General features: G+C 37.8%; 55 protein-coding genes, 1 tRNA gene and 2 pseudogenes (1 of these 58 running past the window's edge). 8 read left to right on the top strand and 50 right to left on the bottom strand.

The window, feature by feature from the left end; translation table 11 throughout:
• Positions 1 to 220 carry the 5' end (the start) of a DUF2959 domain-containing protein gene (locus BQ7314_RS15265; RefSeq protein ID WP_245395025.1) on the bottom strand. Its footprint begins 431 nt before the window's first position, so 220 of the gene's 651 nt are visible here — the first part of the coding sequence; its start codon is at positions 218 to 220; the stop codon falls past the left edge of the window.
• A gap of 193 nt (positions 221 to 413) precedes the next feature.
• Between BQ7314_RS15265 and BQ7314_RS15260 the strand changes: the two genes are divergently transcribed.
• A complete protein-coding gene (locus BQ7314_RS15260) occupies positions 414 to 1,082 on the top strand; it encodes a Bax inhibitor-1/YccA family protein (protein WP_174484547.1) in 669 nt (222 codons plus the stop codon).
• Positions 1,083 to 1,209: 127 nt separating this feature from the next.
• Here the strand turns inward: BQ7314_RS15260 and BQ7314_RS15255 are convergent, their stop codons facing one another.
• Together BQ7314_RS15255 and lpxB are read right to left on the bottom strand one after the other, a co-directional pair.
• Positions 1,210 to 1,752, bottom strand: coding sequence for a hypothetical protein (locus tag BQ7314_RS15255; protein ID WP_174484546.1), 543 nt, complete (start codon positions 1,750 to 1,752; stop codon positions 1,210 to 1,212).
• A gap of 161 nt (positions 1,753 to 1,913) precedes the next feature.
• Entirely contained in the window at positions 1,914 to 3,068 is a 1,155-nt protein-coding gene (gene lpxB / locus BQ7314_RS15250) for a lipid-A-disaccharide synthase (protein ID WP_245395024.1), read from the bottom strand.
• A 90-nt stretch (positions 3,069 to 3,158) separates the two neighbouring features.
• Here lpxB and BQ7314_RS15245 point away from each other — a divergent pair, with 90 nt between their 5' ends.
• The gene (locus tag BQ7314_RS15245) at positions 3,159 to 3,710 is read left to right on the top strand and encodes a DUF2058 domain-containing protein (RefSeq protein ID WP_174484545.1); all 552 of its coding nucleotides are present in this window, start codon (positions 3,159 to 3,161) and stop codon (positions 3,708 to 3,710) included.
• A 152-nt stretch (positions 3,711 to 3,862) separates the two neighbouring features.
• On the opposite strand, the gene BQ7314_RS15240 is transcribed toward BQ7314_RS15245, so the two are convergent.
• The 7 genes from BQ7314_RS15240 to rlmE form a co-directional block, all read right to left on the bottom strand.
• The gene (locus BQ7314_RS15240; RefSeq protein WP_174484544.1) at positions 3,863 to 5,410 is read right to left on the bottom strand and encodes a bifunctional aminoglycoside phosphotransferase/ATP-binding protein; all 1,548 of its coding nucleotides are present in this window, start codon (positions 5,408 to 5,410) and stop codon (positions 3,863 to 3,865) included.
• Between the two features lie 359 nt (positions 5,411 to 5,769).
• Positions 5,770 to 5,855 (bottom strand) — tRNA-Leu (locus BQ7314_RS15235).
• 66 nt (positions 5,856 to 5,921) lie between these two features.
• Positions 5,922 to 6,305, bottom strand: coding sequence for a preprotein translocase subunit SecG (secG, locus tag BQ7314_RS15230; protein WP_174484543.1), 384 nt, complete (start codon positions 6,303 to 6,305; stop codon positions 5,922 to 5,924).
• Between the two features lie 2 nt (positions 6,306 to 6,307).
• Complete coding sequence (tpiA, locus tag BQ7314_RS15225) at positions 6,308 to 7,060, bottom strand: triose-phosphate isomerase (protein WP_174484542.1); 753 nt, start codon at positions 7,058 to 7,060, stop codon at positions 6,308 to 6,310.
• A 52-nt stretch (positions 7,061 to 7,112) separates the two neighbouring features.
• Entirely contained in the window at positions 7,113 to 8,453 is a 1,341-nt protein-coding gene (glmM, locus tag BQ7314_RS15220) for a phosphoglucosamine mutase (RefSeq protein ID WP_174484541.1), read from the bottom strand.
• 178 nt (positions 8,454 to 8,631) lie between these two features.
• A complete protein-coding gene (gene ftsH / locus BQ7314_RS15215; protein WP_174484540.1) occupies positions 8,632 to 10,554 on the bottom strand; it encodes an ATP-dependent zinc metalloprotease FtsH in 1,923 nt (640 codons plus the stop codon).
• A 229-nt stretch (positions 10,555 to 10,783) separates the two neighbouring features.
• Positions 10,784 to 11,404: a 23S rRNA (uridine(2552)-2'-O)-methyltransferase RlmE gene (gene rlmE, locus BQ7314_RS15210; RefSeq protein WP_174484539.1), complete on the bottom strand. Its 621-nt coding sequence runs from the start codon at positions 11,402 to 11,404 to the stop codon at positions 10,784 to 10,786.
• 52 nt (positions 11,405 to 11,456) lie between these two features.
• On the opposite strand from rlmE, the gene yhbY reads away from it, so the two are divergent.
• Entirely contained in the window at positions 11,457 to 11,765 is a 309-nt protein-coding gene (gene yhbY / locus BQ7314_RS15205) for a ribosome assembly RNA-binding protein YhbY (protein WP_174484538.1), read from the top strand.
• Between the two features lie 102 nt (positions 11,766 to 11,867).
• On the opposite strand, the gene greA is transcribed toward yhbY, so the two are convergent.
• The 7 genes from greA to BQ7314_RS15170 form a co-directional block, all read right to left on the bottom strand.
• The gene (gene greA / locus BQ7314_RS15200) at positions 11,868 to 12,344 is read right to left on the bottom strand and encodes a transcription elongation factor GreA (RefSeq protein ID WP_174484537.1); all 477 of its coding nucleotides are present in this window, start codon (positions 12,342 to 12,344) and stop codon (positions 11,868 to 11,870) included.
• A 97-nt stretch (positions 12,345 to 12,441) separates the two neighbouring features.
• Positions 12,442 to 15,660 carry a carbamoyl-phosphate synthase large subunit gene (gene carB, locus BQ7314_RS15195; RefSeq protein ID WP_174484536.1) on the bottom strand — a complete coding sequence of 1,073 codons (3,219 nt, stop codon included), beginning with the start codon at positions 15,658 to 15,660 and terminating at the stop codon, positions 12,442 to 12,444.
• A gap of 20 nt (positions 15,661 to 15,680) precedes the next feature.
• Positions 15,681 to 16,808 carry a glutamine-hydrolyzing carbamoyl-phosphate synthase small subunit gene (gene carA / locus BQ7314_RS15190; protein ID WP_174484535.1) on the bottom strand — a complete coding sequence of 376 codons (1,128 nt, stop codon included), beginning with the start codon at positions 16,806 to 16,808 and terminating at the stop codon, positions 15,681 to 15,683.
• A 193-nt stretch (positions 16,809 to 17,001) separates the two neighbouring features.
• A complete protein-coding gene (locus BQ7314_RS15185; RefSeq protein ID WP_174484534.1) occupies positions 17,002 to 17,391 on the bottom strand; it encodes a PilZ domain-containing protein in 390 nt (129 codons plus the stop codon).
• Between the two features lie 73 nt (positions 17,392 to 17,464).
• Entirely contained in the window at positions 17,465 to 17,947 is a 483-nt protein-coding gene (locus BQ7314_RS15180; RefSeq protein WP_174484533.1) for a flavin reductase family protein, read from the bottom strand.
• Positions 17,947 to 18,777: a carboxylating nicotinate-nucleotide diphosphorylase gene (nadC, locus tag BQ7314_RS15175; protein WP_174484532.1), complete on the bottom strand. Its 831-nt coding sequence runs from the start codon at positions 18,775 to 18,777 to the stop codon at positions 17,947 to 17,949. The genes BQ7314_RS15180 and nadC overlap by 1 nt, the downstream gene beginning before the upstream one ends.
• A gap of 232 nt (positions 18,778 to 19,009) precedes the next feature.
• Positions 19,010 to 19,465, bottom strand: coding sequence for a hypothetical protein (locus tag BQ7314_RS15170; protein WP_174484531.1), 456 nt, complete (start codon positions 19,463 to 19,465; stop codon positions 19,010 to 19,012).
• A 437-nt stretch (positions 19,466 to 19,902) separates the two neighbouring features.
• Between BQ7314_RS15170 and ampD the strand changes: the two genes are divergently transcribed.
• The gene (gene ampD / locus BQ7314_RS15165; protein WP_174484530.1) at positions 19,903 to 20,469 is read left to right on the top strand and encodes a 1,6-anhydro-N-acetylmuramyl-L-alanine amidase AmpD; all 567 of its coding nucleotides are present in this window, start codon (positions 19,903 to 19,905) and stop codon (positions 20,467 to 20,469) included.
• Positions 20,470 to 20,512: 43 nt separating this feature from the next.
• Here the strand turns inward: ampD and BQ7314_RS15160 are convergent, their stop codons facing one another.
• Complete coding sequence (locus BQ7314_RS15160) at positions 20,513 to 21,337, bottom strand: CheR family methyltransferase (RefSeq protein WP_174484529.1); 825 nt, start codon at positions 21,335 to 21,337, stop codon at positions 20,513 to 20,515.
• A 755-nt stretch (positions 21,338 to 22,092) separates the two neighbouring features.
• Between BQ7314_RS15160 and BQ7314_RS15155 the strand changes: the two genes are divergently transcribed.
• Positions 22,093 to 22,398, top strand: a complete 306-nt coding sequence (locus tag BQ7314_RS15155) for a hypothetical protein (protein WP_174484528.1) — start codon at positions 22,093 to 22,095, stop codon at positions 22,396 to 22,398.
• 30 nt (positions 22,399 to 22,428) lie between these two features.
• Here the strand turns inward: BQ7314_RS15155 and BQ7314_RS15150 are convergent.
• Together BQ7314_RS15150 and BQ7314_RS15145 are read right to left on the bottom strand one after the other, a co-directional pair.
• A pseudogene (locus tag BQ7314_RS15150) lies at positions 22,429 to 22,587 on the bottom strand (IS6 family transposase); the annotation flags it as partial.
• Between the two features lie 83 nt (positions 22,588 to 22,670).
• Complete coding sequence (locus BQ7314_RS15145; protein WP_174484527.1) at positions 22,671 to 23,237, bottom strand: transposase; 567 nt, start codon at positions 23,235 to 23,237, stop codon at positions 22,671 to 22,673.
• A 212-nt stretch (positions 23,238 to 23,449) separates the two neighbouring features.
• Here BQ7314_RS15145 and BQ7314_RS15140 point away from each other — a divergent pair, with 212 nt between their 5' ends.
• Positions 23,450 to 23,752 (top strand): hypothetical protein, encoded by a 303-nt coding sequence (locus BQ7314_RS15140; protein ID WP_174484526.1) that lies wholly within the window; start codon positions 23,450 to 23,452, stop codon positions 23,750 to 23,752.
• Between the two features lie 16 nt (positions 23,753 to 23,768).
• Here the strand turns inward: BQ7314_RS15140 and BQ7314_RS15135 are convergent, their stop codons facing one another.
• The 4 genes and pseudogenes from BQ7314_RS15135 to BQ7314_RS15120 all read right to left on the bottom strand — a co-directional run.
• Positions 23,769 to 24,839, bottom strand: coding sequence for a hypothetical protein (locus BQ7314_RS15135; protein ID WP_174484525.1), 1,071 nt, complete (start codon positions 24,837 to 24,839; stop codon positions 23,769 to 23,771).
• Entirely contained in the window at positions 24,840 to 25,982 is a 1,143-nt protein-coding gene (locus BQ7314_RS15130) for a site-specific integrase (RefSeq protein ID WP_174484524.1), read from the bottom strand.
• Positions 25,983 to 26,595: 613 nt separating this feature from the next.
• The gene (locus BQ7314_RS15125) at positions 26,596 to 27,816 is read right to left on the bottom strand and encodes a type II secretion system F family protein (protein WP_174484523.1); all 1,221 of its coding nucleotides are present in this window, start codon (positions 27,814 to 27,816) and stop codon (positions 26,596 to 26,598) included.
• 2 nt (positions 27,817 to 27,818) lie between these two features.
• Positions 27,819 to 28,733: pseudogene (locus tag BQ7314_RS15120) on the bottom strand (ATPase, T2SS/T4P/T4SS family); the annotation flags it as partial.
• Positions 28,734 to 28,835: 102 nt separating this feature from the next.
• Between BQ7314_RS15120 and BQ7314_RS15115 the strand changes: the two are divergent.
• The gene (locus BQ7314_RS15115) at positions 28,836 to 29,177 is read left to right on the top strand and encodes a hypothetical protein (RefSeq protein WP_174484522.1); all 342 of its coding nucleotides are present in this window, start codon (positions 28,836 to 28,838) and stop codon (positions 29,175 to 29,177) included.
• Here BQ7314_RS15115 and BQ7314_RS15110 read toward each other — a convergent pair.
• The 20 genes from BQ7314_RS15110 to BQ7314_RS15015 all read right to left on the bottom strand — a co-directional run bounded on the left by BQ7314_RS15110 (position 29,174) and on the right by BQ7314_RS15015 (position 50,634).
• Positions 29,174 to 30,148 carry a transposase gene (locus tag BQ7314_RS15110; RefSeq protein WP_174484521.1) on the bottom strand — a complete coding sequence of 325 codons (975 nt, stop codon included), beginning with the start codon at positions 30,146 to 30,148 and terminating at the stop codon, positions 29,174 to 29,176. The two genes, BQ7314_RS15115 and BQ7314_RS15110, sit on opposite strands and share 4 nt — an antisense overlap.
• 608 nt (positions 30,149 to 30,756) lie before the next feature.
• Complete coding sequence (locus BQ7314_RS15105) at positions 30,757 to 31,692, bottom strand: DUF4351 domain-containing protein (RefSeq protein WP_174484520.1); 936 nt, start codon at positions 31,690 to 31,692, stop codon at positions 30,757 to 30,759.
• A 181-nt stretch (positions 31,693 to 31,873) separates the two neighbouring features.
• Entirely contained in the window at positions 31,874 to 33,676 is a 1,803-nt protein-coding gene (locus BQ7314_RS15100) for an asparagine synthetase B family protein (protein ID WP_174484519.1), read from the bottom strand.
• A gap of 223 nt (positions 33,677 to 33,899) precedes the next feature.
• The gene (locus BQ7314_RS15095) at positions 33,900 to 34,997 is read right to left on the bottom strand and encodes a glycosyltransferase family 4 protein (protein WP_174484518.1); all 1,098 of its coding nucleotides are present in this window, start codon (positions 34,995 to 34,997) and stop codon (positions 33,900 to 33,902) included.
• A gap of 13 nt (positions 34,998 to 35,010) precedes the next feature.
• A complete protein-coding gene (locus tag BQ7314_RS15090) occupies positions 35,011 to 36,222 on the bottom strand; it encodes a TIGR04063 family PEP-CTERM/XrtA system glycosyltransferase (RefSeq protein ID WP_174484608.1) in 1,212 nt (403 codons plus the stop codon).
• A 161-nt stretch (positions 36,223 to 36,383) separates the two neighbouring features.
• A complete protein-coding gene (locus BQ7314_RS15085) occupies positions 36,384 to 37,217 on the bottom strand; it encodes an RpnC/YadD family protein (RefSeq protein WP_174484517.1) in 834 nt (277 codons plus the stop codon).
• Positions 37,217 to 38,317 carry a nucleotidyltransferase domain-containing protein gene (locus BQ7314_RS15080; protein ID WP_174484516.1) on the bottom strand — a complete coding sequence of 367 codons (1,101 nt, stop codon included), beginning with the start codon at positions 38,315 to 38,317 and terminating at the stop codon, positions 37,217 to 37,219. Before BQ7314_RS15080 ends, BQ7314_RS15085 begins: the two co-directional genes overlap by 1 nt.
• On the bottom strand, positions 38,314 to 39,231 hold the full coding sequence (locus BQ7314_RS15075) for an HprK-related kinase A (RefSeq protein ID WP_174484515.1): 918 nt from the start codon (positions 39,229 to 39,231) through the stop codon (positions 38,314 to 38,316). Before BQ7314_RS15075 ends, BQ7314_RS15080 begins: the two co-directional genes overlap by 4 nt.
• Positions 39,231 to 39,473, bottom strand: a complete 243-nt coding sequence (locus BQ7314_RS15070) for an HPr-rel-A system PqqD family peptide chaperone (RefSeq protein ID WP_174484514.1) — start codon at positions 39,471 to 39,473, stop codon at positions 39,231 to 39,233. Before BQ7314_RS15070 ends, BQ7314_RS15075 begins: the two co-directional genes overlap by 1 nt.
• A gap of 44 nt (positions 39,474 to 39,517) precedes the next feature.
• Positions 39,518 to 40,054 (bottom strand): hypothetical protein, encoded by a 537-nt coding sequence (locus BQ7314_RS15065; RefSeq protein ID WP_174484513.1) that lies wholly within the window; start codon positions 40,052 to 40,054, stop codon positions 39,518 to 39,520.
• Between the two features lie 133 nt (positions 40,055 to 40,187).
• Positions 40,188 to 40,415, bottom strand: coding sequence for a hypothetical protein (locus BQ7314_RS15060; RefSeq protein ID WP_174484512.1), 228 nt, complete (start codon positions 40,413 to 40,415; stop codon positions 40,188 to 40,190).
• A gap of 227 nt (positions 40,416 to 40,642) precedes the next feature.
• The gene (locus tag BQ7314_RS15055; protein WP_174484511.1) at positions 40,643 to 42,532 is read right to left on the bottom strand and encodes an XrtA/PEP-CTERM system amidotransferase; all 1,890 of its coding nucleotides are present in this window, start codon (positions 42,530 to 42,532) and stop codon (positions 40,643 to 40,645) included.
• Between the two features lies 1 nt (position 42,533).
• Positions 42,534 to 43,691, bottom strand: coding sequence for a TIGR03088 family PEP-CTERM/XrtA system glycosyltransferase (locus tag BQ7314_RS15050; protein ID WP_174484510.1), 1,158 nt, complete (start codon positions 43,689 to 43,691; stop codon positions 42,534 to 42,536).
• A gap of 107 nt (positions 43,692 to 43,798) precedes the next feature.
• Complete coding sequence (locus BQ7314_RS15045) at positions 43,799 to 44,164, bottom strand: RpnC/YadD family protein (RefSeq protein ID WP_217423859.1); 366 nt, start codon at positions 44,162 to 44,164, stop codon at positions 43,799 to 43,801.
• 66 nt (positions 44,165 to 44,230) lie between these two features.
• Positions 44,231 to 44,749 (bottom strand): RpnC/YadD family protein, encoded by a 519-nt coding sequence (locus tag BQ7314_RS15040; RefSeq protein WP_174484508.1) that lies wholly within the window; start codon positions 44,747 to 44,749, stop codon positions 44,231 to 44,233.
• 12 nt (positions 44,750 to 44,761) lie between these two features.
• Positions 44,762 to 45,766 (bottom strand): NAD-dependent epimerase, encoded by a 1,005-nt coding sequence (locus tag BQ7314_RS15035; RefSeq protein ID WP_174484507.1) that lies wholly within the window; start codon positions 45,764 to 45,766, stop codon positions 44,762 to 44,764.
• A gap of 3 nt (positions 45,767 to 45,769) precedes the next feature.
• Positions 45,770 to 47,041 (bottom strand): Vi polysaccharide biosynthesis UDP-N-acetylglucosamine C-6 dehydrogenase TviB, encoded by a 1,272-nt coding sequence (gene tviB, locus BQ7314_RS15030; protein ID WP_174484506.1) that lies wholly within the window; start codon positions 47,039 to 47,041, stop codon positions 45,770 to 45,772.
• 3 nt (positions 47,042 to 47,044) lie between these two features.
• Positions 47,045 to 48,301: a UDP-N-acetyl-D-mannosamine dehydrogenase gene (gene wecC / locus BQ7314_RS15025; RefSeq protein WP_174484505.1), complete on the bottom strand. Its 1,257-nt coding sequence runs from the start codon at positions 48,299 to 48,301 to the stop codon at positions 47,045 to 47,047.
• Positions 48,294 to 49,418 carry a non-hydrolyzing UDP-N-acetylglucosamine 2-epimerase gene (gene wecB, locus BQ7314_RS15020; RefSeq protein ID WP_174484504.1) on the bottom strand — a complete coding sequence of 375 codons (1,125 nt, stop codon included), beginning with the start codon at positions 49,416 to 49,418 and terminating at the stop codon, positions 48,294 to 48,296. Before wecB ends, wecC begins: the two co-directional genes overlap by 8 nt.
• Before the next feature lie 4 nt (positions 49,419 to 49,422).
• The gene (locus BQ7314_RS15015; RefSeq protein ID WP_174484503.1) at positions 49,423 to 50,634 is read right to left on the bottom strand and encodes a TIGR03087 family PEP-CTERM/XrtA system glycosyltransferase; all 1,212 of its coding nucleotides are present in this window, start codon (positions 50,632 to 50,634) and stop codon (positions 49,423 to 49,425) included.
• 56 nt (positions 50,635 to 50,690) lie between these two features.
• On the opposite strand from BQ7314_RS15015, the gene BQ7314_RS15010 reads away from it, so the two are divergent.
• Positions 50,691 to 51,422 (top strand): hypothetical protein, encoded by a 732-nt coding sequence (locus BQ7314_RS15010; RefSeq protein WP_174484502.1) that lies wholly within the window; start codon positions 50,691 to 50,693, stop codon positions 51,420 to 51,422.
• Here BQ7314_RS15010 and BQ7314_RS15005 read toward each other — a convergent pair.
• From BQ7314_RS15005 to BQ7314_RS15705, 6 genes are all read right to left on the bottom strand, one after another.
• Entirely contained in the window at positions 51,419 to 52,441 is a 1,023-nt protein-coding gene (locus BQ7314_RS15005; protein WP_174484501.1) for a FemAB family XrtA/PEP-CTERM system-associated protein, read from the bottom strand. The two genes, BQ7314_RS15010 and BQ7314_RS15005, sit on opposite strands and share 4 nt — an antisense overlap.
• A 93-nt stretch (positions 52,442 to 52,534) precedes the next feature.
• Positions 52,535 to 53,362, bottom strand: a complete 828-nt coding sequence (locus BQ7314_RS15000) for an XrtA system polysaccharide deacetylase (RefSeq protein ID WP_245395023.1) — start codon at positions 53,360 to 53,362, stop codon at positions 52,535 to 52,537.
• 20 nt (positions 53,363 to 53,382) lie between these two features.
• The gene (locus tag BQ7314_RS14995) at positions 53,383 to 54,960 is read right to left on the bottom strand and encodes a TIGR03016 family PEP-CTERM system-associated outer membrane protein (RefSeq protein WP_174484500.1); all 1,578 of its coding nucleotides are present in this window, start codon (positions 54,958 to 54,960) and stop codon (positions 53,383 to 53,385) included.
• Positions 54,950 to 55,783 (bottom strand): XrtA-associated tyrosine autokinase, encoded by an 834-nt coding sequence (locus BQ7314_RS14990; protein ID WP_174484499.1) that lies wholly within the window; start codon positions 55,781 to 55,783, stop codon positions 54,950 to 54,952. The genes BQ7314_RS14995 and BQ7314_RS14990 overlap by 11 nt, the downstream gene beginning before the upstream one ends.
• Before the next feature lie 13 nt (positions 55,784 to 55,796).
• A complete protein-coding gene (locus BQ7314_RS14985; RefSeq protein WP_174484498.1) occupies positions 55,797 to 57,344 on the bottom strand; it encodes an XrtA system polysaccharide chain length determinant in 1,548 nt (515 codons plus the stop codon).
• Between the two features lie 147 nt (positions 57,345 to 57,491).
• Positions 57,492 to 57,671 (bottom strand): hypothetical protein (locus BQ7314_RS15705; protein ID WP_217423858.1); only part of this gene is annotated, 180 nt, incomplete at its 5' end.

Below are 57,671 nucleotides of genomic sequence, written 5' to 3'. Positions count from 1 at the left end.
CGCCCCCTTTAAACTGTGTTACCGCACTGAACTGTTCTAACGTCGTTTTAAACTGTTCTTTGGCATCTTGTTGGGTATCGCGGGCTTTTTCCACACGATGCACCATAATATCTCGCTTTGGAATACCTATTTTCTCTAAGCCACTGTAATACATACTTGAACAAGCAGGAAGCGACAAAGCAACGAGAGCCAGGGTAAATAAACGCCAGGATTTGATCATAAAAATCTCCATAAAAATCAGTAAACACTAACGGCTATTATCCCTAATTTAGTCTATAACAAAAAGAAATTAAGTGCATTTCCTTGAAATAGGGAATAATTACCCACATAAGGTAATTGAAAGTATTTTCTTATCGAGCAAAAGTCTTGTAAGATTAAGCTTGTTCTTCATTCATTAATAAAGGTTACCCATAATGAAATTAAATATTGCAGCTACACCAGCCAGTGAAAGTACACTGGCAACTAATAAAGTTTTAAGAAACACTTACATGCTGCTTTCAATGACACTGCTATTCAGTGCATTAACAGCAGGCTTAGCCATGATGTTCAATATGCCGCCTTTAGGACTAATTGTAACGATGGTTGGTTATTTCGGGCTACTGTTTGCCACCACGAAATTTAGCAACAGCGCCTTAGGATTGGTGTTTATTTTCGCACTAACAGGCTTTATGGGCTTAACTTTAGGCCCAATCATTAGCATGTACTTAACTAATTTCAGTAACGGCTCTGAGCTAGTGATGACCGCATTAGGCGGTACAGGCGTTATTTTTATCGGTTTATCTGCTTATGCTTTAACGACTCGTAAAGATTTTAGCTTTTTAGGCGGCTTCTTAATGGTCGGTATTTTAGTGGCATTTCTAGCAGGTATCGGCGCCATGGTTTTTGCTATTCCAGCAATGTCATTAGCTGTTTCTGCTATGTTCATTTTGTTAATGTCAGGCTTGATCTTATACCAAACTAGCGAAATCATTCATGGTGGCGAAACGAACTATATCTTAGCAACAATTTCTTTATATGTTTCTATCTACAACTTATTCCTAAGCTTATTACAGTTATTAGGTGTCTTTGGTGGTAATGATTAATTAATCATCAAGCTACGGTGAAAAGCCCAGTTCTGCTGGGCTTTTTTATGCCTCAGGTTGAAGTACTTTAAATAACAGCCTTGTGTTACGGATAAAGTATTGTTTTTCTGAGGTAATTATAAGTAACTCAGGTTAAGTCCCATAGCTTAACCCCTAAAAAATTTTTCAATATTAACGCATCCTCTTTGGCTTTTTTGTTGCTTGCATAACAAGCGACATGTAGGCGCTTTGATTCCTTATTTATTAGGTTAATCTGGTAATTATTATACGCGCCACCATCACTCCCACTAACCCATTCTCCAATAAGCTGTAATGCATAGATTTCCGAAAGGTTTATTTCGACATAATCCATAAATAACTCAGAGGATCTTCCTCTAAAAAAAAGGTTTCTTTTTTTGTCAAACACAATAGGAAATGAACTAAAACAAAACCCTACAAGCCCAAGAAAAATAAAAAGCACAAAAGCTTTATGTTCAAATAATCCGCTTAAACCGACTATAATGAAAAGACCAAGAAATCCACGAAAAAACCACGTCATTTTATATTTAATGCGGTCATTATTATCAATAACCAGCTTTCTAGTATTAAAGCTGGCAGTCGCTGTATTTAGCATTTGCCAATCTGCTTTTTCAGCGACACTATCATTAAACCTTTTTTGAATGTTTGTCATATCAGAATCGCTCTAACATACAGTAAATACTCTACGAGCCTTCAATTACCTACCAGCACATAGAACGGTTTATAACTTGAAATTTATGATAAATATAAAATTTAGCCACATTTTAACTTGATAGCTAGTGCATTACGCACACTATTTCAAAGCACTATTTTTTAACATGTCTTTCCTTGTAACATCTCCAATGCTAATTTAGCCATATTCTCCGAACCACCACCCTCGCCTATTTCAATTTGCACAGCTCTTAACCCTTCCCGTATAGACTCCGCATAGTCTTTATTACGCAAAATATGTAAAATTTCTGCTGCTAAATTTTGTGGCGTTGCTTCATGCTGAATAAATTCCTGTACAACAGACTTACCTGCAACAATATTAGGCAGGCCAATAAACTCAGTATCCACTAAAATTTTAGCTAATAAATAAGTAATCGTAGACAACTTATAAGCAACTAACATCGGCACTGTTAATAGCGCAATCTCTAATGTTGCCGTCCCTGATACTGTCATTACAGCATCGCAGCACTGTACCGCATCATAGAACTGATTTTTAATGGTTTTCACTTGCACACTGGAGTGTTGAAAGGATGATTGTAATAATTCATTACTGACTGAATCCGCTTGAGGTAGCACAAACTGCACATCCGGTATCGATTTTTGTATTTCCTCAGCTGCTTGCAACATAATCGGTAACATACGATTGATTTCATCAGTACGACTACCGGGCAAAATACCTATTACAGGTTGGCCTGTGGCTAAACCAAATTCTTGAAAATCTGCTTCTTTGCTACGTTTAGCATGCACTTTATCGACAGAAGGATGTCCGACATAACGTACTGGCACATTTTCTTTTTCATAGAAAGGCACTTCAAAAGGAAAAATAACGGCCATCATATCAATCACTTTTCCGTATTTAACTACCCGCCCTGGCCGCCATGCCCAAATTTGCGGACTAACGTAAAACAGTACTTTAATGCCATTTTTCTTGGCAAAAGTCGCTAGTTTAAAATTAAACTCTTTATAATCAACACAAACTAATAAATCAGGCCGTTGTTCCAATAATAACTGCTGCATAGCTTTTAAAGCACGGTTGATTTCAGCATAGCGCTTAATCACCTCAATAACACCAATAACACCCAAAGTGGACGAATCATAATGTATATCAATACCCGCCGCGGCCATCTTCTTTCCGCCCATACCGATACCTTGAATTTCAGGGTTGCGCTTTCTTAGTTCAAGAAATAAATTTGCTGCATGTTGGTCGCCAGAGGATTCACCAGACACCAACATGATTTTCTTGGACAAATGACTCATAGATGCTACAACTCCGATACTATTTAAAAATATAAGCGATTACACTATAATTTACTCAAATTCTCTATCAAACAGCAAAAGGCATTAAGTATGGCAATTTCATTACAAGACCAACTGTTAAACTCAGGTCTTATTGATAAAAGCAAAGCGAATCAAGTAAAAAAAGGAAAGTATAAACAAACCAAGCAACAACGCAACAGTAAAACCACACAAACCGATGAGGCAACCTTACTTGCACAACAAGCCCGCACTGAAAAGCAAGCGAAAGATCGTGAATTAAACCAACAAAAACAAGCGCTAGCAGAAGAGAAAGCAATTCTCGCTCAGATCAAACAGCTGATCAAAGAAAATGCACAGGCAAAAGCTAAAGGTGATGATGGAGTAGCTTATAATTTCTCAGACAATAATATCGTCAAAAAGATTTATGTCAGTGAACAGACACTCAAACATATCAGCAACGGAAAATTAGCCATTGTAAAGTATGACTCAACTTACGAACTTGTCCCTGCTATCGTTGCCGAAAAAATTAAACAGCGTGATGATAGTTATGTATTGGTAATGAATGATAAGATTCAAGAAGAAACTAGCACGAATGATGACCCTTACGCCGACTTCCAAATTCCTGATGATTTGATGTGGTAAAGACTATAGTTTTATAGGTTGGGTTAGATTATCTAGCGAAGCGCAGATAACGTAACCCAACATTTTACGCACAGCTAACTATGTGTTAGGTTAGATTTTTATTGCTCCGCAAAAAAAATCTAACCTAACCTACAAGTAACGTTTTTTAAAACTTACTTCACCCTCTTCTTCCACACAGAATTAATAAACCCCCACAAGCTCTCTAAATCATCAGAACTAGCGGTATCCACTGAAATACTATATTTCAATTCATCATCACTTAATGCCTGCTGGCTATTTTGTTGATTTTCTAAAACAGCTGGCGTAGCATCAGAGACATTATCAGTTTGTTTACTGCGACTCTGAATACGCTCAAGCAAAGTAGCCTGGTCAGCCTCGGTATGGATAATAATAAATGGCACTCCGCACTGCCTAGATAACTGCAAAAAAAGTGCCCGCTGCTGCTGCTCTAAAAACGTAGCATCGATCAATACACTATAATTTTCCAGCAAAATATCTTTGGCAAGACCTAATAAATGCTGGTAAATTATATTGCGATTTTCAGCACTATATTGCTCATTAGCTTTTTCAGCACATACCTGTACACGCTTACGTTCGACATCAGAACGTAAGTTTATTATTTGGTAATGATTAATTATTTGCTCAGCTAGCCAGCTTTTTCCTGAACCCGAGACACCCTGCATAATAACAAGCAGCTGTAATGTAGGCTGAGTGTAGCGCTGCGCTAATCGTAGGTAGTTATGGTAACGACTAAGGGCTTGTTTCTGTTCTTCCTCTGACGCGTCCTGATGCGCACGAATCGCCTCGACTTTAGCGCGAACCATCGCTCGATAAACCAAATAAAAACGTAATAATTTAAGTCCTGAATAATCGCCCGTTTTCTGTAAATAAACGTTAAGAAACTGATAGGCGAGATCATGTCGCTGTTTACTCTGCAAATCCATCACCAGAAAAGCCACTTCACTGACAACATCAATCCAATATAAAGTAGGGTTAAACTCAATGCCATCGAAAGGCACGACTCGATTATCAATTAAAGTGAGATTGCCCAAATGTAAATCGCCATGACATTCGCGAATAAACCCTTTTTGTTTACGCTGCGTAAAAATAGGCATAAGTTCAGCGTGCTGCTGTGCACACCAAGTATTTAATGATTCGAGAATACTCGACTGTACCAAATCACCTAGCTGCTTAATTTGACTAAAATTCTCTTGAACCGGCACTAAAATACTAGCAGAATCTCCAAATAAGGTATTAGCACTAGCCGAGGGTACTTGCCCGTGAAAATCAGCAATAATCATCGCCGTTTGTTTTATATACACACTACTTAAAAAACCATTCAATAATAAATTATCAAAGGTATTTTCTGGTGAAAATTGTCGCATTTTAACCGCATATTCAAATACTTTACCCAGCCCATTAAGCTCAGGTTGTTCTTTATTCCCAGAAATAGCAATGACTTCTAGGTATATTTCAGGAGCCAAACGTGAATTTAAACGTAATTCTTCTTGGCAATAATACTCACGTTTAGCAAGAGAGGAAAAATCCAGAAAACCTAAGTTTAGAGGTTTTTTAATTTTATAGGCGTAAGAGCCAGTTAAAAGCACCCAAGAAATATGTGTTTCAATCAGCTTAAAACTATCGACAGGATGTGGATACAGTACAGGATTTTGGAGTGATCTTATTAGTTGAACCGTCATAATTCGATAACCTTTTAGCTATAAAAAAGCAGGCTTCGATTGTAACAGCTAACTTATTTCAAACATAAATCATATTATTCCAACAAGTTTTTAGCTCTTATAAAGTTTACAAAATAGTAAAAATTATCACAAAAAATGTTGGTTTAAACAAAGTATACCTACCTCATAATCTTATTTATAAATATTTACTTATAAGAATAACAGACATAAAAAAAGCCCAATACCTTATTTGGCATGGGCTCTATATACTTTCGCAAACTTATACGATCATTTATCTATTGTACTAGCCTGAATACAGGTATAAACAAACTGATCAAGCATATCAATTATGCCTTCTATCGTTATAAATCCTTTAAAAATGGTGCGAATGGGGGGATTTGAACCCCCACGCCATTGCTAGCACCAGCCCCTCAAGCTGACGTGTCTACCGTTCCACCACATTCGCATTTTTAACCTTAACGAAACTGCTCAATACAGCCCGTCTACCAATACAAGCACATTGGCTAATTTATTACTTAGGTATAATAGGCTCATCTACAATAACGGGTAGCTCATCTTCTGTAAGAGCTGGTTCATTAACTACTTGCTGCTCACTTTCAATCATTGGCACTTCTGCGGCTATTGGGTCAATAACAGGTGTATCCATAATATCTGCATCGTTACCTGTATTACCACTTAGAACAGCTAAAGCTAAGCTAGTCGAGAAAAAAACAGTCGCCAAAACTCCAGTCGTTCTAGATAAGAAAGACGCTGAACCTTGCGCACCAAAAACTGTACCCGAGGAGCCACTACCGAATGCAGCGCCTGCATCTGCGCCCTTTCCATGCTGTATTAATACTAGCCCAATAACTGCTAAACCTACTACCATATGACCGATTATAATAATTTGATACATTTTTAATTTTGAAATGAAGAGTAAATCTTTAAAAAAGAGTCCGTATCTAACGAAGCTCCACCAACCAATACGCCATCAATATCGGGCATAGCTAATAAATTTTTTGCATTTTCAGGCTTTACGCTACCGCCATATAATATCTGAATTTTTTCAGCAATTTCAGGACTTTTACTGTCAATCAGTCGACGTATAAACTCCAATACTTCCTGTGCTTGCTCGCCTGTCGCTGTTCTTCCTGTCCCAATCGCCCATAAGGGTTCGTAGGAAATGACCGCATGATGAAAACTATCAATGCCAGCAATATCAATGACGTCCTCAATCTGCTTAGCAACGACTTCAAAAGTAGTCCCCTGTTTTCTCTGAGCTAGAGAGTCTCCGGTACTTAAAATAGGAACAATGCCTGAAGCAATAGCTTGTCTATACCTTTTTGCAACCACGACATTATCATCGGCATAGTATTTTCTATGCTCCGAGTGCCCTACAATAGCATATTTACAATCAAACTCACGCAACATGGAACCTGAAATCTCGCCAGTATAAGCTCCTTCAGCATGCGCTGCAATATTCTGCGAGCCACATATTAGTCGCGTATCAGTAATACGCGCACTGACTTCTGGAATGTATAGGTATGGTGGACAAACAACCAAATCAGCATTCACAGCCGGCATATCAGCAACAATTCCATCAACGAGCGCAATAGCACTGTGCCAATTAATATTCATCTTCCAGTTACCGATGACTAATCCTCGACGCATCACAATCCCCAGAATTTAAACGACATATAATAAGCGATTATACCCCTTCATTTCAAGCAGTGATTGCATTCTTAACCACATCAGCTAATTCATGTGCATGTTTTCTTACTATATCTTCATTAACCCCTTCAATCATCACTCGAATTAAAGGCTCCGTTCCTGATGCACGGAGCAATACTCGACCACTATCACCTAGCTCTTTCTCAACAACTTTTACTGCTTTTTGAATGACTTCGTTACTATTTGGATCTACCTTTTGGGTCACTTTTACATTCACTAAAACTTGTGGATACTTACTCATTTCAGATTTTAATGCGTATAAACTTTTACCCGTTCTATGCACTTCTGCCAATACCTGCAATGCAGCAACGACACCATCACCTGTCGTGGTTCTATCCAAACAAATAATATGCCCAGAACCTTCGCCACCCAAGAGACTACCATGCTGCTGCATTAACTCCATTACATAGCGATCACCTACATTAGCGCGCAATAAATCAATTTTAAGTTTTTTTAATGCATGTTCCATACCCAAATTAGTCATTTGAGTACCGACCACAGGCCCCTGTAATTTTCCGGCTACTTTACGTGCTTTAGCAATAATAAAAATTAACTCATCACCATCAACTTCTTCACCTGTATCATCAACCATAATAAGGCGATCACCATCGCCATCTAAGGCAATTCCCAAATCAGCACGATAATTAATGACTGCATTTTTTAATAAATCAGTCTTGGTTGCACCACATTTTTCATTAATATTTAAACCATCAGGTTCAGTGGCGATTTCAATAACTTCCGCACCGACCTCTCTGAATACATGTGGAGCAATATGGTAAGTAGCTCCATTAGCGCAATCAACAACAATACGTAACCCACTAAAATCAATACTTGCCGGAATGCTCGCCTTACAGAATTCGATATAACGCCCCGCAGCATCGCTAATGCGCTGAGCTTTACCTAGCTGTGCCGATTCAACTGTAGTCATTGACTGGTCAAGATAATATTCAATCTTATGCTCTAGTTCATCAGGTAATTTAGTTCCTTCAGTAGAGAAAAACTTAATACCGTTATCGTAATAAGGATTATGTGATGCACTAATAACAATCCCAGCCTGGGCTCGTAGAGTACGAGTTAAATAAGCAATTCCTGGCGTAGGCATTGGCCCTAATAAACGTGTATTTACCCCCGCCGCCGCAAGACCTGCCTCTAAAGCCGATTCAAACATATAACCAGAAATACGCGTATCTTTACCCACTAAAACAAAACCCTGACCTTCACGAGCAAAGACTCTTCCAGCCGCCCAGCCAAGTTTGAGAAAAAAATCGGGCGTAATAGGATATTCGCCTACCGTACCGCGTATACCATCTGTTCCAAAGTATTTTTTTGTCATTGCTTTATTTCCTTTTTCATCTCACAAAAAAGGGAGAATTATATAAATTCTCCCTCCTCCAGCTTAATATACTAGTACAGCGGTCTCGAAATAAGTTATAAAGTTCAGAGACCAGTAATGTTACAAACAGTTATAGCATTTTTATATTTCAAGAGCACTGTACCAGCCGATTTTTGGCTTAATTTTGCTCTGCTGTATTACCAATAGACTTATCAGTACCACCTTTTTTATCAGCAGAGGTATCGATTTTAACACTTTTATTAGGTGGGGTTGGATCATCATCCCACCCTTTAGGGGCTCTTACGGGTTTGCGCGCCATTAAATCACTAATTTGCTCTTTATCAATCGTTTCATACTTCATTAAAGCATCAGCCATTGCATGCAAGATATCTTCATTATCTTTTAATATCTGTTCAGCTCGCGCATAGTTTTTATCAATAATAGAACGAATTTCTTCATCAATAGTGTGTGAAGTTTCATCAGCAACACTCTTATGCTGCGTTACTGAGCGCCCTAAAAAAACCTCGCCTTCTTCTTCGCTATAGGCTAAAGGCCCTAAACGTTGCGATAAGCCCCATTTAGTCACCATATTCCTAGCTAATTCAGTCGCACGTTCAATATCATTAGACGCACCTGTAGAAACCTGTTCCCAACCAAAAATCTGTGTTTCTGCAACACGGCCACCATATAAGCTAGAGATCATGCTATCTAATTTACATTTGCTTGCACTATACTGATCTTTTTCAGGCAAAAACATAGTGACACCTAAAGCACGACCACGCGGCATAATACTCACTTTATAAACAGGATCGTGCTCTGGCACAATCTTGCCTACAATAGCATGACCTGCTTCATGATAAGCGGTCATTTTCTTTTCTTTTTCATCCATAACCATAGAGCGTTTTTCAGCACCCATAATTAATTTATCTTTAGCCCTCTCAAGGTCAATCATACTTACTAAACGTTTATTCATACGTGCTGCATATAAAGCCGCCTCATTAACTAAATTAGCCAAATCAGCCCCTGAAAATCCAGGTGTACCTTGAGCAATATATTTCACTTCAACATCATCAGCCGCTGGCACTTTGCTCATATGGACATTTAAAATACGCTCACGACCTTTAACATCAGGCAAACCAACAGTTACTTGTCGATCAAAACGCCCTGGGCGTAATAAAGCCGCATCCAAAACATCAGGTCGGTTAGTTGCTGCAATAACAATCACACCTTCTGTACCTTCAAAACCATCCATTTCAACTAATAACTGATTTAAGGTTTGTTCACGCTCATCATTACCACCACCTAATCCAGCACCACGCTGACGACCCACCGCATCAATCTCATCAATAAAGATAATGCACGGTGCATGGCGTTTTGCTTGTTCAAACATATCACGCACACGAGATGCGCCAACACCGACAAACATTTCCACAAAATCAGAGCCTGAAATAGTGAAGAAAGGTACTTTAGCTTCACCGGCAATTGCTCTAGCTATCAAAGTCTTACCCGTTCCTGGTGGACCAATCAACAACGCACCACGTGGAATTTTACCACCTAGCTTTTGGTATTTTGCCGGATCTTTTAAAAAATCCACCATCTCTTCAACTTCCTCTTTGGCTTCATCGCAACCAGCCACATCAGCAAAAGTTACCTTGACCTGATCTTCCTCAAGCAACCGCGCTTTGCTTTTGCCAAAGCCCATTGGTCCCCCTTTACCACCGCCACCTTGCATCTGGCGCATAAAGAAAATCCAGACACCAATCAGTAATACCATCGGAAACCATGAAATAAAGATCTGCATCAGCATAGATTCATTTTCCGCTGGGCGTGCCTTAATTTGCACACCATTAGCTAATAAATCATCGACTAAATGGGGGTCGTTAGGGGCATAAGAAGTAAATTGATTACCCCCTTGTAACTTACCTTTAATGCCATTGTGATCGTCTAAAATAACCTCTTGTACTTGTCCTGCTTTTACCGCATCAATAAATTGTGAATAGGAAAGTACTGATATCTGCTGAGTTCCTCGCGTACCAAAATTATTAAATACGGACATCAAAACAACGGCAATGACTACCCATAAAATTACATTCTTAACCATATCGTTCAATTTGTACGCCCTAGCCCTAAAAGGCCTTTAACCTAAAAAACACAGCGATCATATCAGCATTAATAAACCCTGACTTACCACTAACTTTATTTAACCTAAGATCCAACTTTCGATAACTCACTCCACCTTTTGGCCATCTTCTTTTTGATAAAAGGGAAGTTTTTTTACTGCGTGTTACCTTATAAGTCATACTTCATCTAAATACAATAAGGGCTAAGACTTATTTTTTAAAGCCCTTACCTAAAATATACACTTCATTACTACGCGCCCTAGATGCTTTTGGCTTTCTAATCAAAACCTTATCAAATGAAGCGTCAATTTGTTTTTTATATTCCTCAAACCCCACCCCTTGAAAGACTTTCACTAGAAATGAGCCACCTTCAACTAGTATCGCCTGTGCAGTTTCCAATGCCAGTTCACATAGATACATAGAGCTGGGCTGATCCATCGCTTTATTACCACTGATATTCGGTGCCATATCTGATAGCACAACATCTATAGGCGCTCCATCTAAAACATCAGTCAGCTGCTCATAAACTTCATTCTCACGGAAATCACCACAAATAAAATCAACACCTTCAATAGGCTCAATATCTAAAATATCTAAAGCAATCACTTTTTGCTTTTTGCCAATAATTTTACGTACATATTCAGACCAGCCACCAGGAGCTGCACCCAAATCAACTACATTCATATGTGGCAGGATTAACTTATCTTTCTCTAAAACTTCAACTAACTTAAAGGTTGCTCTAGAGCGATAGCCTAGAGCTTTCGCTCTTTTCACATACTCATCATTGACATGCTCTTGCATCCATTGGTTACTGCTTTTACTTCGTGCCATATCTATTTAGTGTAAAATTGTCTTATTTTTATTATATCGAAGGAAATATAGAGTGAATTCTGAAGAATTAAAACTAATGATAGGCAAAGCACATTCCTTACAGCCTGTTATTATGATCGGTCAAGCGGGTTTAACCGACCCAGTATTGAATGAAATTGAACTGGCACTCAACAATCATGAGTTAATTAAAATAAAAGTCCGCGCTGAAAGAGATACGCGTAAACTCATTCAAGAAGCCATAATCGCCGCAACTAATGCGGAACTAATTCAAAGTATAGGTCAGGTTATCGTTATTTACCGAAAAAAACCCGAGGTAGAACCAAAGAAAAAGAAACAAGGCAGTAGACGTAGAGATTATTAAAACTGCACTGTACAAAAATTTCTAACACCAGGTTTTTTATAAATCTCCTGCAACACTATACCCATTGCCAATGTGTATACATCAACAATGGGTATAGGCTATTTAAATATATTGAATAGATACAATCTCATAGTCAACTTCGCCGTTCGGTGTTTTAACCGTAACAACATCTTCAAGCTCTTTACCAATCAGTGCTCTAGCAATAGGCGAAGCTACCGAAATTCGCCCCTTCTTAATATCCGCCTCATCTTGACCAACAATTTGATAAGTCACTTTTTTCTCGGTTTCTAAGTCTTCTATTTCAACCGTTGCACCAAAAATCACTTTACCTTGTGCATCAATTTTTGTCACATCAATAATTTGTGCATTTGCTAGCTTACCTTCAATTTCGTTTATTCGACCTTCAGCAAAACTTTGTTGCTCCCGCGCTGCATGATACTCAGCATTTTCCTTTAAGTCACCATGCTCTCTTGCTGTGGCAATTGCTTCAACAATTCGCGGCCGAGTAACCGTTTTTAATTCCTCTAATTCAGCTTTTAATTTTTCTGCGCCAACAACAGTAAGAGGTACTTTATCCATTTAAAACTCCAACAAACTTAATAATCAATATTCATTTAAAAAGAAAGGCTGACAAATGCCAGCCTTTCCATAAATAAATTAAAATTCAAATTGAATTTTAATTTAAAGTACGATGCAGTTCCTGCAAACAATTGACATCTCCAGCACCCAGCTCGCCTAATGCATAGCAAGCTGCTTTTGCACCCGCCATGGTCGTATAATAAGTAACCCGATGCTGCAAAGCCTCTCTACGCATAGTAAAGGAATCAGAAATTGCTTTAATGCCTTCAGTGGTATTAATAATCAACTGAATCTGGTCATTTTTAATCATATCCACGGTATTAGGCCGTCCTTCATTAACCTTGCAGACCTTCTCACATTCAATGCCTGCTGCCTGAATAACCTTCGCCGTGCCACGTGTAGCAACAATTTGATAATTTTTTGCAATCAACATTTTTGCTACCTCAACCACTTTAGGCTTATCTGCCTCGCGAATACTAATTAGCACTTTACCACTATGACTAAGGTCCACGCCAGCAGCGCGCTGTGATTTAGCAAAAGCTTCACCAAAGGTTTTACCCACACCCATGACTTCGCCCGTTGATTTCATTTCCGGCCCTAATAAAGGATCTACACTTGGAAACTTAACAAAAGGAAATACCGCTTCTTTTACCGAAAAGTAATTAGGAATGCGTTCTTCTGTTATTCCCTGTTCTTTTAATGAAATACCTGCCATACAAAGTGCTGCAATTTTAGCCAATGGATAACCTGTTGCTTTAGACACAAAAGGTGCAGTACGCGAAGCACGTGGATTAACTTCTAATACATAAATATTTTCACCTTGAATCGCAAACTGGGTATTCATCAAGCCTCGCACACCTAATGCCTCAGCCATTTGCTTTACTTGCACGCGTAATTGATCTTGGAAATGTACCGGTAAATCATACGGCGGCAAAGAACAAGCCGAGTCGCCAGAATGTACACCCGCTTGCTCAACATGCTGCATTAAGCCACCGATCAATAAGGTTTCACCATCATAAATCGCATCCACATCCATTTCAATCGCATCATCTAAAAAGCGATCTAAAAGCACTGGTGATTCATTGGAAACGCTAATCGCCTCTTTCATATAGCGCTGCAAGGACTCTTCGTTATAAACAATTTCCATGCCGCGGCCACCAAGAACATATGATGGACGCACCACTAAAGGAAAACCTAACTCTTTTGCAGCACTAAGCGCTTGCTCTGTCGAAGATGCTGTGCCATTCGGTGGCTGTTTTAAATTTAATTTTTCAATTAATTGCTGAAAACGTTCTCTATCCTCAGCCAAATCAATGGCATCAGGTGAAGTACCAATAATCGGCGCACCAGCAGCCTCTAAATCACGCGCTAATTTAAGTGGGGTTTGCCCACCATATTGCACAATCACACCTTTAGGATTCTCTAAATCTATGATTTCCATCACATCTTCAAAGGTTAAAGACTCAAAATATAAACGATCAGAGGTATCAAAATCAGTCGAAACGGTTTCTGGGTTACAGTTCACCATAATAGTTTCGTAACCGGCTTCACGCAAAGCTAAAGCGGCATGCACACAACAGTAATCAAATTCAATCCCTTGACCAATACGATTTGGGCCACCGCCTAAAATAATAATTTTTTCTTTATCTGAAACACGCGCTTCGCATTCACGTTCATAAGTTGAATACAGATAAGCCGTATCCGATGAAAATTCAGCAGCACAAGAATCAATACGCTTATACACAGGACGAATAGCCTGCTTATGACGTAACTTTCGCACATCACGCTCTTTAGTGCCTAGTAACTTAGCCAAACGCGCATCAGAAAAACCTTTTTGCTTTAAGCGGAATAATTGTCCCTCTTCTAAAGTTGCCAAAGTTTTTGTTACCAATGACTGCTCTGTTAACACCAAATCTTCTATTTGCGCTAAAAACCATGGATCAATTTTACTCGCCTCATGCACATCATCAAATGCCATACCACTGCGGAAAGCATCTGCCACATACCATAAACGATCCGGTCCTGGGTGACGCATCTCTCGCTGCATTTTTTCTTCCGCACCAGACTCAGTAAAATCAATGATTTCATCCAAGCCATCAACACCGACTTCAAGACCACGCAAAGCTTTCTGCAAAGACTCTTGAAAAGTACGGCCAATCGCCATCACTTCGCCCACGGATTTCATTTGCGTTGTTAAACGATCATCCGCTTGCGGAAATTTCTCAAAAGTAAAACGGGGTACTTTAGTGACCACATAATCAATCGTCGGCTCGAATGAAGCGGGTGTTGCTCCACCAGTAATTTCATTTTGTAATTCATCCAAGGTATAACCAACAGCCAATTTTGCCGCGACTTTAGCAATCGGAAATCCCGTTGCTTTAGAGGCTAATGCCGATGAACGCGATACGCGCGGATTCATCTCAATGACAACCATACGGCCATCAGCTGGATTAATTGCCACTTGTACATTAGACCCTCCCGTATCAACACCGATTTCACGCAGCACCGCTAAAGAAACATTACGTAAAATCTGATATTCTTTATCCGTTAAAGTCTGCGCTGGAGCAACGGTAATAGAGTCTCCTGTATGCACACCCATCGGGTCAAAATTTTCAATAGAGCAGATAATAATACAATTATCTTTAGTATCACGCACCACTTCCATTTCATATTCTTTCCAACCGAGAACTGATTCTTCAATCAATAACTCATTAGTTGGTGATAAATATAATCCGCGCTCACAAATATCAATAAACTCTTCTTTATTATAGGCAATACCACCACCACTACCGCCCATCGTGAATGAGGGGCGCACAACGGTCGGATAACCTACTTCGGCTTGCGCAGCAAACGCCTCTTCCATGCTATGCGCCGTTTTAGATTTGGCAACTTCAAAACCAAGCCTAGCCATCGCATCATTAAATAACTGACGATCTTCAGCCATATTAATGGCTTCCTTAGTCGCGCCAATCATTTCCACGCCGTATTTTTCCAATATGCCGTGCTCATCTAAATCTAAAGCACAATTTAATGCGGTTTGCCCACCCATCGTTGGTAATACAGCATCAGGGCGCTCTTTTTCAATGATTTTTTCAACCGTCTGCCAATCAATTGGCTCGATATATATGGCATCTGCCATATCGGGGTCAGTCATAATCGTTGCTGGGTTTGAATTTACCAAAATAACTCGGTAACCTTCTTCACGCAACGCTTTACAGGCCTGAGTACCTGAATAATCAAATTCACAAGCCTGACCAATAACAATCGGGCCAGCGCCCAATAATAATATGGATTTTATGTCGGTTCTTTTTGGCATATCTGTTAACTCTATATTTATTAGTTAGCTTGATTCATCATGACTATAAAATCATCAAATAAAGACTCTACATCATGCGGGCCTGGGCTAGCTTCTGGGTGACCTTGAAAACCCATCGCGGGAATATCAGTACGTACAACTCCTTGCAAACTACCATCAAATAAAGAATGGAAAGTTGCTTGTAAATTATCTGGTAAGGTTTTTTCATCTACAGCGAAACCATGATTTTGACTACTAATCATCACCCGCCCCGTTGATTTTTGCTGCACTGGATGGTTAGCGCCATGATGCCCAACAACCATTTTTTCAGTTTTAGCACCACACGCTAAAGCCAGTATTTGATGCCCTAAGCAAATACCAAAAACAGGGATTTTTTGCTCCAAAATGGCTTTAACTGCTTCAATTGCATAGGTACAAGGCTCTGGATCCCCCGGGCCATTTGACAAAAACACACCATCTGGGTTCATTGCTAATACATCAACCGCTGGTGTTGTAGCAGGCACAACAGTCACGCGACAACCACGATTGACCAATAAACGTAAGATATTACGTTTTACACCAAAATCATAGGCGACAACATGTTTAGTCAGGTTTTCAGCTTGTGTATACCCTGCATCTAAATCCCAAGTATTTTCCGTCCACTCATAAGCTTCAGAAACAGTGACTTCTTTCGCCAAATCCATCCCTTTCAAACCAGAAAATGCATTTATCGCTGCCTTTGCCACAACTTCATCACAAACATCGCCGGCGATAATACAACCACGTTGCGCACCTTTCTCACGTAATAATCGCGTCAACTGACGTGTATCAATCTCAGCAATCGCGACCACATTATTATCTTGCAAATAATCCGACAAGCCTTTTTCTGAGCGCCAGTTACTAGCGACAATAGGTAAATCACGAATCACCAAGCCACTAGCAAAAACACCCGTTGATTCATTGTCTTCATTATTTGTCCCAACATTGCCAATATGTGGATAAGTTAAGGTTACAATTTGTTTTGCATAAGATGGATCACTTAGGATTTCTTGATACCCAGTTAATGATGTATTAAACACCACTTCTCCAGCAGAACAGCCTTCTGCGCCTACCGATATCCCATGAAATACCGTCCCATCTTCTAACATTAATAGTGCAGGTTTGTTCAAAATAAGCCACCTTAAATGTACAAAACGGGAAGCACCTTACAGCCTTCCCGTTATAGAATAAATTATGTCTGATCACATCAGATACCCGGAAAACCGGATAATCGTTATGATTTTACTGAATTATCAGTGTGCGGTCATTAAGATTTTTATATTTTCTGATTATAGTGCGTTATTCCACTCAAAGGTTTCCCACCTAACTTTTATGCGCTCGTTTTCTATTTTGAATAAACTGAGTCAAACGAGCCTCAGCATCAGCATCTAAATCTAGAAACCCCAACCCAATTTGACACTGATCTTGTGCGAGTTTTCTCGAATAAACGACACCACAACGCACATTAATTAACTCATCGCACCCTAACGCATCAGAAAACCTCAAATAAACCTGCACCTCTACTGGACGCCCCTGCCTAACAAAAATACCTTGCGGCGTTATTCGATCTCGATCATCTGTACTACAATACAAACCAATCCCTTGATTAGATATATCTAAAGTTACCCCATGTATCCGCTCACCTAAATCATTCTCGATTTCTACCGACAAACACTCAGTAACGCGAACACATATCCTTCTATTTGAACTCATACTTTCACCCAAGCTTTAGGTGAGTGTAGTTTATTGCTTACCCAGATAAACAGTAAAGCAGCAAACAACCCAGCTACTCATAAAATTCAGCGCTATTATCCATAGTTCCGGTATCACTATACAACATCGGACTACCGGCATTTAGCTGCCGAGCATCAATTACCTCACAAATAACCAACTGATGATCTCCAGCGGCAACCTCATGTCTGACCTTACAATCAAAATAAGCCAAGCTTTCTTGTAGCACAGGCGCTCCTGTTACTGTGGCCGTCCAAGTACCCTGCGCCATTTTATCTTCAAGCCCTGAGCGCCCAAAATGTTCAGCTAATAACATTTGCTGCTGACTTAAAACATTAACACTACAAACGCCCCCTTTTTTCAACAATCGGTATGAGTGATGTTCAGGATTAATACTAATAGCCAATAATACCGGCGCAAACGAAACCTGCATTACCCAAGCCGCAGTAAAAGCATTTGTTTCCGAACCATCCACTACGCCGACAACATAAACACCCTGACTCAACATCTGCTGCAATAACTCATTCACCTTGTGCATTATCCTGCCACCAAATCAATACGCATGGACAAATCGACCGCCGTTACATTTTTAGTCAAAGCACCAATAGAAATATAATCCACACCGGTTTCTGCAATTTCACGAATATTGGCCAAAGAAATATTACCTGAAGCCTCTAAAGCAACAGTTCCTGCAACTTTTTTTACTGCCTCTAATAATTGCAGCACAGAAAAATTATCTAACATAATTCGATCCGGCCGAGCATCTAACGCTTGCTGTAACTCATCCATGTTTTCTACTTCCACCTCCACCCATTTATCGCTAATTTGCCTTGCTTTAGCAACTGCTTTAGCGATAGATCCCGCGGCCATAATATGATTTTCTTTAATCAAAACAGCGTCATATAAACCCATTCTGTGATTATGGCAGCCACCACAAACAACTGCGTATTTTTGCGCATTACGTAAGCCTGGAATAGTTTTTCGTGTATCTAAAACCTTACACCCAGTACCAGCAACCGCATTGGCATATTGACGCGCATAAGTTGCCGTTGCCGCCAAAGTTTGTAACAAATTCAGTGCCGTACGCTCCCCTGTTAATAAAGGTCGGGCTAAACCACGCAAAGTACATAAAAGCATACCCGCTTCAACCCACTGCCCCTCTGCAACCAGCCATTCAATTTCTATATCTGCATTTAATTCTTTAAAAACAGCATTAAACCAATCCTGGCCACAACAAACCATTGGCTCACGTGTAATAAGTTTTGCGCTTGCCTGCATAGTTTCAGAAATAATGGCGACAGTAATATCACCACTACCAATATCCTCATCCAGAAAAGGTTTAACATTTATAGGGGCTGTATAATTCATGTACTATTCCAGAATAAAGAATGAAAACTAAGAAACCAAGAAATAAGCATAAACTAAGAATTAGCCAGCCTATTTTCAGTAAAAACAAGAAGTGATTTGCTCTAAAAGCAATCAAGGTAAATCATCATAACACCAACAAAACCACTAAAAATCTACGCCTAAACAATACATACCTAGGAATCGTTTCAGTATGGCCACTTACCTTGATTAAGGTTAAATTAAATACAAACCTTTATTTCAATGCTTCTAAACGATCAGCAACAGCACTAGATAACTGAGCATCGTAATGACGCTTTAAAGTTGAATCTGTCGGCCTATCCACCATATTAGCAGCAATTTCAACACACAACTGCTGAGTAAAGTGACGTCTTAACGCAGAATCTTCAGGAATTTTTTTGCTAGCATCTTCCTTATTAGCCATCAAATTTTGCATATAATGACGTCTTAGCGTTGAATCTTGTGGCACCACACTAACAGCGACACAGTTTTCCTCAGTTTCATTAGTAACCACCGCCTCAGTAACTGGCTCGACGCTTTCTACTTCTGGCGTAACTTCAGTGGTCTCTGCCGCGACCTCTTTGTGCTCTACCGCAGATTCTTCTGGCTGACTCGTCGTTTCTGATGCACCTTTACCTGCATAAAGCCATATAAAAACAAAAGCTACTACAATTATTCCCAATTCAATCATCGTTTATTCTCTCACCAATTATTTTAGTTTAATACACCAACAGACTATCAAGTCTTACTAGAAATACAAACGCACACAAACCAATACCAATAAAACTAACAATATGATCGTGTAACAAGCCTATAACTCTGTGTACACATTATTTCATAGAAAGTAGCCCTTGATAATAGATATATTTTTATACCTAACGCACTCCCCTCCCCATAATAAAAAACAGAAGATGCGATAGTTCAGACCGTAGTTTTATTTTCAAGAAGTCCAACACAAAAAATAAAGTAATACCTTGGCATTACCTCTTTAAAAATAAGCAAAGAATAAAAAACGCTAAAAATTAGTTTACAATTAGAAATATATAGCACTTAACAGCAAATTATCAGACATTATTAAATAATGGCAAATACTGCTAATCCAACAACAAAATCTCTACCAGACTTAGCATGCACATTAAAAATCACTTACTAACACCGGCACAACAAATAGCTTCGCCAAACTGCGACCAACGCACCGATCCAGCTGATATTTCATTAATTGTCATTCATTGCATTAGCTTACCCGAGGGACAGTTTAATACACCTTATATTGATCAACTCTTCACCAACCAGCTTAGTGCTGAGGGGCACTCTAGTTTTCCTGATATTTGTCATTTAGAAGTTTCTAGTCACATACTGATTAAACGCAACGGCGCAATCACGCAATACGTCCCCTTTAATCAACGCGCATGGCATGCAGGAGACTCATGCTATAAAGGGCGCAAGAAATGTAATGATTTTTCTATTGGCATTGAACTAGAAGGGACAGTGAACACAAGCTATACCAAGGTACAATATCAGCAACTTGCCACGCTGATTCAGTGCCTAATACATACCTATCCTAAGCTGTGCTTAGAAAATATCACAGGACACAGTGACATTGCACCACTGCGTAAAACTGATCCGGGAATTTTTTTCGACTGGGTTAAGCTTTACCAGCTTATTAGGCTCGAACTTAATGCACCTAATAAATAAAATATAGGCTAAAGTCCACTTTATTAAATATACTTACCAAGTATCACTCAACCTTTTTAAAGTAACACGCCAGCCCCCCCCTAACGGGTACAAGGCTTGCCATATCCATAGGTATTGATTCCGTACTACTTAAAAATAAATAACCGCCCGGCTCAAGCGCATTGACCAAGCGATGCAAAATCTCCCTTTTTACTTCGTCCGAAAAGTAAATCAAAACATTACGACAAAAAATAATATCAAAACGCCCCATATCAGAAAATGATTGCAACAAATTTAATTGCTGAAACCGAACTCGTCGCGCTATTTCTGGTTTTAACTGATACCCTGCCTCTACTTTTTGAAAATAAAGCGCATTAACCTTACTATCTAGCCCTCGATTAATTGCCATATCAGAATAAACTGCAGTACGCGCTACATTTAAAATAGCCTCGGAAATATCAGTACCTACTATCTGTACATTGAGAGGTTCACTATAAGAGTGCGTCATTTCTTCGACGCACATACTCATTGAATATGGCTCCTGCCCAGAAGAACAAGCCGCTGACCAAATTTTTACCGCGCCTCGCATGTTCAAAAAAAACTCCGGTAGAACCTCTTTTTTTAAAGCTAAAAATTGTGAGTCATCTCGAAACCAAAAAGTTTCATTCGTGGTCATAGCATCAATCACTTTAGACTTTAAGCGATTAGAAAATACAGTATGAGCTTCCAAGTGCGATACCAACTCAGCATAAGAAGCCAAGTTAAATTCACGCAAAACACTCGACAAACGATTTTTCACCAAGTATTGCTTATTTTCACCCACCTCAATACCGCACGAACGACTAAGAAAGCTCCGAAAATTATGATACTCCTGCAAGCTAATATCCATATCTACCCACCCACCCTTCGCTCACTTTAGCCAACAGTGTCACTAAAGTGCTGCTCTACTATATTGGCACCTGCCTTCAGCTCAATAACTCCGATACTTTTAGCCATTTTTATTTTTTGTCAACATAATGAAAGTTAATTTCTCTTTTTGCAGATAATAAATCTATTATAAACTAACCGTCCTCTTTATGTGAATGCGCTGAATATAAAGAGTATCTATACTTTAGGCTTCTAAAGTAGAACCACTTCAATATAGGGATGTTATAAGAATCAATAATAAGGCATAAAAAAATCCCCTCAAGTGAGATGATTTTAATTCTGGTCGAGTACATTAAACGGTGGGTTAACGTTTAACGTATTGGCAGCTTGATATCTTTACAGGGCTGCTTATTTATGTACTCGTTGCGATGAGCATAGTCCAGATAATGTGAAAATAAAAAGTGATGATATCGATGAATTCCCCTTATAAAGCTATCCAATAGTCAAAATAACGGAGGCTCATAAAGAAAATGGTAATCTTGTGGTATCCATTCTAGGTGCCGAAGACGATAAATTTATTAACGGAATGATGAGAATGCCTAATGAAGAAACGGGCGAAGTGTTGCGTAAATTCACTGATATCCGTTAATTTATTGTGTAGATAATGGTAGACTGTTGCACTGAGCGAGTGCTTACATAAACAGAGTAAGACGAGACGCGCTTGGGCTTGAGTTATTAATTGGCTTCAATATTTTATAGGCTAAATTTTCTTTTAAAATGACAATAAATAAACAGGTAGAAAATTTATTTGGCTCAGAGGCTGAAAAGTATTTTGCTAACAAGCAAACAGGCGGTCACTCCAACCAGAAAGGATCTCGCTATGAAGATTTTTTCTCTGTTATGCAATTAGCTCAATTGTTTCAATTATTGACCAATGATGACGACAAGCAAGATATTGAGATTTTGGCTCAAGCTGAAGCTTTTGTTGATGATTTACTTATAAAATATAGAAAACATAATAGCCAACATCACTTCCAGTTAAAAACCTCACCTACAGTGAGCTGGCAGCAATTCTCAATTTAGGATTCAGTGATAAAATAAATCCAATTCCTTACGGATAACCCAACGATTGAGCGTAGCATGATCAACATTAACCCCTCTTTCTTCCATGATCTCTTCAAGGTCGCGATATGAAACGCCGTACCTGACATAAAAGAAAACCGCATAAAGAATAACGTCTTTGGGGAAGTGTGTCCCTTTAAAGCTGATCATGATTTTATTTTATGCACATTGGGAAATAAGGGGGGATTATATCAGAATTTACCCATAAATGCGACAGAAATCCCACAATTAGCCTATGCTTGCGACAGAACCACTTTGCTGATAAATATCTCACTATCTAAGGGGACAAAACCCTGTTCACAGCTATAACCTAAAGTTAAAACTTGCTGCCCCATGACGGACCGACCTAAAGTATGATCAAAATGACTAGAGACGCCAGCCATCTTTTTCCCATGCCTTATTTTAATGGAATCATCCAAAACAAAGGCTTTTGTTGATTGAGAGGGCATTTGCTTAATCGTTTTCACCGCAGTTTGAAGGTTCAACTTCCGCCAATTTAAGTCCTCTCGATTCAGTGTTGAGTATAGTGCATCTTTTTCAGCCGTTGTGAAATAGTGTAAGGATTCACGAGCAAACATGCCAATGGTGCCTTTTTTCAACCAAACCCAAAGAGTTAAGACGTAAACCAGTTCAGTAATAGGCGTTCCAGATCGTTTGTTAAACCCCGCTTTGCTTAGTAAGGCATTCATTCCCATTGATTTCCATAAATCGGCGAATAGGTTGTCCACCAAACAGTCACTGCTTTGAAGCAAATCTGCGGTTAGGGCTGGTAGCCCAGGAATTTTTGTGGCAGTATTCATACTAAGACCTCTTTTTTGGTTAATATTGGTTGGTGGTACAGGCAATATTATACCATTATTGAGGTCTTTTTTGTTTTAGTTTCAATAGGTTGCGGTTGTATTTTTGGTTTTTTTGAACCCCGAAACTTTAGTAATTATAATTCAAAATAAATGTGTTATAATTTTAAGTTACGCTGAGTAGTTACATTTTTTTAAATAAAAATCCTATAACAATGCTTACTAATACTACTAACACCAATATCTATCAAAAGCATACTATTTTAGTATTACCTTTTTTTTGTATATTACTCCTCACCCCTATTCCATCATTTTCTGAAGGGTATTTCTTAGGATTAGGGGACCTCACAGGAAAATTTCCTAATCCTAAGGGTGGTGTTTCATCAATGGCTTGGGCTGTGAGCGGGGATGGCAACGTTGTAGTCGGAACTAGTAACAATGAAGGCTTTATTTGGACGTCGGGAGGTGGCATGGTAGGTTTAAATAAAGTTTATGAGTTGCATCATTATAATTCTTAAATTGAACTTGCCTAAATTAATTTGTGCTCATTCCTAAGTGGTCAATTACTTTTTGTTTAATTGGTTTTGTCCAAGAGCGGAAGGTATAATATTGCAAAATATGTCTATACTCGTTTCTTTCACAAAGAACCTGCTGCCCCATAAAATGTAATTTTGAGTTGACCCCAAATTTATCACACAGGGTGTTATATGTATTAAATAGACTAATAAAAGGGGCGATAAATTTAGTTAATATTTCCTTTGGGATTTCAAAAAAAACTATTTTATTTGCTCTTTTTTTATAAATAGAAATAGACTTTCCAGATATTTTTTTATTATTTGTAATATCCAAGTCCTCTAGAGTTATAAGCATTGAGTTTGTTCCATTTATACCTGTCACGGCGATAAATAAATATAAAAAACAATTTCTATAATCCTTAGTTGATTTGAAAAATGATGTAATTTCGTTCTCAGTTAATGTGGGATTTCCTTTTAGAATTGATAAGGCATTACTGTGTTTGTTCTCTTCATGCTTAATACGTTGCGCTATGTATCTTGTAGATTCAACGACACAAAATTCTGAGGGTGGCTCAATAATAGATTCAATCTTTTTACCATGATCAAGATGATCTGAAATAATTTGAACATCATCTGGATAAAGATAAGACAAAAAAAGGTTGAGGTTTTGTAAGTAATGAATATCAGTTCTATTTCCATTCTCTGAGCTACTGGATCGGTTGATAGTATTGCTTTTGGTTTTTGAAGCAATTTTTTGAAAAATTTTAGTTATTACCTTGTAGCTTTCAATTTCAATTAGATCTAGATTGTGTTCAGCTAAATATCTTATCATCCAGTTTCCCGAGCTAATGTAGTTTCTTATCCTTGATTCTGATAATTCTTGATTTTGTTCTAATAATATAAAAAATAAAAGTTCGCGAGCAATCCATTCAAGAGCAATTTTTGATTCATTGTTTTTATATGACTTTGGCTCGCTTAGTTTCCCAAGAGAACGGTAATCTCTACCACCGTTAATTTGAATTAAGAATGGGTTAAATACATCAGGTAATTCACAAGGTACTCCTTCTTGCCATATTATTTCTGTATACATTTATATTATTCCTTTTAGTAAATCATTAATGAACTCAGTATTTGCAATTGAAATGGGAGAGTCATTTAAATCAGACTTGTAATGATTTAAATATGATTGAGTAGTTTTAATATCAGAATGCCCCATCAATTCTTTTAACCTTTCTAGTAGATCATTAATTTCAGGGCCTGACATATTTGCTCGATAATGATTCTTAAAGAAATTCATAGCAAATGACGCTCTAGTGAAATGAAATCTAAAATCACCTTTATAACCAAGTAAATGCATGGCTGGTTTCAAGTGTTGGCTAGTAAAATGAGATACACAATTGCCTGCCTCTGTCAGGGGGTAGATGTAGTCTTTAATTAAGTGGATATTAAATTTTGACCAGTAGACGTGAGCACCATGTTGATTTATAAACACATGTTGATCGCTTTTATCATTAAAAATTAAGCCCTTTTTCTCGGCTGTTTTTACGTGTTTTTTTCTAACTTCTGAGGATAAGTATCTGACAAGATATTTAATAGCAATATGGGGGAAATATATTCGAAGTGTCTTGTCATGTTTAGTTTGAATACCTGTTTGTATGTACCCTGCATTTAAAAATGGAGTTGGTGGGACACCTGAGGCCATTTGTTTTTTAAGAATTTCTACATGTTTTTCACGTAAAGTACCAATAGTTCCGAGACGAGCTCCTGTCAGTAAGCAGACTAATGTGAGATATTTAAACCAAGGGGTCGCTATATTTGTTAAAGCCGTAACTAATATTTTCTGTTCAGCATCATTGAGTGGCCTTAGCGGTTCGCCATCTTGAATATAACCTAAAGATAGGGGCGTGTTATTTTTTGCTTTTTTTATGCCTTGAACTGGTCTTGAGATTTGTTTATTTACTTTTCCCCGAAGAGTGTTATTAAATTGAACATTAACTGTTTCTTCACGCCACAGCTCGGCTTTAGGGTCAATTAATTCAATTTTTTGAAGGTATTTAAAAAAAGATGTTGAAGTTGATTGGTGAAGTCGAGCAGTGGCTGTACTCATTTCCCCATCAATAATTTCTTTTCTCAAGTGTTGCCAATATTTGAATGCTGGTCGCTGGCGCTCAATAGGAAATTTGAAATTTAAATAGTTAAACTCATCTCGCTTGCGATAAAAAAAATTTAGCATATGTGCTAATTGGCGAGCATGTGGCTTAATTGTTGAAGTGGTGGCGGTTTCTTTGGCAGGCGCATCACGGGTATAACTCTTGTATAAAAAATCACATGCAACTAGGAATGGAAGTGATGTTTCTTTTGATACAATTAAGGGGAAATGAATAGCTTCGTCAATACCTCTTATATGATAGTTTGAGATATTTCTAAAATGGGTGGGTTTGTCTGCAAAAGAAGAGTCGATCTTTGCTTCTTTTAAACTGTCATCATCTGAAAGAGTAAAGTATGAATGGTTAGTGTCTTTGTCATCTGAGTCATAGACCCCAACTTAAGTAAAGAAAAGTTGGGGTACAATTTCCACAGAAACTTCACTAGGTATTGTTCCGTCACGGGATAGCATGTAGGTCTCTTAAGGCTAAAATTATTAACAACTATATGTAGGTAAACTACCAGTTTAGCTACATACCCATACATTAGCGTACTAGTAATACATGCTAATGCTGTGATAATAATTCAGCTTTTTAGAGACTCATAATATTTTAATAGAGTCAGTTAGATCTCGATGGAGATCGAAATACAATCACGCTGTCAACATTATATAACTACAGCGCAGTTGTCAACATTTTAAATCAACCGACAGCCGCACCAAGTTTGAAAATAGGTAAGTACATAGCAACGATCAAGCCCCCAACTAAAGTACCTAAAATAACCATGATAAACGGCTCCATTAAGCTACTTAGATTGTCTACGAGGTTGTCAACTTCTTCTTCATAAAAATCAGCCACTTTGTCTAGCATTTTATCGATAGAGCCTGATTCCTCTCCAATTGCTAGCATTTGTACCACCATATGCGGGAACAATTTGGTTTGCAGCATTGAATATTGCATGTTCTGACCTGTAGAGACATCTTCGCGCATTTGCATAACTGCATTGTAATACACGATATTACCTGTAGCACCCGCAACAGATTCTAATGCATCAACTAAAGGAACACCTGCAGCAGACATGGTTGACAATGTTCTAGCAAAGCGGGCAATAGCTGATTTATGTAAAATCATGCCAACGACAGGCAGCTTTAGCATAGTGCGGTCTAGGAAATGATTAAAAGCTTTAGAGCGCTTTTTAAAATAACCAAAAGTATAAACGGCAGCAACAACAGCACCAATAACATAGTACCAATTGGCAACCATCCAATCTGACATCCCCATAACCCATAAAGTGAAACCGGGTAGTTCTGCGCCAAAGCTGTCAAATAACTCTTTAAAGACTGGGACAACAAAGATCAGTAAAATAGCAGTAACAATAAAAGCGATAACGACAACGGCAATCGGATAGGTTAGGGCTTTTTTTACTTTTGCTTTAATGGATTCAGATTTTTCTTTATAAGTCGCAATTTTGTCTAGTAAGCCTTCTAATACTCCAGCTTGCTCTCCGGCTTCAACAAGGTTACAAAATAGTTCATCAAAATAAATAGGCCGTTTACCTAAGGCCTGAGCTAATGTATCCCCGCCTTCAATATCAGCTTTAATCGCCAGTAGCATTTCAGCCATAGCGGGATTTTCATTGCCTTTACCAACAATATCAAAAGATTGTACCAAAGGAACACCTGACTCAAGCATGGTGGCAAGTTGTCGAGCAAAGATAGAAATATCTTTACTGGTGATTTTTGCTTTGGCTTTAGAAAATAATGGTTTGGGCTTTTTTCTAACAGAAATAACTCGTATACTTTGCTTGCGTAATTCAGCGCGCGCTACAGTATCACTAAAAGCAGCTATTTCACCACTAATAACTTTGCCGTTTTTGTCTTTGCCTTTCCAGGTGAAATCTATTTGTTCTTTATCTTCAGCCATAATTATTCTCTTGTTACGCGGTCAATTTCTTCTAAAGTAGTGATGCCTTGTATTATTTTTAATAAGCCTGAGCGTCTCAAGTCATTTACGCCATCGGCTTGCGCTTGTTCACCTAGTTGCATTGCGTTACAACCCTCTAAAATACGTGCTCGCATTGCATCAGTAATCGGCATAACTTGATAAATACCGACTCGACCTTTATAGCCATCATTACACTTATCACAGCCTACGGCTTTAAAAACAGTGAATGTACCTATCTCTTCTTTTTTAAACCCAGCATCTAATAATATTGCTTCCGGATATTCAGAGTCTATTTTACAGTGCGGGCATAAGCGCCTAGCTAATCGTTGCGCCATAATTAGGAGTACTGAGGAGACGATATTAAATGCTGGAATCCCCATTTGTAGTAAACGATTCAATGTTTGTGGGGCATCGTTGGTATGTAATGTGGATAATACTAGATGGCCGGTTTGTGCAGCTTTTACAGCAATTTCTGCGGTTTCAAGATCACGAATTTCTCCGACCATGATGATGTCAGGATCTTGACGCAAAAAAGCTCTTAATGCAACAGCAAAAGTCAGCCCTGCTTTGATATTCATATTGACTTGGTTGATACCTTCTACCGTAATTTCGACAGGATCTTCCGCAGTAGAAATGTTGCGTTCTATGGTATTAAGAATATTGAGTCCAGTGTACAGTGATACTGTTTTACCACTACCGGTAGGGCCTGTTACTAGAATCATGCCATAGGGTTTTTGAATGGCATCAAGGAACAGTTTTTGTTGTACGGGTTCAAATCCGAGCTTTTCAATACCTAACTGAGCACTGGTTGGGTCTAAAATACGTAATACTACTTTTTCGCCAAATAAAGTCGGACAAGTATTGACACGAAAGTCAATGGCTTTATTGCGAGAAAGTGTCACCTAAATCCTGCACGCATTATACCCAACAAACCAGAAAAATCCTTATTAAACAATGATATAATATCATATTCCTGATTTTACTATCTCATTGTTTTAATGAAGTCCTCAAAAGCATCAAAAACCTCATCACGTGTCCGAAATCATACACGCTCAGTCAAAATTTCATCCACTGCACACGGATTGACGAGCCAGGCCGGACTTATCCCAGTCGTAAAGTATTTAGACAGAATAGGGTTTGAAACAACGGTAAAGCAAAAGGTCGCACACCCCCGGGGTGATAATGCAGACTATCATTTATCTGATGCGATTCTATTAACTCTGGTTGGAATGATAGGTGGAGCAACATCAATGTCAAAAGTGACTACGGTATGGGCGGATCGTGTACTACGGCAAGTAGTAGATACCATCTCTCCAAATCAATCACAAGGGCTAATTTAAGTCACTTGTGGTTGATAGGTTTGTTGGTGTTTTAGAACACCAAAACAAATCTGTACTAATTTTCGCATTGCTGCCCCTAAAGCAGACATTTTGCTTTTTCCTCTTGCCGTTAAACGCTCGTATTGAGCATTAATATCAGGGTTATGCTGTATTGCTACTACCGCCGCCATATAAAGCTTCGCACGAATGATAGGGTTGCCTGCTTTAGATAGCCTTGGTCTCCCCCTTATGCTACTTCCTGATTCATGTTCTACTGGAACTAGTCCTAAATAAGCAGAACATTGGCTAGCACTTTTAAAGTCTCGACTTCCTATAACCATTAGTATTCGAGTGGCAATTACCTTACCAACACCAGGAATACTCTTAAGCAGCTCTTTATTTTTTTTGAGTTCTTCATGTTTGTTGATATGATCTTCAATCAGTTTATCAAGTCGTTTTTGCTCAGTTTCAAGAAGCTCAATCATTTGTGTTATTGAATTAAGTACTTCTTGAGGTGCTTTACTAATAACAGCTTTTTCTTGACGATTCTTTTCTCGTTGCAAGTCCTTTTCAATGCCATCAAAGCGAGCAATTAAAGCCTTCAAAGTACGTATTTCTACGGGCTCTGGCTGCCAAGCCTTAGGACTTTCTTTCAATCCATATCGCGCTAATATAGCACTATCTTTTTTATCATTTTTTGTTCTTACTCCTAGGCCTTGGCTATAAAACTTCACTTGTGCAGGGTTAACGACAGACACCATTGCTCCTGCGTTATGAAGCTGAATTGCCAGTTGTTCGTGATAAACTCCTGTTGCCTCCATAATAAAATGTAGCTGCGTGATTTCCAAAGAAGTGCTTTTTAATGACCATTCAATTAATTCATTACAGCCAGCCTTAGTATTGGGAAGTACTTTAAATTTTAGTTTTCCTTCCTCTCTAAGCCATGCACAGTCTATTTTAGCTTTACTAACATCAATACCTATTGTATTCATTTCTTGTATACTCCCCTTGTTCATTCAGTCTCATTCCATGCTGGAAGGACTTGGATACCATTCAGTATTAAGAATATAGTGCATGGGTTTTATCTACGTCACAGACTTTCATCTAAGGATGGGTACAAACTCTGATCATGCACTTTGATATAATGCTAGCTAAGCAATATATCATGGTTTGGAAAGATACAAGGCTGGGTTAGCTTATCAAGCGAAGCGCAGATAACGTAACCCAGCCTACGTCATTTCTGATTATTCACAGGTAATCGCTTATAGAGTACCGTCATTCCCGAGGTCTTTTTATCGGGAATCTATGCTCAACAATAGATTCCTGCTAACAGCATGCAGGAATAACGAACTGAAAAAACTATCTGTACTCTTTAATAATGAGAAGTTACCAGCCTACAGTGTAATCCATTGATTATTAAACAATAAAACCTTAACTTAATGGCAGTAAAACAGGAGCCTAGGAACAAGCGTTGTAATCCAGTCTAGTTTTAATGAGTAGCTTATTTATTGCGAGTACCTTAAGTAGGGGGACTTTAGCCGCGATAGTGGAGTAACCTGTCGCGGCTAAAGCCCTTCCAACGGAAGCCTATTAAAAGAACTCAATTCTGTTGTTGACTAATCCACTCCTTAAGATCTGCAACTTCATTAAAGTCCAGTAATACATCAGTCATTGATTCTAGTGTTTCAAGTGACAAGTTAGTCAATGTTTCAAGGATTATCTCTACCTCTGGGTGTATACCTAATTTTCGTCTGAGTAAACGCGAAATAAGGTTTATACATTCTTGCTGCCGGCCTTGTTTAAGCCCTTGCTCAATTCCTTGATCCAGTCCTTCTTGTCTTAAAATTTGCGCTAAGCCCATAATAACCTCATCTGTTGCCACATAACTTTTTTGATATTGTTGCATTTCTTCTTCACTAAGCGCTGCATAAGCGTCAATAAAATCAGCATATTTTATTTGCATTCGCGGGTTAGTTTCTAATATTGCCAAGCCTTTCTGTGCTGCCGCATAAATCGATAATCGAGAAGTCGCTGCATAATGCATATTGGGTAAGTTTAAGCGAGCAACTATATTGTTACTCTCCATATAATCAGCCGCATTAAGTTTTTTTAAATAACAAAATAGATACCTAAAATCTAAATAGGTTTGCCGATCGCTGCCTAGTTGCAAGTGGGCCAAACATTTATTTCCTGTACCCAAAAAAATGACCACAGGAACAACTCGAGTTGTTTCCATTAGTTCAGAGAGGTCTAAACAATAATGAGCCAATCGATAAATAGAAAAACGCCGTATTAAAGTTTCCTCTTCTAGTATAAAGAGTATACCTTCCCGCTGTCCATCAGGCCATTCAATTAATAATGGGACATCTAACTTACGATAACGCTCCCCAAGTTTAGATTTCAACTGCTCTTCTCTTACTGGAATAATCCGTGCATCAACCAGGTCATGCTCTCCAATTTCTTCTTGAGCAAAAAATTTCAATGCTTGCCTAGGGTATTCGAGTATTAAATTTTTGAAATTCTGATCATGATCCATCTATATTTAACTCTTCTACGAAATCAGGGCTAGTATTTTAAGCCGGTACAATTTATGTAGGGTATGCACCGAAAGGCATGCAATACGTACCCTACCTTAATTTTTCGTTTTAAGTATAAGCCCGAAATCAGTGTCTTTTTTTAAAAACCGAAAAATTTAACTGAGCGGATTAAAGTCCGCCCTATATTTCCTTTCCTTGAAACCACAACTCTAACATCATCAATATCCAGATTAATTCACCATAATAAGCCGCATGAATACTTTGGTGCATTTTAATCGTATGGTCGAGAAATTCTGCTTTAAAATACGGACGTTTTTTTAAGCTATTAATACTATCGTAAGCCAATTCTTTTAAAGGCTGATAATCTTTTAACCAAATACCAAACGGCAAACCAAATCCATGCTTAGATTTATTAATAATTTTTTCTGGTAGAAAACCGGCCATCGCTTGTTTGTAAAATTTGCGTAGCTGTTTAGCTTGTAGTTTATCGCTTGATGGAATTTTACAGGATAAATCTATAATTTCTTGACTTAATAAAGGGTATCTAACCGTTACACCGGCCATTTCACACATTTTATTCACTTTAACTAGGTCATTATCATGTAAAGTCGTTTTCCAGTCCATGTATAACATGCGATTTAAAGTACTCGCTTGCTCTGGTCGATGATAAGCTTCCCTGAGCAAATCTAATGGCTGTTCTGTATTAATCTGTTGTAAAAAATCAGCTTGGAATATTTCACTGCCTGCATGACGATGTAAAAAATTATAATCCTGCAAACGATCTGGCAAAGGTATTTTGGCTTGCTCTATATAACGCTTTGCTTTAAAAAATAACTTTTGTTTGGCTAATAACGCAGGAAGGTGGTCTAGTACACCTTCCATACTCTTGCTGATGATACTGGGTACTTGTTGATAATAGTCAAAAATTAGTTGCTGTGCATAGCGCTCATTACCGGCAAATATTTCATCACCACCATCGCCACCTAAAATAACTGATATGCCATTATCTTTTGCTACTTTGGCACAATAATAGGCCGCTAATGCGGATGAATTGCCAAAGGGCTCATCATAGTACGCGGCAATATCAGGAATAGCCTTGACAGTATCTTCTGGGGTTAAATAATATTCGGTTTGCCGAGTTTTAAAATGATCTGCCGCTATATTGGCAAATTCAATTTCATCATAGCCATCTACCGGAAACCCCATAGAAAATGTTTTTGCTTTATTAGGGTAAACTTTGGATAAAGCACCTGCGACACTAGAACTGTCTAGTCCACCACTTAAAAATGCTCCTGTTTCATTTTCACCTACAGATAACCGCGCTACTGAATCTATTAATTTTTGCTGTAACTCTTTACCCATTTCCACAGTAGAGCTAGGTATAGTTTCTTGAAATTTAGGCATCCAGTAATGTTTTATCTGGACTTTTCCATTTTGATAAACAAGAGTCTGCCCGCCTTCTAATTTTTTAACCTGTTGGTAAATCGTACAGGGGCTAGGGCAATGATGAAAATAAACATAATCGTAAACTGATTGCGCTGAAATATCAGATTTCACTTCAGGGTGAGCAATAACACTATCAGCGGTTGCACCAAAAACTAAGCCCTTATCAGTCTGGGCATAATACAACTGCGTAAGGCCAATTGGGTCTGTTGCTAAGATCAGTTTCTTTTGATCAGAATCGATAATGACCAGTGCTTGCTCAATGGGATTGAATTCCAAAAAGGTATCACCTTTTTGCTGATAATTGCCAATGATTTCTTCCGCCGAAGTAGTTAATTCGGTATTACCCGCGTTAACTAATAACGTACCTTGTACATTATGTATCTTGTATTGGTTTGCTGCCAAAGCATAAAAGACAGAACTATCAGTTTTTACACCTTTTGTTGTAAAGCCTGGAGCATTACTAATATGTCTTTTTAATAATCGTTCTGCATCTTTAGCTCTTATTATTGTTTCTACCCAACCCGCTAGTAATGTCATTAAATATATGTCCTTTCGTTATCTTTATTTAGGGGGCAATTTTATTTTTTAACAAAAATATCCAATATGCAGTAAATATTTAGAGCCCCCCATCAAAATGGGAACTTCTTCCCAAAAACTATTCTAAACTATTGATAAGTCGTTTCGGGGGTGAAAATTGGTAAAATCCTTAGGGGTCTCTAAATACTGACAATATGTAGGCTTAACTTAATTTAAACTCATATTACTGAGAAATATCCAATTTATTAGACCCTAATAACTGATATAAATTCATCCATTGTATTTTAATATGAGTCCAAGAATATTGCTGAACTTCAGTGATTCCGTTGCTAACTAAACGCGTATAGAGCTGTTTATCATGAAGTAATTCTATAATTTTCTCTGCCATTAGTTCTGCATTATTTACTTCTACAAACAATGCCGTTTTATTATCTTCTACAATATAAGGTATACCGCCTACATTTGTCGTTACAATAGCCACCCCACTAGCCATCGCCTCAAGTACTGAATTAGGCATATTATCAACTGTTGTAGGATTTAGCATAATATCAGCTTCTTGATATAAAGTAGCCACTTCATCAGGTTTAAGCTTCCCTGTAAATCTTATATTATTTTCCAGCTTTAATTTTTTTACTAACTCTAGTAACTCATTTTTTTGAGGGCCACTACCTGCAATACTTAAGCTAAAATTAGGGAATTTCTTATTTACTATCGCTACTGCCTTGATAGCTGTAGCTATTCCGTAAATAGTCTCCAAATTTCTAGTTATAATTAAATGTGGAGCCTTTATATTAATGCTTTCTTTTCGCACTAATTTAAATCGTTCCAAATTAATAATATTAGGTATAACTTGAGTTTTAAAATGGAACTTATCAAATACATGCTGTAAATAACCAGAAGGAACCACAATTACTGTAGCCTTATCCATTGATGGCCTGACCCATTTAATAGACTTTTCAAAATAAGTCTCAGCCTCCCCTCCCCGATAGTTAATAATAATTGGGGTTTTTCTTAACCAAGCAATCCAAATTACAGGAGCTGAAAATAACTGCCAAGACCATCCTGAATTTGCAAAAACATGAATAACATCAACCTGTCCCGTCAGCCTATAGACCCTCCTTACATAAGAAAGTAATCGGACAATGGCTCTAACTCCCTTCATTCCTCCAATCAACTTATTGGCATAAGGTGCATTAGTTTGCACAAAACTAACTTGGATACCTGCTTCTTGTTGCAATAGTTGATAGAGTTGATTTGCTTGATTTGCCATTCCGCCATAAGGCGGTGGTAATGGACCAATAAGACCAATATTTAGCGTCATAAGAGATTAATTCTTATTTAAGTTTCGTTAATAACCGAGTATAAACCTGCTCATAATTACTGACACTATTCGGCCAATTTCTTTCTTGTTCAACATACTGCCTACCCGCTTGTCGCATTGCTGGCCAACTTTCAGAATGGGCTAATAAATTAAGCACACAGCCCACTAATGAACTGACATCATTAGCCTTAAAAAGCATACCATTTTCTTGATCTCTAATTAATTCTTTATGTCCGTCAACATCAGAGGCAATAACCAACCGTCCTTGCGCCATGGCTTCTAATGGTTTTAAAGGCGTAACTAATTCCGTTAGGCGCATTACCAAACGTGGATAAACAAATATATCCACTAGATTGTAATAATCTTGAACTTGGTCATGAGGGACACGCCCAGTAAAAATAACAAAAGATTCTAGCTGCAATTGCTTAACCTTATCCTTAATTATTTGCTCTTGAGGACCGCCTCCTACTAATAGCAAACGCACATTGGGTTGTTGTTTTAAGATTTCTGGCAATGCATCGAGAATTAATGGAATACCTTCATAAGCATAAAAAGAACCGATAAAACCAAGCACTGTATTAGCCTGTAAACCTAATTCTTGTTTAAGCTGAGGCTTAGCTTCTTGTCCAAAGGTGAATTTTTCTATATTCACTGCATTAGGAATGACGGTAATTTTATTTTCTGCTACACCGCGCTTAATAATGTCTTGCCTTAAGCCTTCGCAAATACAAGTTACAGCTTGTGCCTGTTTAAAAACATAGGTTTCTAAAGCCTTAGTAATCCGATATCGTAAACTACCTTCACTGGTTGTACCATGATCAACCGCCGCGTCTTCCCAAAAGGCACGACATTCATAAACCACGGGGATATTGTATTTTTTACCGGCTTTTATAGCGGCGAGACCATTTAAAGCCGGCGAATGGGCATGTAAAATATCAGGTTTTATTTCAGGAATAATTTCATCTAAACGCGTTGTTAAGCTTTTAACAATAGCCCATTGATTAAACACGGGAAGTTTAGCTAATAATCCAGCAGGTTGTTGAGAACGGTAAAAACGTAGTCCATCTACCTCCTCAATATCTTGTTCGGCAACGCTATGTTTTGCAGACGTTACATGAAAAGTTTTCCATCCCAGCTCTTTTTGTTGCTCTAAAATGGCGCGAGTACGGAAAGTATAGCCACTGTGTAGTGGAATAGAATGGTCGAGGATATGTAATATTTTCAAGTTTTTAGTCACCACGTTCAGTTCTGTCATACTATATTAATTAACTCAATCTGATTAAAATCACATAATTCACTCTGCGAACTCAGCCAGTACTAAGGCATAATTACAAAACGATTTTTTGTAGATATTTATGAGGCATGGAAATAAGAATTCAGGATGTATTAATTTTTATTGAGCACATTTAACTCAGCCACACTAAGCCCTGTTACTTGAGCTACCTTCTCAACAGGCATATGAAAACCAAGCAACTGTTTTGCTATTATTTTAGTTTGTTCCATTTTTCCGAGCTCCATCCCTTGCTCTAGCCCTTGCTCCATCCCTTGCTCTAGCCCTTTTTCTACCCCCATAACAAAACTGGGTAATTTTTCTATTTCAACATGTAACATTTCAAACTCCTGCCGAATATCAAGACCTAAATTTCGATTACTAGCTAAAATCTCCAGCATACTGATATACTCGCGTAACTGCTGTTGATTGCCCTGAGTCAAAGCGATCAAATTGCGTAATACCTCATGGACTACTTCATGCTTTTCCACACCATTAAAATCACATAAAATCGCCATGACTACAGCATCTGGTGTTTGCTGATTAAGAAACTCATGGTAATTCTTTCGGTGCATATCTATAACCGAATAACGATACTGTAATTGCTCAGTATCAATACCATTGTTCATATTTAATGGCTCGCGACCAATATATAACAAATATTGAAATATTGTTTCATTTGGGTACTGCAATCGTAAATCAGTAAAATAACGCAACATACGCTCAGGCATAATGCGCTGATTCTGATTTTGTATTTCTAAGTGTAGTATAAAGGTTTGTTGATTTTTATCCACAACGCGCGCGCATAAATCGGCACGCCGATCCTCTATACGTTGCTGTTCAGTTTCCAATAATTCTGCACTTTGTAATTCTAATCCAAACAGATAAGTAGCCACATCAACTAAAATGCGCTTAAAAATCTGTTTAGAAATAATATCTTTTTCACCCATTAATGCATCTCTTTCCCCGCCATTCGCATCCTGCTTTTACGTAATAAATGAGGTATTAACAAATAAAAAGGCATGCGTAGAAAATGTGAACGAACATACAGCAGCCATCTGGCTAGTGCCACTTTTTTTCTAGGGAAATCTGGATGCTCGGGTATTAAAGCTAATGGCACAAGGTAGCACATTAATTTTCTAGTCAACCAACTGGGTTTGCCAATATTTTTTTCAATATATTCTTCAGGAATGGGGGCATCTAATAAATTATGTATAAAGTAGAGTGTGTAGTACAAAGGCCGCTGCAAAGTCAGTTGCTTAGCTCGATCCAACAGTATTTCAAAGAAAAACTCTTGCTGCGGTTGAAAATAAGCAATCAGTTCTTTTAAATCAACCAAATCCCTAAAATCAGCTCCATTTAACTCAGCATCATAAAATAAATGTACACTACTATGCAAAATCATATCAACCGGTGAAAACACTTTATAAGCTATATTTTCAACAACTATTGAATCTTCTATTAACAATTCAGGGGAAGGCTGCAATCGACTGGATAGTGGTAATATTGTATGATGCAAATCGACCTCAATAAAACGTTCCTGATGCCTTAAAGGCGGAACCTCATGCATCCAGGTTCGGTAATATTGCTGATCATATTCATCCAATTTCGCCGTTTGCCAGCCTTGTTGCTGCAAACATGTTTCTACTGTATGAATGTCACTTTTTTTAACCAGAATATCAATATCGGCTAGCAGCCTGCTTTGAGCAAAAGGGATTTGTAATAATTGATAAGCACCTCCCTTTAATACGAGTACTTCAACATCCTTCGCATATAAAGCACGCCTTATCCGGTTTAATTCCCACATTGCCAATCTATTCCGGTAATCTACAATGCGTTGTGCCGCTGTAAAATGCGTTAATACCTGGGCGGGCACTGATGCAATCAAACCGCATGAATCAAGCTTCCATCTCAGGTAAGCAAGTAATTTACAATGTCTAGCACAGCGTATTAATAACTCCCATTCTGAAACAGTTAACTCTTTAACTGTTTCAGGAAAACATAAACAATTAATAAGTATTTTTTTTACGTGATTGGCAGGTATTGTCATACGTTTTGCATTAGCAAATCATCAAGCAAGGGTAATACTTGATCAAAACGACTATAAGTCAGGTTGTAACAGCGACAAGATGAAGTCATATTCTTCACCAGTTCAAAGCCTGTTCGCCCCATCAATTCATAATTAAAAGCATTACTAGCCAATTTAAAAACAACGTATGGCTTATTTAGTAGATTAAGTTGTATTTCTGTATTCGCTTGAAATTTTGGAAAAATCAACAACTCAGGCAATACTGCTTCCTTTAACTGCTCAACACTTTGTTTGGGTGGCCTAAGATGAGCAACTGTTCCTTTGCGTGTCTTTGGGAACAAGGGACCCATTTCGGCATTAAGAAACGTACCTTTTATTACCTGAATTGAAGCATTCTTTAGAGGCGTAGGCCGCGGTATCGGTAATATCTTACCATCCTGTGGCCGAATCATAGTAAATTCATCTGATAAAAACCGCCACCCATTCATAGCTAATGCGGCACTCAAGGTGCTTTTTCCCGAACCAGGAAGCGCAGGTAAAATCAGCGCCTTACCATTTTTCTCAACAACAGCTGCATGAAGCATAAGGTATTGATGAGACCTACGGGCTATACACCAGTTTAAGCCCCACTCAAATAAAGGAAATGCGTGACTAAGGGGAAAAGGCTCAAACGGTTGCTGTCCATCAGTCACAAAAATAACTTGAGGCTTCAGATAGTGCCGTACACCCTTCGGACGCGTAATAACAATATGAAAGTCTGCAAAGGTATCACTAGGTAAAATAGGGAAATCTTGATATAAAAAAGCAAGTGTTTCTAAGAATATTATCTCATCACTTTTTACTCTAACGCAAAAAGCACCAATATCCAGACAAACCCCTTCTTTACTTGCAGCCTGTTTGACTAGATTACCTAACCCTAATTGCTTTAATTTCATTAATAACAGGGCTCTATTAACCCTAGCTGATCAAAATTATTGATGATTAAGGCTATTAATTGTTGATTTTCGGAATTATTGTCCAATGAATATAATCGACAAATATCGTTTAGCAATGCTTCCTCTATATAATTATTACTCATCAACTGTTCTAATACAGTAGCCGAAAAAACATCCATTTGATGAGTTTCACCTGATAAGGAATTATAGACAATGACTTCAGAACCCCAATTTACGAACAATAAATCAGATCCCTGAATAACTCGCCATGTTATTATTTTAGTACTCAAGGAACATTTGGATTTAAAGAAGTCCAGCAAGAACCTGTAAGATGATTGTTAGCTTGTAAGTCGGAATGATCTACAAATTGCCCAACTCTAGGGCCATTAAGAGCATCAGTTTGTATCCCTCCAAACGGGTCAGTTACAACCAAGCCAAATTTTTCCTTGATTCCATTGCTTCCAAAACTCGTATCCTGAACAAAATTATTTGCTAATCGTTTAAAATGATTTCCAGCCGTTATTGCTGGTGATGGATCTGTATATACATTATAAACGTCGATTGTAGTAGACTGATCACTAAATTGTAACTGTGGTTCAGTTGTATTCAACCAGTCAGCAGGAAGGGCTGTTAGTCCATGACCATGTACATAAACAGTCCTTCTTTTAAAAAAAGTACCATCGGCATTGGCCGTGTTCTTTTTATCATAAACCCATTTTGGATTATTACCGCTACTATCCCTCACCTCTTTTATCTTGATTAGCCTAGTAATGGTTATTGGAGTTCTTAAAAATGGATCCGTATCTGCATTAGGAATGTGCATGAAATAACTTAGGCAACTTATAAAGTTGTTGCGTCAGGAATGGCAGTATAATTCCATTGCCTCAGGTGTAAATAAAGTTTATGAGTTGCATCATTATAATTCTTAAATTGAACTTGCCTAAATTAATTTGTGCTCATTCCTTAGTAAATTTATTAGGATTTAAATTATCCGCTGTTCTTTGGTCACGTGCAATACAACTTTCCGTACTAGATGCCGCCATAGCCGCACCACTTCTTAAGGTCATAACAACGGGTAGCGCTATCGCAGTTCCTTTAATCAACCTACGACGCGCATTAGAAGTAAGTACAGAATCACTTTTCTTATCAGTTGTGTTCTCTTGAAGCTGATTTATATTATTCACCATTCCCCCTTAATTCCTATATAAAAATAGAATAAATTCAATGCCACTCTACTTAAGTTTTTATTTTTCCTAACAAGAAAAACAATACCTCATTATTATATTAAAGTATTAATAAATCAACTATTTATCCGATTATCAAGTAATATCTTACTATTCATGAATAAAGCCCTATAAGCTCTCGTCTGTACCTGTTAATAATAAGAAGTTACTTAAACTTAAAAATAGCCTTATTCACTGCCATGCAAAAAATGCTCAAACATCAACAACGACCATATAGTAGTGCTGTAATCTCTTAACCCACTCTGATGCTGATCAACCACCTTGGTCAAAAATTTCTGATCAAAAAACCCACAACCTTGCATTGTTTCACCTAGCAAAGAGGTTTGCACTTGATCTTTTAGTGCCCCTCTGAACCAACTGGCTAACGGCACGCCAAAGCCCATTTTTGGACGATATAAAATATCATTAGGCAAATAAGGCTCTAGTCCTTTCTTAAACAGATATTTGCCTTCCTTTTTATGTAATTTTAAATCAGGAGGCAGTTTAGCTATCCATTCAACTAACTTATGATCAAGTAATGGCACACGCACTTCAAGCGAATGCGCCATACTAGCCCGATCTACCTTAGTTAAAATATCACCTGGTAAATAAGTTTTAATATCTAAATATTGTACTAGAGACTGAGCATCCTCGCTAGGTGCATTTTGCATATGTCGTCTAAAGACATCAACCGCTTGATAGTCTTGAAGGTCATTTTTTAATTGTTCACTAAACAGTGATGCACGAATTGCATTGGAGTTCACTGAAACACTATGAAAATAACCTTCAATAGAGTCACGGGCGATGGATTCAAAAGTTGATTTTGCGCGAAATATTTTCGGCGCCCAATCCGCTTTTGGATATACATTCCCCATTAAGCCAAATAAGGGTTTACGTATTGCATCCGGCATAATAGAGCGCATACGATCCTCATAAGTATGCCATCGATAACGCCGATAGCCAGCGAGATTTTCATCACCACCATCACCCGATAACACGACTGTTGCCTGTTTTTTTGCTAACTCACAGACTCTATATGTTGGCAATGCCGAACTATCTGCATAAGGCTCATCATAAATACCCGCTAACCTGCCGACTAAACTAAAATCATCAGGATCAACCTGCTCTACGCGGTGCTTAGTATGATACTGTTCGGCGACTTTCGCAGCAAATTGTGACTCATTAAACTTAGGGTCGCCAAAAGAAATAGAGCAAGTATTGACTGGATCTTCTGATAAACCCGCCATCATAGCAACAATTGCACTAGAATCTACTCCACCCGACAAAAAAGCACCTAAAGGTACATCCGCAACGGTACGAATATCGACGGCTTCACGTAAACGTGCAATAAGTTCTGCACTTAATTCCTGTTCCGTGCCTTGATGTTTTGTTTCAAAATGAACATCCCAGTACTGGCGTGGCTGGTATTGAGAATTACCTCGTTTAAGCGCTAAACAATAGCCTGGCTCTAATTTATAAACTTCTTTATAAATCGTTTTTGGATCAGGAATATACCCGAAGCCAAAATAATCCTCTATGGCAGTTGGATCCATTTCTTTAGGTAGATCAGGATGTGCTTTTAAAGCTTTTAGTTCCGAAGAGAAAATAAACTGGCCATTTTTTAACTGTGAATAAAATAAGGGCTTAATACCTAAACGGTCACGCGCTAAAAATAAAGTTTGCTTATCCCTATCCCAGATAGCAAAAGCAAACATGCCGCGTAAACGTAACACACAATCTTCCCCCCAGGCCTGCCAAGCATAAACAATAACTTCTGTATCACAATGAGTTTTAAAGGTATACCCTAAGGCTTCTAGCTCTTTACGCAACTCAGGAAAGTTATACACTTCACCGTTATACGTTAAAACCACGCTACCATCAGCACTGTGCATCGGCTGTTGACCACTGGATAAATCAATAATCGATAAACGCCTATGACCTAATCCTAAACCTGGCTCTATATGCAAGCCACCTTCATCAGGGCCACGATGGAATTGCCTTTCGTTCATTACATGTAGCAATTCACGGTTAATTTCACGCTTTCCGTTTAGATCAAAGATACCTACAATGCCACACATATTATTTCCTTTTGAATCCTAATGAATCGTATACTCTAGTATATTTAGTAACCATGGCCTGAATTGAGAAATTATCTATCACTCTTTGGTGGCTATTCTCACTTAGTTGCTGCCTTTTTTCTTTATCAATCAGTAAGCTTAAAATGGCTTGCGCCATGGCCTCTGGTTCTGACGGGGGAACTAATAGTCCTGTTGTTTCTTGCTTGACTAACTCTGGGTTCCCACCTACTGCTGTTGCTATCACCGGTAACCCCGTTGCCATTGCTTCTAAAATAGTATTAGAAATACCTTCCGCTTGTGAAGGCAGTACAAAAATATCCAATGCACGCATAATGTCTGCAATATCTTCTCGTTCACCGGGCAGCCAAGCATATTGCAATAACTGATGTTTTTCTAATAAATCTATTGCTTCCTGCCTTAACGGCCCATCACCAACTAATATTAAATATACCTGCCCAATGAATTCTTGATGAGCTTGCATTAGCATAATGAAAGCAGTAACTAATGTTATCTGGTCCTTCACGCCATGCATTCGCCCAACAGTACCGATATAAATACCTTTTTTATCAAAGGGCAGCGGGCAATCAGAGGCTAGCTGTTTTACTTTTTCTGGGTAAAACTTTGTAATATCGACCCCGTTACAAATTCGTTGTATTTTATACTTGGGTATTTTTACTTTTTCAACAAGATAGTCTTGCAAATGCAAAGATAAGGGAATAAATACTTTTATTAAAGGGCTCAATAAACGCCTTAAATATTGGTACTTCTTATTATTGCCTTCGGGATCGAAGGTATCCCAGCCATGCTCACTGTGAACCCGATACTTTACACCTGCTAAAAATGCAGGCACTTGATATTCGATTGCAGCTAAATTACGCGTATGAATAATATCGATTTTATATTGTTTAAGTATTCGATAAAACCTTATAAATGAACGCCAATCTTGCCCATCTTTTTTTTGTAAGTCTATTATCTGTACATCTTTACGCTTTAAACGCTCACGAAACTGAGTGCTTCCTTTTAAACAAATAATAATATGTCGATATTTATCAACCGGCATATTATTAATTAAGTTTATCAATCCATTTTCTAAACCACCAATGCCTAATCGATAAATTACATGGGCAATAAGTGGAAATTGTTGTACGCTTTTTGCCACAGTTATACCTATATGCTATTGAGTTAGAAATAAAAATTCAATAATTTCCGAAAGGACTGGCAGTACTACATGACCTTAAACTTCAGATTTTATAAAATGTTCATTTCTTAGTAGATTAGTGTTTCAAGTTCATCCAATGACAACTCAGTAATTTCAGAGATTTTCTCTATTGACATACCCGTGCCTAGCAACTTTTTAGCAATAAGCATGGCTTTTATTTTCTCACCACGTTTTTCACCGCGTTTTTCACCGCGCAGCTCACCTTGGCTCTCGCCTCTTTTCATACCTATTCTATAGCTAGGCAGTTGTTCTATTTCTAGGTTCAACATCTCAAACTCCTGCTGTATATCTATGTTTAAATTTCGATTATTCGCTAGAATTTCTAACATCGAAATATATTCTCTTTGTTCCGTCGAACTATTTTGAGTTAACTGCAGTAAGGAATGAGCACAAATTAATTTAGGCAAGTTCAATTTAAGAATTATGGCAATGGAATTATACTGCCATTCCTGACGCAACAACTTTATAAGTTGCCTAAGTTATTTCATGCACATTCCTAACTTACTTAATAACCCATGAACAATTTGTTTTTCTGGTACACCTTTAAAATCGCATAAGATTGCCATGACAATTGCATCTGGAGTACTTTGTGCCATAAAATCCTGGTAATCAATCATGTGCATATCAATGACTGCGTATTGATAATCGAGTTGCTGACTATGAATACCACTGGCCATATTCATTTTTTCCTGACCAATGTAAAGCAAATACTGAAATACCTTTTCATTAGGGTGATTTAATTTAATATCCGTCAAATACCTCAGCATTCTTATTGGCATTATGCGCTGATTTTGATTTTGTATTTCAATATGCAAAATGAATTTATTTCCTGCTTCATCTTGCACTCTAGCCACTAAATCCGCACGTCGATCCTCTATTCTTTGCTGTTCTGTATCGATTAACTGCACATTATGCAACTTTAAACCAAATAAGTAGGTCGCAACATCAACAAAAATACGCTTTAAAATACTTTTAGAAATAACATCCTGTTTGCCCATTCTGATATATGTTTATGTGTAATAGCTATTATACCAAGCGGCAAATTTCTCAATACCTTGCTCAATCGTGGTATTTGGCTTATATCCTACATCTTGCACTAAAGCCTCAACATCAGCATAAGTATCAGGAACATCTCCAGGCTGTAATGGTAACAATACTTTTTCAGCTTTTTTACCCAAAAATTTCTCTAAGGTCTCAATATAGTCCATTAACTCTACTGGGCTTTGATTGCCTATATTATAGACTCGCCAAGGTGCTTTACTCGTACCTGGATCTGGATTTTTACCACTCCAGTCAGGGTTAGGTTGCGCAACATGATCTAATGTCCGGATAATACCTTCAACAATATCATCAATATAGGTAAAATCACGGCGATGCTTGCCATAGTTGAAAACTTGTATAGGTTTACCTTCCTGAATGGCTTTAGTAAATAAAAACAAAGCCATATCGGGACGCCCCCAAGGACCGTATACGGTAAAAAACCGCAAACCTGTGGTCGGTAAGTTATATAAATTGCTGTAGGTATGCGCCATTAACTCATTCGACTTTTTAGAAGCTGCATACAAACTTAAAGGATGATCAACATTGTCATGCACGGAAAAAGGCATGCTTTCATTAGCACCATAAACAGAACTACTAGATGCATAAACTAAATGCTCTACATTATTATGCCGGCAACCTTCTAAGATATTTAAAAAACCCAATATATTACTTTCAATATAAGCATGTGGGTTTTCTATGGAATATCTAACACCAGCTTGTGCCGCTAAATTAACAACACGCTGTGGCTGATGCTCTTTAAATAACGCTTCCATGCGCTCTCTATCAGAAATATCAGCTCTAACATCAGTAAAATTAGGATGATCTTTTATTCGATCTAAACGCGCCAACTTTAAATTGACATCGTAGTAGTCATTTAAATTATCAATCCCAATAACTTCATCACCCCTTTCTAATAACTTGATGGCAAGATGATTGCCTATAAATCCGGCCGTGCCGGTAACCATTATTTTCATTATTTATAATCGCTCATCTGTTAAGTCTGCTGGAAATAGATATTTAAGATCATAAATGACTGAATCAGGCTTACCTAATGCTCTAACTTGCTTAATATCCATTTGTTTGAATTGCTCGTGCGCAACGGCTAACACAATAGCATCAAATTTCCCCTCTTCTAGTGCAGCTATTGGCTTGATACCATATTCTACTACTGCCTCTTCTGGGTCAACCCATGGGTCATAAACATGAATATTAACACCATAAGTTTCTAATTCTTTGATAATATCAACTACACGCGTATTACGTAAATCTGGGCAATTTTCTTTAAACGTTAGCCCCATAATCAAAACATTTGAATCTTGAACATGTAAACGCTTTTTAAGCATAAGCTTAACGAGTCGAGAAACAACATATTCACCCATACCATCGTTAATGCGTCGTCCGGATAAAATAATTTCCGGATTATAACCAATGGATTGCGCTTTATAGGTTAAATAATAAGGATCGACACCAATACAATGCCCCCCCACTAAACCCGGACGAAAAGGTAAAAAATTCCATTTCGTTCCCGCAGCAATTAAAACTTCTTCGGTATCAATATCCAAGCGGTTAAAAATTAAGGCTAATTCATTAATTAAAGCGATATTGACATCACGCTGGGTATTTTCAATAACTTTAGCAGCTTCAGCCACTTTAATACTGCTAGCTTTATGGGTACCGGCTGTAATAATACTTTTATAAAGCTGATCCACTTGTTCGGCAATAGCCTCTGTAGAACCCGCCGTTACTTTTAAAATATTGGTAACACGGTGCTCTTTATCACCCGGATTTATGCGCTCTGGGCTATAGCCGACATAAAAATTTTCGTTAAATTTTAAACCAGACACTTGCTCTAAAATAGGTACGCAAACTTCTTCTGTTGCACCAGGGTAAACAGTTGATTCATAAATAACAATATCACCCTGTTTAATAACCTTACCTAATAAATCACTTGCTTTTTCTAGTGGGCTTAAATCAGGTTGTTTATATTCATTAATGGGCGTCGGCACAGTAACAATATAAATATTACAGGATTTAATATCTTCAATATCAGCGGTATAACTTAGTTTATCAGCTCCGGCTAACTCTTCATCACTGACCTCTAAAGTATGGTCATGCCCTGTTTTTAATTCATCAATACGTGGTCTGTTAATATCAAAACCTACCGTTGTGTATTTTTTGCCAAATTCAACAGCAAGAGGTAGACCTACATAACCTAAGCCAATCATGGCAATTTTTGTATTTTCCAACATAATTTAATCCTGTTCCCAGATGCCACGAGCATCAATAATAATTTTTTCTTGTAAAACTGATGGCTTGACCTGTTTAAAAACCGTATGATCCGTTAGTGTTACAATAATATTTACTTTTTCAAGGCTTTCAGCCAAGCTTACTAAGCTTACATTATCTGCTTGTAGCTTAGCAGGTAGCTCTGTTATATGCGGCTCAACAATAAACACCTCCCCAAGCGCTTCCTGTATGACTTTTTGAGCGATACCAACAGCAGGACTCTCTCTTAAATCATCAATATCTGCTTTAAAGGCTAAGCCTAATAAAGCTATTTTAGGGTGCTTAAATTCTTCGGCAACTTGTTTAAGTTTATTTAATACAAACTCAGGCTTACTATCATTGACATCTCTCGCCGTACGAATCAAACGCGCTTCTTCCGGCGCCGAGTCAACAATAAACCAAGGATCTACAGCAATACAATGCCCCCCAACGCCTGGACCGGGTTTTAGAATATTAACACGCGGATGCCGGTTAGCTAGTTTAATTAACTCCCAAACATTAATATTTAATTTATCACAAATAATAGACAGCTCATTTGCAAATGCAATATTTACATCTCTAAATGAATTTTCCGTTAATTTTGCCATTTCTGCAGTGCGTGCATCCGTAATAATGCAATTAGCTTTAACAAAAATCTCATATAACGCTTTTGCTTTTTCCGCGCAATAAGGTGTTAGGCCACCGATAACTCTATCATTTGAGACCAGTTCCTGAATGATATACCCTGGTAAAACACGCTCAGGACAATGAGCCACCTGAATATCTGCCTGCTCACCTAGCTGGTGTGGAAATTTCAAATCAGCGCGAATCTCACTCATCCATTGAGACATTTTTTCTGTTGTACCAACGGGTGAAGTAGACTCTAAAATAACTAAATTACCTTTTTTCAAGACAGGGGCAATTTTTTTAACGGCTGCTTCTATATAGGAAACATCAGGTTTATGCCCATCAGTAAAAGGCGTAGGTACTGCGATCATAAAAACATCTGCAGACTCAGGTTCTATTGTTGCTCTAAGTTTCCCAGTCGTTACAGCACTTTGCACCAGCATATCTAAATCAGGTTCAACAATATGAATTTTACCTTGATTTATCGTATCAACCGCATGCTGTGACACGTCGACACCTATCACCTCTATGCCTCGTGAAGCAATAACGGCTGCTGTTGGTAAACCGATATAACCTAAACCTATCACCGATACTTTATTAAAAACGGCTTTATGCATATGCTGCGACTCCCTCTATAATTCGCTGACTAGCTTGACCATCCCCGTAAGGATTATGAGCAAAACTCATTTTATGATATTCATCCTGGTCATCTAAAAGTAATGAAACATTCTGAATGATTTTTATTTTATCTGCACCCACTAACTTTACTGTCCCTGCAACGACCGCTTCTGGCCTTTCCGTTGTATCACGCATAACTAGCACAGGCTTACCTAAAGAAGGCGCTTCTTCCTGAACACCGCCTGAATCAGTAAGGATAATATGGGCAATACTCATCAAGTAAACGAAGGGCAAATAATCTTGTGGCTCTATAAGGTGGACATGCTCAATATCTTTTAATAAACGATTAACAGGCTCACGTACATGTGGATTTAGGTGGACTGGATAAATAATTTGTATATCTTCACGTAAAGCTAATTCTCTAAGTGCTTGGCAAATATTTTCAAAACCATCGCCAAAGCTTTCGCGTCGATGACCAGTGACCAAAACAATTTTCTTTTCGCTATTTATAAAAGGAAATTGACTCGCTAACTGTGATCTTAACTCTGTATTATTTTGTATCGAGTCTTGCACATGCTGCAAAGCATCAATCACCGTATTTCCAGTAACCATAATATTTTTTTCAGCAATATTTTCTTGCAACAAATTATCACGCGCCGCACTTGTCGGTGCAAAATGTAAATCAGTCAACACAGCTGTTAATTTTCGATTCGCCTCTTCAGGCCAAGGTGAATAAATATTATGCGTGCGCAACCCGGCCTCTACATGTCCCACCGGAATCTTTTGGTAATAGGCAGCTAAACTAGCGGCAAATGTAGTGGAAGTATCGCCGTGCACTAAAATTCTATCGGGGGAAAATTCTTGCAATATAGGCTCTAAGCCCATCAAAATAGAACAAGTGATGCCTGTTAGAGCTTGATTCTGCTTCATAATATCTAAATCGTAATCTGGTTTAATAGCAAATAATTCCAGAACTTGATCTAGCATATTTCTATGCTGGGCAGTCACACATACTCTTGTTTCAAAGCGCATATCATTTTGAAAGGCTTGCACAACAGGCGCCATTTTAATGGCCTCAGGTCGTGTACCAAAAATAATTAAAATTCTTTTTTTCATTCTCTCAAACCTTCGGTTTAATCAACTGTTCCGTTTCTATTATATGTGTCAGCTGTTTGAGACTCGCACCCCAACTAAAATTCTTTTGCACAAATTGACGGTTTTCTTCTACATAAAAACTTGCCTGAGTATTGTCTAACAATAAAAGTACTTGCCTTGCAAAATCTTCAGCATTATCTTTTATATAAACCTCTTGAGAGGTTATTTTAATGCCCTCAATGGCTTGCCGAGTAGCGATTATTTTTTTACCCATTGCCATCGCTTCTAATACTTTATTTTGGATACCTCGCGCAATAAGTAAAGGCGCAACAACAACAGATGAAAACTTCAAATAAGGGCGAATATCTTCAACTCTTCCAGTAACAAATACACCTTCCACACTAGTTAAGTCGTGCACGTCTTTAGTTGGGTTTGAGCCTACTATATAAAATTGAGCACTGGCACATTGGTGTTTTATTCTTGGCAATACTTCACGCACAAACCAAGTAACAGCATCAACATTAGCCCAATAATCCATTGCTCCTGTAAAGACTATTATATTTTCAGGATTATTATAAGGTAAATTGTACGATTTATTGGCACTAAAATATTCCGTATCCACCCCATTATTAACGAAACTAATTTTCTTAGGATTAATATCAACTAAATTGCTAAATAATTGCGATTCTTCTTGAGAAACAAAAATACTCATCTTTGCTAACTTGGCAACTTTAGCATCAAATTCTAAAAGTAACTTTGCTTCCCTTTTATAAATCCAACTCATCGGCCATTTTGCTTTTTGCGAATATTGTAACCACTTATCGGAATCAACATCGACAAAATCAATTACGCAGTCAGTTTGATGGACCTCAATATATTGAGCCATGACCGAAGAATATATAAATATTTTTTCTATTTTATTTTCTCGGATCGTTTTATTAACCCATTGCTGTACTTTATTATTATGATAATAAGGTATAGAAAGTGCTTTTTTTGTAAAGAACCCTGACAAGCTTTGTATTTTAGCTAAAGACGGATTAAGATTGACAAAAAAAGAGCTCGCAGTCAAATTTTCGACTTTATCAACATATTGCCAATCCTCTACATCATCAATAAATGCAGCCAAATAAATATTGTAATTTTTTGCTAAACCTTTAAGAAAGTTATAGGAACGAATTTTATCTCCTTTATTGGGCGGATAAGGAATTCGGTGCACAAGGAATAATAAATTTTTCATACGCTACTCTTTTCAAATTTTTTACAAAATACATATAAAGCTATACAATCAAAATTATGAAAAAAAACTTTCCACACTTACCCCTCTTTAAGCTATGCTATTTTGCTTTATTGCTTGCTCTATCTGGCTTGGTTAGTGCGGCACTAGTGCAAATTGATCCGCATGCCGATTTTCCAGTACAACCATCAATAGAAATAAAAGCTCTTCTCAATACCGACCCAGAAAGACCTAAGCCAAAAGGAGACTACCGCTCAAACGATTATAAAATTGATACTCCTGCGCGCTTTCATCTTCCATCTAATGCACAACAAGCACAACACAAGCCAAAACTCTACGATCTCAAAGCTCAGGGTAAAAAGCTTATCAATGATTATCAGGATAACGAGCTGCTATCTAAGACTTTAAACTCCCTCTCCCAAGCTAAGCAACTATGGACCGATGCTGATGCATTAGCCACTGACTTTGCTTATGATCTTTTATTTTCCTTGGAGCTGGACCAGCTAATACAGTCTGAAATATCCATCACTCCAGCCCTACAAAATATTGAGATGGGATCTAGCACTCAAAAGACACAAGAAATACCAATACATAGCAGGCAAGCAAGTACGATTAACTATAATACCCTGCTAGAAGAACAAGCAAATACAGCAATACAAGGCACAGATCATTTAACTAATTTTTTACATAGCTTGCTTCATATAACAACGCTGTATTATCTAGCAGCTTTATTAATTTTAGTCAGTTTTTTACAATGGCTGATACCATTTCTATTGCGTCTTTTCCCTTAGCCTAAATCTTTTGCTAATAGAGGACCAATAACTTGACTAACACTTAACGGTAGTCTCTTCCACGCAGCAATAAAAAACTTGTACTTCGGGTTTAAAGGATTAATATCTGGCATAGAACCTGATTTTACTAACTCAAACTCATAAAATAACGGTGCCTCTTTAAAGCCCCAATGCTTTTTAAACCGATAAGACCCTGTACCAATTTTACTCCGTCCATAATCAAAGATTTTCACACCTTTATCAACAGCACGCCGCATCACTTCCCAATACATAAAGTCATTCGCATATAAGGCTCGGGCTTCAGCTTTACCGCCTCCGTAATATGGCAATACTTCATCTCTAAAGTAGAAATTCATAACGCTAGCAATAAGTTTTCCTTTATGCTCGATAGAGATCACTTCGCATTGCTCTTTAAATACCTCTTTTAGTATTTTAAAGTACTTCTTAGGAAAGACTGGCGTACCTAAATTTCGTACACTTTCTGAATAAGCCTCAAACAAGCGCTCAGTATCATTATCAATCACACTGACTAAACCTGCTTTTATGCCTTTTCTAACAACTGCACGCTGTTTTCTAGGAATAGCCGCTAAATTCTTATCTACATCAGATTCTAATTCTTTTCTAAAGGTAACATACATACCTTCTTTATAGGGTCTATCCGGATTTATGCGCTCTCTATTTCTAAACTCAATATGATCAACAGCTAACTCTTTACCTAATCGACAAGCTTCTTGATCAAGAGCCAAAGCCGCATCAACATTATCAGCAACTACGCCGCCATAAACACAAAAAGCATTAGATACTAAGGCATTACCAAATAACAGGCTTTTAATATGTACTAAGGGCAAGATACCGGTTATTTGGCCTTGCTGCTCTGCATAAAGATAATAAGTTTTATGCCCAAAAGAGCGTTCAATGACTTCTTGCCATTCAACTTGATGAAAAAAGGTAGCTGCTGGTGTTTTCTCTACGTATTGTTGCCAGAGATTTTTATCCGGATGACTTAAAATTTTTATCATGGTAGTAAAAAATTAATTGATATTTTTAGGAGCGTGTCTTTAGCCACAGTTTTTACGCATAATTTACGACTAAAGGCCGAATTTACACTTCACTTATTTTAAAAAAACGGCTTGCATCGTATCCCATTCAAAATCTGCTAATAAAGACTTAATACGACTTTCCATTTTCTGTAAATTCAAATAGTGTCGAAATTTCGCTTTAAATGCTAAATTTTCTTGTCTAGGTTGCTCAGCATCAATTTCCCAAGGATGAAAATAAAAAATTCCAGCTTGTTGCTCAGTATTATTGATTCGATTAAATGCCCAGCGAGAGATAAAGTACGGATATAACCTAAAAAAACCACCACCGCCACAAGGATAGTTCTTATTACCTATTTTTAATGTGCTGATTGGTATTTCCTTAAAATCACGCCCTTCTATAGGATGATAAGCAAACCGTGGCGCTTCTGGCATGCCATATAAATCATGTTTTACTGGGTAAATACTAGAGCTGTATTTATGCCCCTCTTCTGCCAAAATATCTAATGCCCAGAGATTGTCGCGGCCAATAGAATAACTAGCGGCCCGATAACCTTGTATTTCTATACCTCCTATATCTTCTAATAATTTCTTCGTTTTACGTACATCAGCTCTAAATTGCACCGGCGTTTGCTCTGTGACACGAATATGCTCATAGCCATGACTAGCAAGTTCATGGCCCTCGTTAACAATTCTTTTAACCAATTCAGGATAACGCTCCGCCACCCAGCCCAAGGTAAAAAAAGTCGCTTTTACATTATGCTGAGTGAAAACATCAAGAATACGTTCGGTATTATTTTGTACTCGATGTTCTAAAGTATCCCACTGTGATTTTTTGATATACGATTCAAATGCAGAGACTTGAAAATAATCTTCTACATCAACTGTCATGGCATTTTTCATTACTGTATTTTTAAGTCTTTTTAGAAATTCCAAAACAAGCTGGCTGCTACTCTATTTTCTGTATAGGTATTCGCTGCTAAATCAGCATCTTGCTGTACAAAACGATACTCTATACTTGCATTTAAGAGTCTACTTCTTCCGAAGCTAAGGAAGCTAAGCGATATTGTACGGGTCATCCTTGCTATAAATTGATAACGATCTTGATTAACATTTACATTTGTAGGTACTTCTACGGCATCTCCCGTAATGCGTTGCCATGATGGAGAAAGCAAAAGACTTGTTCTACGCGAAAACTGCCAATTCCAAGAAGCATTAGCGCCATAAACAGTTTGCTGATCAGCCGTTGAATTTTGGTAGTCTCTTTTTTCATAAAAACCACCTAACTGAAAACTACTTTTCCCCGTTGTGTAAGAAACTGAAGCATTCGCAGTTCTCCTAACAAGCACATCATTATTTAAGCTAGGCAAACTAGCATTAAAAATAATAGGCTGTCCATCAGTACCCTGTAGTGGATTGCCAGCCGCATCAACAACGACAAAGGGAGTATCCTGCAATAAGATTTGCTGAACAGTTGTTGTGTCTTGTAAATAGGTAAAGTTCCATGTTGATCTTTTTGTTTGATGATATAAAGAAGCATTCCATGCTCCTCCCGTATTTAAACCAATAGAACGATCAAAATAACCCACACTTAAATGGGTACGCTGACTTAAACTAAGATTAGATGACACATGCCAGTTATTACCATAACCTGCTTCAACATCAAAATACCAGTTCGGTTTCCACTGCGCCCCTACCGTATAAAAAACACCATTATTATTAGTATCTAGCCCTTGAAAGCTATTATTAGCATAACCTACTGTACCAAAGAAATTAAAACGCCTATCAACCCAGGTTCTTACTGTAGCATTAGTATTCTGAAAACTGACATCATCTTCATTTTCTCGAAACTGAGTTGAGTTATCAAAATTTACATTCCAAGTGATATGCTTAAAATCACGACCACTGAATAAATTAATAGACTCTCTCAAATTCATGGAATTTGCTAGCTGGTCAGCACTATCATTGCCAACATAATCAAAATCTATATTGACATTAGCATTAGCAAATTGCCCAAAACGTGGTGTCCAATTAACAGAAGTACCTGCTGTCCATACATTTGTCCGAGCACGGAGATTATTGATATTATCACCACCACGTAAATTACTAATATTTTGCTGATTATAACTGCCTCTAGCAGTAACATTAAGTCGATTACGTATAGCTTGATAGCCAGTATTTAATTGTAGTTGGTGGTTAATTTGTGTTTGTCCATCACCTCCAGCATTAAATAAGTTTTGCATACGGTAATTAAAATCAGCATTTAAACGACCTCCATTGATACCTCTTATCGAAATACCTGGACTGACCTCGGTCACAAATGCACCTTGCTCCTGACCTTTACTAGCCAAACGAATATTATCAGAGTATGTTTCTTGTATTGTTAAGTTTGGTGTAAATATAAAATCAATTGCAAATGCTGGTGCTTGAGCAAATAAAATATACGCTACACTTATTAAAATAAGTCTGCGCACTTTAAGGCTTTGCCCTTTAGTGGCCATATTGTCCATAACCATAATAATCTAAAGTAAGCTCATGTTTAGATTTATTCAATAGTGCCAAAACCACATCCACGGATTCTAGTTTTTTAATAGCATCCTGCACTGTACTTTGCATGGTTGTTTCCGCACTAATCACAAAAATAACTTGCCCTACTAGACTCGCCAATACTTCCGCTTGTGTTGCAGCTAATAGAGGCGGAGAATCAAAAATTACAATACGATCTGGGTAACGCTGACTTAATTCATCAACAAATTTCGCCATTTTATCGCTGCTTAATAATTCAGTTGAAAAGGCATGCCGCTTTCCTGCTGGAATCACTTGTAAACCCGGTAAATCTGTTTTAAAACAAATATCAGTAAAAGCTACATCATCACTTTCTAGGTACTCTATAAGACCTTTTGAGTCTGGTAGACCAAGCCGTTTTGCTAAAGTAGGCTTAGCAACATCAGCATCAATTAATAAGACATTTTTGTCTCTTTCATTAGCAATACTAATCGCTAAATTAATCGCGCTAAATGATTTGCCTTCCCCAGGAATACTACTTGTCACTAAGATCAGATTTGCACGGTTTATTCCTTTCGCTCTATTGCCAAAAGCATTAGTAATTAAAGGGCGCTTAATCATTCTATATTCTTCAATCAACGCTGACCTTACTTGCTCAAGGGACAAATATCCATCCGCAGCTAGATGGTGCCAATCAAGATTAACAGTCTGCTGCGTATTTTCTATGTTTAATTGGGAGCTATCCTGAGCTTTGGGTTCTTTAACTTTACTGTTTTTCTTTTGTACAGATTTCTCTAATGCTTTCTCTAAAATATCCATTCTGACCCTTCCTCTACTTAAAGTTTAAAGCATTACTCATTACCAGAAAATAAGCGAGTAAAAGACCAAAAAATAAAAACCAAAACAATAGAAAATTAGCTTTCCTTATTTTTTCTCCCTCTTTTAATTGCACAGAAACACTACCTAATACAGGTAAGCCTGTTACTGTCCTCACTTGCCGAGTAGACATAAAAGTAGGCCTAATAAAATAAATTAAAAAGGCTAGAACAAAGCCCACAGCTAAACTTACACCAAAAGCAACTGAATTAAAGAACTTACGATTAGGCCCAGTAGGTGCAAGCGCTTTGCTCGGGGCATCAACAACTTTAAACCTTAATATCCCCTGACTACTATCTGCTTTTTCAGTCATGGAAGCCATTTCTCTACGTTGAATTAATTGCATATAATTAGATTTGATAACCGAATAATCCCTATCTAGATTTTGCATTTCTGTTTCTATACTTAGCCTAGTATCCATTCCTTTTTGTATACTAGCCATCCTTTGTGATAATAAGCCAATTCTTGAACGTAAAGATGCACGTTGTGCTTCAGCATTATTTAAAGCAATTTTTAAAGATTGTATATACGGGTTATTGATAGCTCCGGAACTCATAATACTGGCTTCTGGCATATTTTCTAAACGTTGCACTTTACTTTTCTGCAAATCTTGAATTTTTGACTTTATGCTGAGTACATCAGGGTGTTTTTCCGTATATTGCAATAAAAGCTCACTCATTCTATCTTCTAGTACTGCAATTTTAGCATCCTCTGGAGTAGATGGTGTCATCCCCACATCAGAAACCCCCCACTCATCTTCCACGTCATTACCGAGTTCAAGTGCTTCATTCATCTGACTTTTTAATACTTTCCACCGAGAATTGATTTCACTTAAAGCCATCTGAGTTTCCTGAATTTGTTCTTTTATAGCACTTAATGCCCCTAACTGACCGCCACCTTGATCAGGTAAGAGACCGGCATTAATTCGCTTAAAATTTTCTCTTGCTTTTTCAGCATTTCTTAAGCGTACTTCATATTCTTGTATCTGTCCTTCAATAAACTGCTGTGCACTTCCTGTATCTGATATTCCTCTTTGCTGAGTCTGTTCAGAAAAAACAGTCAATACAGCATGAACAATATCTTGTGCTTTTGCAGGGTTAGAATCTTCATAAGAAATAGAAAATATATCGTTTCTACCACCAGAAATTTTAACACTGCTTTTTAATTCTCTAATGAGAGACTGTTTTCCCGCTTCGTCTTTAGAATCAATATCCAATTCAGCTAACCTAGCAATTTTCTCCAAATTAGGGCGCGTAAACATCAGTTGTTGCATTACTTGCACTAATCCACGCGTGTTTGATTGTATAGCCATACCATGTAGTAAAGGCCTAAGCATAGTGCCACTATCTACACTTACTTTAGCTTCAGACTGGTATTGATCCGGCATAGAACTAACAAACACCCAGCCCGCGACACTAATCAGCCAAGCCGTAATAATGATTAGCCATTTATATTTTAATGTCCCTTTGACATAAAATAAAATTTCAGATAATTGATCTTGCATTCTTTACCTTTCAAATAATCTATATTTACACGAAATAAAAAGTTAATTAGCTATTATTTCAACATCAAAAACGATATCAGGCTTTCCTTAACTTAAAAGCACAATAAAGCAACCCTAAGCTACTAACAAAGACTAATATATTTTTATTTAAAAGAATGCTTCTGGAATCACTAAAATATCACCCGGCATAATTTTAACATCCTGAATTCGTATAATAAGTGCATAACCTCTGAAAGTAACGGATAGCAATACACTGGTTGAATTGAGACAAGACATAGGTGTAAAGTAAACAGCTACCAAACAATTTACAGAGGCTACAAATGAGCT

It is taken from the genome of methanotrophic endosymbiont of Bathymodiolus puteoserpentis (Logatchev) (assembly GCF_900128525.1).
Classification (GTDB): domain Bacteria; phylum Pseudomonadota; class Gammaproteobacteria; order Methylococcales; family Methylomonadaceae; genus Methyloprofundus.
Note: the sequence above shows the minus strand (reverse complement) of the source record. Positions and strands in the feature narration are given on the sequence as shown.

What these genes read in the sequence shown, in the direction of transcription:
- BQ7314_RS15260 (WP_174484547.1), top strand. Translation starts at nt 414, where the DNA reads ATGAAATTAAATATTGCAGCTACACCAGCCAGTGAAAGTACACTGGCA.
- BQ7314_RS15255 (WP_174484546.1), bottom strand. Translation starts at nt 1,752, where the DNA reads ATGACAAACATTCAAAAAAGGTTTAATGATAGTGTCGCTGAAAAAGCA.
- lpxB (WP_245395024.1), bottom strand. Translation starts at nt 3,068, where the DNA reads ATGAGTCATTTGTCCAAGAAAATCATGTTGGTGTCTGGTGAATCCTCT.
- BQ7314_RS15245 (WP_174484545.1), top strand. Translation starts at nt 3,159, where the DNA reads ATGGCAATTTCATTACAAGACCAACTGTTAAACTCAGGTCTTATTGAT.
- BQ7314_RS15240 (WP_174484544.1), bottom strand. Translation starts at nt 5,410, where the DNA reads ATGACGGTTCAACTAATAAGATCACTCCAAAATCCTGTACTGTATCCA.
- secG (WP_174484543.1), bottom strand. Translation starts at nt 6,305, where the DNA reads ATGTATCAAATTATTATAATCGGTCATATGGTAGTAGGTTTAGCAGTT.
- tpiA (WP_174484542.1), bottom strand. Translation starts at nt 7,060, where the DNA reads ATGCGTCGAGGATTAGTCATCGGTAACTGGAAGATGAATATTAATTGG.
- glmM (WP_174484541.1), bottom strand. Translation starts at nt 8,453, where the DNA reads ATGACAAAAAAATACTTTGGAACAGATGGTATACGCGGTACGGTAGGC.
- ftsH (WP_174484540.1), bottom strand. Translation starts at nt 10,554, where the DNA reads ATGGTTAAGAATGTAATTTTATGGGTAGTCATTGCCGTTGTTTTGATG.
- rlmE (WP_174484539.1), bottom strand. Translation starts at nt 11,404, where the DNA reads ATGGCACGAAGTAAAAGCAGTAACCAATGGATGCAAGAGCATGTCAAT.
- greA (WP_174484537.1), bottom strand. Translation starts at nt 12,344, where the DNA reads ATGGATAAAGTACCTCTTACTGTTGTTGGCGCAGAAAAATTAAAAGCT.
- carB (WP_174484536.1), bottom strand. Translation starts at nt 15,660, where the DNA reads ATGCCAAAAAGAACCGACATAAAATCCATATTATTATTGGGCGCTGGC.
- BQ7314_RS15185 (WP_174484534.1), bottom strand. Translation starts at nt 17,391, where the DNA reads ATGAGTTCAAATAGAAGGATATGTGTTCGCGTTACTGAGTGTTTGTCG.
- BQ7314_RS15180 (WP_174484533.1), bottom strand. Translation starts at nt 17,947, where the DNA reads ATGCACAAGGTGAATGAGTTATTGCAGCAGATGTTGAGTCAGGGTGTT.
- nadC (WP_174484532.1), bottom strand. Translation starts at nt 18,777, where the DNA reads ATGAATTATACAGCCCCTATAAATGTTAAACCTTTTCTGGATGAGGAT.
- BQ7314_RS15170 (WP_174484531.1), bottom strand. Translation starts at nt 19,465, where the DNA reads ATGATTGAATTGGGAATAATTGTAGTAGCTTTTGTTTTTATATGGCTT.
- ampD (WP_174484530.1), top strand. Translation starts at nt 19,903, where the DNA reads ATGCACATTAAAAATCACTTACTAACACCGGCACAACAAATAGCTTCG.
- BQ7314_RS15160 (WP_174484529.1), bottom strand. Translation starts at nt 21,337, where the DNA reads ATGGATATTAGCTTGCAGGAGTATCATAATTTTCGGAGCTTTCTTAGT.
- BQ7314_RS15155 (WP_174484528.1), top strand. Translation starts at nt 22,093, where the DNA reads ATGACAATAAATAAACAGGTAGAAAATTTATTTGGCTCAGAGGCTGAA.
- BQ7314_RS15145 (WP_174484527.1), bottom strand. Translation starts at nt 23,237, where the DNA reads ATGAATACTGCCACAAAAATTCCTGGGCTACCAGCCCTAACCGCAGAT.
- BQ7314_RS15140 (WP_174484526.1), top strand. Translation starts at nt 23,450, where the DNA reads ATGCTTACTAATACTACTAACACCAATATCTATCAAAAGCATACTATT.
- BQ7314_RS15135 (WP_174484525.1), bottom strand. Translation starts at nt 24,839, where the DNA reads ATGTATACAGAAATAATATGGCAAGAAGGAGTACCTTGTGAATTACCT.
- BQ7314_RS15130 (WP_174484524.1), bottom strand. Translation starts at nt 25,982, where the DNA reads ATGCTAAATTTTTTTTATCGCAAGCGAGATGAGTTTAACTATTTAAAT.
- BQ7314_RS15125 (WP_174484523.1), bottom strand. Translation starts at nt 27,816, where the DNA reads ATGGCTGAAGATAAAGAACAAATAGATTTCACCTGGAAAGGCAAAGAC.
- BQ7314_RS15115 (WP_174484522.1), top strand. Translation starts at nt 28,836, where the DNA reads ATGAAGTCCTCAAAAGCATCAAAAACCTCATCACGTGTCCGAAATCAT.
- BQ7314_RS15110 (WP_174484521.1), bottom strand. Translation starts at nt 30,148, where the DNA reads ATGAATACAATAGGTATTGATGTTAGTAAAGCTAAAATAGACTGTGCA.
- BQ7314_RS15105 (WP_174484520.1), bottom strand. Translation starts at nt 31,692, where the DNA reads ATGGATCATGATCAGAATTTCAAAAATTTAATACTCGAATACCCTAGG.
- BQ7314_RS15100 (WP_174484519.1), bottom strand. Translation starts at nt 33,676, where the DNA reads ATGACATTACTAGCGGGTTGGGTAGAAACAATAATAAGAGCTAAAGAT.
- BQ7314_RS15095 (WP_174484518.1), bottom strand. Translation starts at nt 34,997, where the DNA reads ATGACGCTAAATATTGGTCTTATTGGTCCATTACCACCGCCTTATGGC.
- BQ7314_RS15085 (WP_174484517.1), bottom strand. Translation starts at nt 37,217, where the DNA reads ATGGGTGAAAAAGATATTATTTCTAAACAGATTTTTAAGCGCATTTTA.
- BQ7314_RS15080 (WP_174484516.1), bottom strand. Translation starts at nt 38,317, where the DNA reads ATGACAATACCTGCCAATCACGTAAAAAAAATACTTATTAATTGTTTA.
- BQ7314_RS15075 (WP_174484515.1), bottom strand. Translation starts at nt 39,231, where the DNA reads ATGAAATTAAAGCAATTAGGGTTAGGTAATCTAGTCAAACAGGCTGCA.
- BQ7314_RS15065 (WP_174484513.1), bottom strand. Translation starts at nt 40,054, where the DNA reads ATGCACATTCCTAATGCAGATACGGATCCATTTTTAAGAACTCCAATA.
- BQ7314_RS15055 (WP_174484511.1), bottom strand. Translation starts at nt 42,532, where the DNA reads ATGTGTGGCATTGTAGGTATCTTTGATCTAAACGGAAAGCGTGAAATT.
- BQ7314_RS15040 (WP_174484508.1), bottom strand. Translation starts at nt 44,749, where the DNA reads ATGGGCAAACAGGATGTTATTTCTAAAAGTATTTTAAAGCGTATTTTT.
- BQ7314_RS15035 (WP_174484507.1), bottom strand. Translation starts at nt 45,766, where the DNA reads ATGAAAATAATGGTTACCGGCACGGCCGGATTTATAGGCAATCATCTT.
- tviB (WP_174484506.1), bottom strand. Translation starts at nt 47,041, where the DNA reads ATGTTGGAAAATACAAAAATTGCCATGATTGGCTTAGGTTATGTAGGT.
- wecC (WP_174484505.1), bottom strand. Translation starts at nt 48,301, where the DNA reads ATGCATAAAGCCGTTTTTAATAAAGTATCGGTGATAGGTTTAGGTTAT.
- wecB (WP_174484504.1), bottom strand. Translation starts at nt 49,418, where the DNA reads ATGAAAAAAAGAATTTTAATTATTTTTGGTACACGACCTGAGGCCATT.
- BQ7314_RS15015 (WP_174484503.1), bottom strand. Translation starts at nt 50,634, where the DNA reads ATGAAAAATTTATTATTCCTTGTGCACCGAATTCCTTATCCGCCCAAT.
- BQ7314_RS15010 (WP_174484502.1), top strand. Translation starts at nt 50,691, where the DNA reads ATGAAAAAAAACTTTCCACACTTACCCCTCTTTAAGCTATGCTATTTT.
- BQ7314_RS15005 (WP_174484501.1), bottom strand. Translation starts at nt 52,441, where the DNA reads ATGATAAAAATTTTAAGTCATCCGGATAAAAATCTCTGGCAACAATAC.
- BQ7314_RS15000 (WP_245395023.1), bottom strand. Translation starts at nt 53,362, where the DNA reads ATGAAAAATGCCATGACAGTTGATGTAGAAGATTATTTTCAAGTCTCT.
- BQ7314_RS14995 (WP_174484500.1), bottom strand. Translation starts at nt 54,960, where the DNA reads ATGGCCACTAAAGGGCAAAGCCTTAAAGTGCGCAGACTTATTTTAATA.
- BQ7314_RS14990 (WP_174484499.1), bottom strand. Translation starts at nt 55,783, where the DNA reads ATGGATATTTTAGAGAAAGCATTAGAGAAATCTGTACAAAAGAAAAAC.
- BQ7314_RS14985 (WP_174484498.1), bottom strand. Translation starts at nt 57,344, where the DNA reads ATGCAAGATCAATTATCTGAAATTTTATTTTATGTCAAAGGGACATTA.